Origin of the sequence: Amycolatopsis sp. NBRC 101858, assembly GCF_030269325.1 — a bacterium.
Lineage (GTDB): Bacteria > Actinomycetota > Actinomycetes > Mycobacteriales > Pseudonocardiaceae > Amycolatopsis > Amycolatopsis ponsaeliensis.
Window position 1 is genome coordinate 621,503 of record NZ_BSTD01000008.1, and the last position, 55,128, is coordinate 676,630.

The following is a 55,128-nucleotide window of genomic DNA, read 5'->3' on the forward strand; positions in this document are numbered from 1 at the left end:
ACGGTCAGCAGCCGCCACTCCCGCAGGTTCGGCCCCGCCGAAGGGATCCGCCGCGAGCCGACGAGCCGGTTGCCGAGCGGGAGCGCCGCCAGCAGCGCGAAGAAGTGCACGAGGTCGGCCAGCGAGCCGACGTAGATGATGGCGACCCCGGCGTACACGCAGAGCCCGGCTCGCAGCCGCAGCGCCCACGGCGGCCGCAGCGTCGCGCTGGCGACGGCGACCGCGGCGAGCGCGCCGCCGGAGAACCCGACGTCGAGGCTGCCCGCCATGCGCTCGGCCCACAGCCAGCCGGAGTTGCCGCAGAGCGCGAGGAACTGCGTCGCGACGAGCACCGAGACGAACTGGCCACCGATCGTCACGGCCATCGCGCGCCGCGTGCCCAGCTGCCATTCGGCGAAGCCGGCGAAGAGCGCGAAGCTGCCGACCATCGGGAGGTAGAACCACGGGACGACGGCGAAGAACGGCCCGGTGAGCATGGTCCACCACCGGCCCGCCTCCAGCGACGGCAGTCCGTACGCGATGAACGGGTAGGCCGCGCGGTCTTCGGCGGCGTTCCAGAGCGCCCCCGTCGCGACGGCCAGCACGAGCATCGCGAGCACGACGGTGCTCGTGAACGGCAGGCGCTGCTTGAGCACCGCGACCGTGCCGCGGATGCGTCCCCCTCCGGCGGGCTCGGCCGCCGACGCTGTTTCAGCCATGCCCGGAAGTGTGGCGAACAGCCGTCTCCGGACACATCAGGCGAAGGAAGGAGATTGACCCCTAAGGGGTCCTCCCTTCGGATGAGGGTTGACACCCTCCGGAGGACGACGAAGACGACTTTCAGCTGAACACGGCGGCTTTCACGGCGTCGGTGTCGGCGAGGTCCGGCAGCACGATGTGCGCACCGGTGGCCCGCAGTTCGTCGGCGCTGTAGAGCCCGGTCGCCACCGCGATCGAGAGCGCGCCGTGGGCCAGCGCGGCCTTGACGTCGTTGGGCGTGTCGCCGATGACGACCACCGCGCCGGGGTCGAACGGCGTGCCGTGCTTGGCCGCCGCCAGCGTCACCGCGTGCGGGACCAGGTCGGGGCGGTGCACCGAAAGCGTGCCGTAGCCGCCGATGTCCAGGTCGAGGTGCTCGTGCAGCCCGAACGCCGTGAGCTTGTGCCGCGAGATCTCCGGCAGGTTGCCGGTGACGAGCGTCTGGACGACGCCGTCGTCCCCGGCGAACGCCGTCAGGGCTTCGGCCGCGCCCGGCAGCGCGCGGGCCTCGATCGCGAAGCGGTGGGAGGCGCGTTCCGACTCCGCCACCAGGGCCTTGAACATCGCTTGGATCGTGTCCGGGGCGGGTTCGAAGCCGTTCGCCGTGAGCAGCTCGGTGGTGGTCGCCAGTTCGGTGCGCCCGCCGAACACCGGGTCGACGCGCAGGGTCGCCCCGGTCGCGGCGGTGAACGCCGTCGCGTACCAGGCCGCGCCCAGGCGGGCGAAGTCCACCAGCGTGTGGTCGATGTCCCAGAGCACCAGCCGCTTCTTCGTCACGAGATCGAGGTTACCGGCGGCACTATTCAACACGCGTTGACTTCTTGGCGGAGCCGTCGTACCTTGGCCATTAATTCAACAAGCGACGAATAACTGGAGGCTGTCATGACCAGTCCTGTCCGGCGCCCCGCCGGGGCGCTCGCCCTGGTCGCCGCCGTGGCCGGTGCGCTGGTGGCCGTGGTGCTCGGGTTCCTCACCTTCGGCGCGCAGGCCACGGCCGCACCGGACGGCGTCCCGGTGGCGATCGCCCCGACTGGGATGCCCTCGGAGATCGCGCAGCGCATCGCGGCGCACGGCGGCGGTCAGCTCGCCTGGACGGTCGCGTCCCCGGCCGATGCCCGGAAGCTGCTGGAGGACAAGAAGGTCTACGGCGTGCTGGAGCTCGGGCCAGGGCCGTCGGCGACCGTCGTGACGTCGGGGGCGGTCAACCCGTCGGGTACCCAGGTCGCGCAGCAGGCGCTGACCGGCGCGGCGTCGGCGCTGGGCGGCGCCCCGAAACAGGAGGTGCTGCACCCGGTGAGCGTCGCGGGCCGGACCGCGCCGCTGGCCGCGTCCGCGCTGGCCTGGATCGGCGCGCTCGTCGCGGGTCTGGCACTGACGCAGCTGGCCAAGCGCACCGGCCGCACGGTCGGCGCCGGCGCGCGGTTGCTGCAGGTCGTCGGCGCCGGAGTGCTCGTGACCGCGGCCGTGGCCGGGTTCTTCGCGCTCTGGGACGCTGCGCTGCCGCTGACGTTCGGCGTCCTGGGGTTCGTCTTCCTCGCCGCGACGGCCTTCGCGGCCCTGCAAGCGGGCCTGCTGCGCCTGCTCGGGCTGCGCGCGATGGCCGTCCTCGGTCCGCTTTACCTGGTCGCGCCCGCGGTCGCCGGGCAGGTGCCGGAGCTGCTGAACCCGGCCTACCGCACGCTGCTGTGGTCGTGGACGCCGTTCCGTTTCTCGACCGAGGGCCTGCGAAGCCTGCTTCAGGGCGTGCCGGGCGCGCCCGACGTCACGACCGGCGTCCGGGTGCTCGGCGCGCTGCTGGCCGCGGGTCTTCTCGTGGCGCTGTGGCCCGGCCGGTCAGCCCGCGAGGAAGCTGAATCGCACCTTCCGGACCGGGTTGTCGAGGTTGGTGTCCACTAGGCAGACCGACTGCCAGGTCCCCAGCGCGAGGACGCCGCCGAGCACCGGGATCGTCGCGTAGGGCGGCACCAGCCCCGGGAGCACGTGGTCACGGCCGTGACCCGGGCTCCCGTGCCGGTGCCGCCAGCGGTCGTCGCGGGGGAGCAGCCGGTCGAGCGCGGCCAGCAGGTCGTCGTCGCTGCCCGCCCCGGTCTCGAGGACCGCCAGCCCGGCGGTGGCGTGCGGGACCCAGACGTGCAGCAGCCCGTCGGTCGCGTCGGCATCGCGCAGGAACGACTCGGCCTCGTGGGTGAGGTCGTGGACGACGGCCTCGGAGCCGGTGCGGACCTCGATCTCGGTGGAGTACATGGGTTCCAGCCTAGGCTCAGGTTTCCAGGTAGCGCAGCACCGCCAGCACCCGGCGATTGTCCCCTTCGGACGGTGGCAGGCCGAGCTTGCCGAAGATCGACGTCACGTACTTTTCGACCGATCCGGCCGAGAGGAACAGCTTCGCGGCGATCGCGGAGTTCGACCGGCCCTCCGCCATCAGGCCCAGGACTTCGCGCTCTCGCGGGGTGAGCCCGCTGAGCGCGTCGGTCTGGCGGGTCGCCGAGAAGAGCTGGCTGACGACCTCGGGGTCGAGCACCGTCTCGCCGTCGGAGACCCGGCGCAGCGCGTCGAGGAAGTCCGACACCTCGGCGACGCGGTCCTTGAGCAGGTAGCCGACGCCGCCCGCGCGGTCGGCCAGCAGCTGGGCCGCGTACTTCGTCTCGACGTACTGGGAGAACAGCAGGATCGCGCGGCCCGGCGATTCGCGGCGCAAAGAGATCGCCGCCCGCAGACCCTCGTCGGTGTGCGTCGGCGGCATCCGGATGTCCACAATGGACACGTCGGGGGAGTTCTCCTCGACCGCGGCCCGCAGCGCGTCGGCGTCCTTCACCGCGGCGACGACCTCGTGGCCCCGGAAGGTCAGCAGCTCGACGAGGCCCTGGCGCAGGATGGTCGAGTCCTCCGCGATGACGATCCGCATGCCGCGACCCTAGCGGGGCAGCGGCACCCGCGCGGTCACTTCGGTCGGACCGCCCGCCGGGCTCGCGAGGGTCAGCTCGCCGTCGACGGTCCGCAGCCGCTCGGCGACCCCGGCCAGCCCGCCGCCCGGCACGAGCCGGGCACCGCCCCGGCCGCGGTCGCGCACCCGCAGCCACAGGACATCGCGTTCTTCGGTGACTTCGACGTACGTCGTCGTCCCGCTGTGCTTCGCGGCGTTCGTGAGCAGCTCGGCGGCGCTGAAGTAGACGATCGTCTCCAGCGACGGCGGCGGGCGGCGCGGCAGGTCGACGGCGACCCGCGCGTCCATCCCGGACGTCGCGACGAGGGTGGCCAGCGCGACGTCGAGCCCGGCGTCGAGGGCCGCGGGGTGGATGCCGCGGGCGAGGTCGCGCAGCTCGATCAAGGCCTGCTTCGCGTTGGTGTGGGCGTCGGTGACCAGCTGCTTGACCTGCGGAAGGTCGACGTTTTCGAGCTCGTCCTTGGCCAGCCCGAGCTTCATGGCGAGCGCGACGAGCTGGGCCTGCGCGCCGTCGTGCAGGTCGCGTTCGATGCGCCGGAGCCGCAGCGCGGCGTCCTCGACCGCCGTCGCGCGGCTCGCCTCGAGGTCCCGGACGCGCTCGGAGAGCTGACGCGCGCCGAGCAGGCCGACGACGAGCAGCCGGTCGAGGGAGACGAAGGCGTGCGTCACCCACGGGAGCGCCACGAGCACCAGCAGCCCCGACGCCGACCAGGCGAGCGCGCCGACCCAGTGGTCGGCGTAGATGTCGAAGAACGGCAGGTGCCGTTCGCCGAGGGGGTACCAGAGGAACGCGAAGGGGGTCGCGGCCAGGGCGTAGAGCGTCGCGGTGGTCATCGTGAGCAGCGCGGCGAAGGTCAGGGGGAGGCGCAGCAGCAGGTAGCCGCCGGTGCGCCAGCCGGCGGGGTCGCCGACGCGGGCCCGGACCCAGGCCCACAGCCCGGGCTTGAGCTCGGGCCGGCGCGGGGCGGGCACGCTGACGCCGAGGAGGGCTCGGGCGAGCCCGCGGTGCAGGGCGCCGAGGCCGCGGACGTAGGAGATGGCACCGGCGAGGACGAGGAACCCGAACAGGAAAGGGGTCAGCCCGAGGCCGACGGCGAGCACGACGAGGAAGCTGACCAGGGAGAAGAGGGTCAGCGGACCGGAGAGCCACAGCCAGGCGTATTCGGCCCAGAAGTCGCGCGCGGCGAGCGGCCCGAAGACACGGCGCAGCGGGTGGAGGCGGGGGACGTCGAGGCTGGTCACGGATCCAGTCTCACCCGGTTCGGAGGGCGAGCCCATCCGGTTTTCCCCCGGGACTCGCTCGGGGTGCCCCCGTCTTCGACGCAACCGGCCGGCAAGGCGATAGGAAGGGCCAGCTCGCGTGATTGGGGAGTCGACTCGCGTGATTGGAGGGTCGACACGGTACAAGCCCGCGGGCCGCGCCGTGTCGGCTGCCCAATCACGCGTGTCGGCTCGGCAATCACGTGTGATGCCCCTTCAATCACGCGAGAAGCCCCGCCGGACACGCGTGATGCCTCTTCAATCACACGTGATGCCCGGCTCGGCTCAGCGGCGGCCGCAGGGGCGCCCCCCGTCTTTCACGCTACCGGGCGGCACCGACAGTTTCGGTGCCGCGAACGCGGCGGCCGCCCGGTTGTCCACATACCGAAAGCGGCCTCGGGCGCGCCTAACGCACCCGAGGCCGCCTACGGAAACCGGGCTAAACGCTGTCCGGGTCGTCGTCCCGGGCTTTCTGTGCGGCTTCGCGCATCTCGATCACGTCCGTCAGCCAGTCACCCGTCTCGCGGGCGATGTCGCGGATTGCGCCCGTGATGATCGAGGCTATGTTGCCCACGTGCGTCGCGGCCGATTCGGTGATCACCTGCAGGGTGTCCTTGTCGCGTTCGAACTGGCCCACCATGTCACCCTCACGCTGCTCGGAGCTGCCGGTCGGGTTCCACGGTAACCGGCGACGGCGAACTCTGCGGGAGAGCCAGCTTCACGATCTTCTTCGCCACCGACCAGAGCTGCTTGTGCAGCGGGCCCGTGTGGTACGGCAGACCGTACTTCTCGCAGATCGCGCGCACCTCGCCGGCGATCTCCGGGTAGCGGCGCGCCGGGATGTCCGGGAACAGGTGGTGCTCGATCTGGTGGGACAGGTTGCCGCTCATGATGTGGAACAGCGGGCCGCCGGAGATGTTCGCCGAACCCAGGATCTGGCGCAGGTACCACTGCCCCCGGGACTCGGAAGCGGTCTCCTCTTCGGTGAAGCTTTCGACGTCGGCGGGGAAGTGGCCGCAGAAGATGATCGCGAACGCCCACAGGTTGCGGGTCAGGTTCGCGGTCGCGTTGCCGAGGAACGTCAGCGGCGCCAGCGGGCCGGTCAGCAGGGGGAACAGCACGTAGTCCTTGCCGACCTGCCGCCCCGCCTTGCGCAGGATGCGCCGGAGCACCGGCACGTTCTCGGCCCAGGTGCGCTCGCCCTTGACGACGTTCTCGACCTCGAGGTCGTGCAGCATCACGCCCCACTGGAAGAACAGCGCCAGCAGCGTCGCGTACACCGGGTTGCCCAGGTAGTACGGGTGCCACTTCTGGGCGGTGTCCATCCGCAGGATCCCGTAGCCGACGTCCCGGTCCTTGTCGACGATGTTCGTGTACGTGTGGTGGATGTAGTTGTGCGAGTGCCGCCAGTTCTCGGCAGGCGCCACGGTGTCCCACTCGAACCGCTGCGAACTCAGCGCCGGGTCGCGCGTCCAGTCGTACTGGCCGTGCATGACGTTGTGGCCGATCTCCATGTTGTCGAGGATCTTGGCCACCGACAGCGCGCCGACGCCGGCCAGCCACGCGGGCGGGAAGAACCCGGCGAACAGCAACGCCCGCCCGGCGACCTCCAGGCCGCGCTGCGTCTTGATGATGGTGTGGATGTAGTCGACGTCTTCCTGGCCCAGGGAGTCGACGGTCCGCTGCCGCAGCGCGTCGAGCTCGCGGCCGAACTCCTCGACCTGTTCCGGGGTCAGGCGGTCCTGCAGACCGGTCATGGCAGTCTCCCTACGCGTCGATCTCGACGTCCCCGACCGGGACGGAGATGCAGAGCTGGATTTCTTCGTCTTCTTCGCCGGAGATCTCGCCCGTCTTGGCGTTGCGGACGCGACCGGCGGTCTTGAGCTGGGTGCAGGAGAAGCAGATGCCCATCCGGCAGCCGTGCTCCGGGGACAGGCCCGCTTCCTCGGCCTGCTCCAGCAACGGCTTCCCCGAGTTGGCGCACTCCCGCCCGCTGCGCTTGAACCGGACCTGGCCCTCGGCGTTCGCCGTGTCGAAGGTCAGCGCCGGCGGCGTGAACTCTTCGGTGTGCACGCGTTCACCCAAATGATCACGCACGGCGTCCATCAGCGGCTTCGGGCCGCAGACGAACGCCTCCGCGTCGCGGTGCCACGGTGCGACGCGCTCGAGGTGCTCCGGCGAGAAGAATCCGCGCAGGTCCCCGCCCCGGGTGTGGGTGTAGGCGTGCACGACCCGGAAACCCGGGTGCCGCGCGGCGAGCTCGGCCAGCTCGGTGCGGTAGAGCGCGTCGGCCGGGCCGTTCGAGTAGTGCAGGAACACGATCTCGCCGGTGTGCGCCTCATCGACGAGCGTCCGGGCCATGGCGAGCACCGGGGTGACCCCGCTGCCGCCGCTGATCAGCAGCACGCGCTCCGGCCGGGTGGCCGGCAGCGTGAACGTGCCGTCCGGAGTGGACAGACCGACCACCGAGCCGGCCCCGAGCGCGCGGTTCAGGTGCCCGGAGACCAGGCCCTGCTCCTTGACGGTGAACTCGAGTTCACCGTCGTACTGCGAACCGCACGGCGAATAGCAGCGCGTGCGCCGGACGCCGTCGATCTCCACCTGCAGGCGGACGTACTGCCCGGCGGTGAAGCCGGGCCACGCGCGGCTGGGCTTGACGGTGAGGGTGACGCTGTCCGGTGTCTGCTTGCGCACCGCCGTGACCAGGCCGCGGATCTCGCGGCGCACCAGCATCGGGTCGACGAGCTCCAGGTAGCGGTCCATCCCGTGCGGCGTCAGCAGCGCCTCGGCCAGCGAAGCGAGGCTGCGCACCCGCCGGGGGATGAGCGCCGTCATCGGAGACCTCCTCGATTACAGTGAACGACTGTACACTCAACAGTGCACTGCAGGAGTGGAGCGCCTGTCAACGAAGAACGCGGAGGATGTGACGTGAGCAACGCGGTGGACATCCGTACGCTGGACCCCGTGTCCGAAGACCAGCTGACGCCGGTGAGCCGGCAAGAGCGCAAGCAGCGCACGCGTCAAGCGCTGCTGGACACCGCCCTGGACCTGCTGGCCGACCGTCCGTTCGCGACGCTTTCCCTGCGCGAGGTGGCGAAGGGCGCCGGCCTGGTGCCGACGGCGTTCTACCGGCACTTCGCCTCGATGGAGGAACTCGGTGTCGCGCTCGTCGAAGAAGCGACGCGCACGCTGCGCGGGATGATGCGGTCGGCGCGCACCGATCCCGACACCTACCAGGGGATGATCAGCGCCTCGGTGGCCACGGTCCACCAGTTCGTCCGGGCGAACGAGGACCATTTCCGGTTCCTGACGCGGGAGCGCTACGGCGGCGGCCCGCTCGCCCGCGCCATCGCCGTCGAACTGCGGATGTTCTCCGGTGACCTCGCGATCGACCTCGCGCGGTTCGCGCCGCTGCGCGCCTGGAGCACCGAAGACCTGCACATGCTGGCGGACTTGATCGTTTCCGTGATGATCACGACCACCGTCGACCTGCTGGAAGCCCGGCCGGGTGAAGACGCGAAAATCACCGGGACGGCGGAAAAACGGCTGCGCCTGATCCTGCTCGGCATCCCCCGTTGGAAAACGAGCTGAACGCTCCCCCTACGGCGCTCGTATCTTCTGGCACAACCCCCGGACTTGCGACCCAGGTCACTGGGGAGTGTCGGTCCGGCGTGGTACAACCCTCGGATCGTGCCTCGCCGATGAGGAGGTCGTGTGGCCGACAGCGAACAGCATCAGCAGCTCACCGTGGGTGTGGTGACCGAGTCACGCCCCGGGGAGCGCCGGGTGGCCATGGTGCCCAAACTGGTCGGGAGGCTCGCGCAACGGGGTTTGCGAGTCCTGGTCGAACCGGGCGCCGGGTCCCGCGCGCACCTGAGTGACGACGCGTACACCCAGGCGGGCGCCGAGCTCGGCGACGCGTGGGGCGCCGACATCGTCGTGAAGGTGAACCCGCCCGCGCCGGAAGAGGTCTCGAAGCTGAGCCGGGGCAGCGTCCTCGTCGGCTTCCTCGATCCGCGCGGCAACCCGGACGGGCTCGCGAAGCTCGAAGAAGCGGGCCTGCGGGCGTTCGCGATGGAGGCGGTCCCGCGGATCTCCCGGGCGCAGGCGATGGACGCGCTGTCGTCGCAGGCCAGCATCGGCGGCTACCGCGCCGTGCTGCTCGCGGCGCAGAAGCTGCCCCGCTTCTTCCCGATGCTCACCACCGCGGCCGGCACCGTGCCCCCGGCGAAGGTGCTGGTGCTCGGCGCCGGCGTCGCCGGCCTGCAGGCACTGGCCACCGCGAAGCGGCTCGGCGCGCAGACCACCGGGTACGACGTCCGGCCCGAGGTGGCCGAGCAGGTCAAGTCGCTCGGCGCGCAGTTCCTGGACCTCGGCATCGAGGCGGTCGGCGAAGGCGGGTACGCCCGCGAGCTGACGCCGGAGGAGCGCGAGGAGCAGCAGCGGCGGCTCACCGAGGCGATCACGAAGTTCGACGTCGTGATCACCACGGCGCTGGTGCCGGGCCGCAAGGCGCCGACGCTGGTCACCGCGGACGCCGTCAAGGGCATGCCGGCCGGTTCGGTCGTCGTCGACCTCGCCGGCGAGACCGGCGGCAACTGCGAGCTGACCAAGCCGGGCGAGGACGTCGTGGAGCACGACGTCACCATCGCTTCCCCGCTGAACCTGCCCGCCGAAATGCCTTCGCACGCCAGCGAGCTGTACGCGCGCAACGTCACCGAGCTGCTGGAGCTGCTCGTGACGAAGGAAGGCGCGCTGGAGCTGAACTTCGAAGACGAGATCGTCGCCGGTGCCTGCGTGGCCGGGCGCGAAGGGAGTACTTCGTGAGCCCACTTGTGCAGAACCTGGCGGTGCTCGTGCTCGCCGGGTTCGTCGGCTTCGCCGTCATCTCCAAGGTGCCCAACACCCTGCACACCCCGCTGATGTCGGGCACCAACGCCATCCACGGCATCGTGCTGCTGGGCGGCCTGGTCGTGCTCGGCCTCGGCGTCGACGGCGTGTTCAACAAGATCCTGCTGGTGATCGCGATCGCCTTCGGCACGATCAACGTCGTCGGCGGCTTCCTGGTCACCGACCGGATGCTGTCGATGTTCAAGGGCAAGAAGCCCGCACCCGGTGAGGAGGACGACAAGTGACCGACTTCGTCGCGATCCTCTACATCATCGCGTTCGCCCTCTTCATCTACGGCCTGATGGGCCTGACCGGCCCGCGCACCGCGGTCCGCGGCAACTGGATCGCCGCGGTCGGCATGGGTGTCGCGGTGATCGCCACCCTGCTCACCCCGGGCATGGGCAACTGGCTGCTGATCGTCCTCGGCGTCGCGATCGGCGCGGTGGTCGGCGTGCCGTCCGCGCGCAAGGTCAAGATGACCGCGATGCCGCAGATGGTGGCCCTGTTCAACGGCGTCGGCGGCGGCGCGGTCGCGCTCATCGCGTGGGTCGAGTTCAACTCCACCGACGGCTACGCGCACGAACCGGCGTACATCGCGATCGCGTCGCTCTTCGCCGCGATCATCGGGTCCATCTCCTTCTGGGGCTCGAACGTCGCGTTCGGCAAGCTCCAGGAACTGATCAGCGGCCGCCCGATTTCGATGGGCAAGCTGCAGCAGCCGATCAACGCGCTGCTCCTGCTGATCGCGCTCGCGTGCGCGGTGATCATCGTCGCCGGCGGCGACTCCGGCTTCCTGATCGTCGGGCTGCTCGTCGCGGCGGGCATCCTCGGCCTCACCGTCGTGCTGCCGATCGGCGGCGCGGACATGCCGGTGGTCATCTCGCTGCTCAACGCGTTCACCGGGCTGTCGGCCGCGGCGATGGGCCTCGCGCTGGACAACACGGCGCTGATCGTCGCCGGCATGATCGTCGGCGCGTCCGGCTCGATCCTGACCAACCTGATGGCCAAGGCGATGAACCGGTCCATCCCGGCGATCGTCGCGGGCGGCTTCGGCGGCGGTCCGGCGGTCTCGGCCGGCGGGGGCGCGAAAGAAGAGCGCCCGGTGCGCTCGACCAGCGCCGCCGACACCGCGATCCAGATGGCCTACGCCAGCAAGGTCGTCGTCGTGCCGGGGTACGGCATGGCCGTGGCGCAGGCGCAGCACACCGTCCGCGAGATGGCGAAGCTGCTGGAGAAGAAGGGCATCACGGTCGCCTACGCGATCCACCCGGTGGCCGGCCGGATGCCCGGGCACATGAACGTGCTGCTCGCCGAGGCCGACGTGCCCTATGAGCAGCTCAAGGAGATGGACGAGATCAACTCCGAGTTCGCCCAGACCGACGTCGCGCTGGTGATCGGCGCGAACGACGTCACGAACCCGGCCGCGCAGACCGACCCGACCTCGCCGATCTACGGGATGCCGATCCTCAAGGTCAACGAGAGCCGGTCCGTGATCGTCTTGAAACGCGGGATGGCCTCCGGCTTCGCCGGCATCGACAACGACCTGTTCTACGATCCGAAGACCAGCATGCTCTTCGGCGACGCCAAGACGTCGGTGGGCGAGATCGTGGAGGAACTCAAGGCGCTATGACGACCGGGTCGGACGTGCGCGCGGCATTCACGGATCCGGCCGACAACCTGGCGTTCGACGAAGCGCTCCTCCGGGTTGCGCCCGGGTCACCGGTGCTGTGGCTCTGGCGCAACCCGGTCTGCGTCGTGGTGGGGCGTGGCCAGCGGATCGCCCGCGAAGTGCGGGTCGAGGAGTGCGCCCGGGACGGCGTCCCGGTGCTGCGGCGGGCCAGCGGCGGCGGCACCGTGTTCCACGATCCCGGCAACCTGAACGTGACGCTGGTCCTGCCCGGGCCCACCGACCGGCCGCTGGAGACGCTCGGCAAGGTGATGAGCGCCGCCGTCGACCAGCTCGGGCTGGTGCCGCGGATCGGCGACCGCGGCCTGTTCGTCGGCGACGCGAAGCTGTGCGGGTTCGCCGTGTTCCGCACCAAGACCGGGCTGCTGGCGCACTCGACGCTGCTGGTCGAGACGTCGGCCACGCTGGTCGGCCGCTACCTGACGAGCGCGCCGGCGGACCCGCGGCCGCTCGACTCCCACCGCAGCCCGGTGGCGTCGCTGGCCGAGCACGGGCTGCGTCCCGGGTTCCCGGCGGTCGAGGCGGCGGTGCGGGCGGCGGCGTCGCAGATCCTCGGGACGCTGGTGCCGCGCCCGCCGACCGCGGCCGAGCTGGCGCGGCAGCGGGCGCTGCTGCACACGCGGTACCGGTACCCGTCCTGGCACGCGGACGGCTCCCAGCGCGCGGCCTGACCCCCGGCGCGTCTGTCTACTGTGGAGCTACTTCTCGGCCGCCGAGAACGTGACGCCCGGCACCTTCCGCGCGGTCGCCCGAGTGGTCTTCTTCGGCTCCGCCGCCTTGCGGGTGCGGGTCGTCTTCGCCGGCTCGGCCTTCGCCGCCGTCTTCGTGCGGGTCGCGGTGGCCTTGGGCTCGGCCTTCGCGGTGGTCTTCGCGGTCTTGGTGGCCGCCGCGCGGCGGCCCGCGACCGGCTTCGCCGCCTTCGCCCGGGGCCGCTTCGCACCCGGGACGATCCGCGGCCGGCGCTTGCGGCCGCCGGTGCGGCGACCCGCGTCGGCGTAGCGCTGCAGCAGCTCACGCAGGGCGTCGGCGTTGGTGAAGGAGAGGTCGATGTCGTAGTCGATACCGTCCAGCCCGAACCCGACGGTCTCGGCGGCGGCTTCGCCGGTGAGATCGTCCAGGACCCGCACAGCCGTGTTCTTGGCCACGACAAACCTCCCGTGCTCGAACGTGGTAGGCGCGCGCACCGGGGCCGACGGCACCGGGCCGCCGATGACTTGCAGCTTCGAAAGACGAGGATAGCCGCTGGCTTGCGTGATCCCGCGTGGTGGTGTGCGCTGAACCCATGTCTGCGCAGACTTTTGACGTAGTGGTGATCGGTGCGGGTCCGGTGGGGGAGGTGGCCGCCGAACGGGCGGCTCGCGGTGGCTTGAAGGTCGCCCTCGTCGAGCACGAGCGCTTCGGCGGCGAGTGCTCCTACTGGGCGTGCATCCCGAGCAAGGCGTTGCTGCGGCCGGGAAACCTCCTCGCCGCGGCGAAGCGGATCCCCGGTGTGCCGGTCGGCGACCGGCTCGACCCCGCGGCGGTGTTCGCGCGGCGTGACTGGTTCACCGGCAAGGGCGACGACTCGGGGCAGGTCGAGTGGGCCCGCGGCGCCGGCATCGAGCCGATCCGCGGGCACGGCGAAATCACCGGTGAGCGGGAAGTCACCCTCGACGGCGACCGCGTGCTGACCGCGCGGCACGCGGTGATCGTGTGCACCGGCAGCGTGCCGAGCACGCCGTCGATCCCGGGCCTCGACACGATCCGGCCGTGGGGTTCGCGGGAGGCGACGTCGGCGGAGTCGGTGCCCGGCCGCCTCGGCGTCCTGGGTGGCGGGGTGGTCGGCGTCGAGATGGCGCAGGCGTTCGCGTCACTGGGCTCGGAGGTGCACCTGGTGATCACCGGCGAGCGGCCGCTGCCGCGCACCGCCGCGATCGCCGGCGACCTCGTGCTGCACGGGCTGCGCGAAGCCGGCGTGTACGTGCACACGGAGTCGGGGGTCGAGCGGGTCGCGGCGGGGGACTCCGGCACCGAGCTGGCGCTGAAGGACGGCGAAGTGGTCGTCGTCGACGAGTTCCTGGTGGCGACCGGGCGCCGGCCCGCGACCGCCGGGCTGGGCCTGGAGGCCTTCGGCGTGGAGCCCGGGCACGCGCTGGAGGTCGACGACACCGGCCGGGCGTCCGCAGTGGACGGTGGCTGGCTGTACGCGGCCGGCGACGTCACCGGGCGCGCCCCGCTGACCCACCAGGGCAAGTACGGCGCCCGCGCGGCGGGTGACACGGTCGCGGCGCTGGCCGCGGGAAAGCCGGTGTCGACGGAGGCGTGGAGCCCCTTCACGGCCACCGCCGACCACAGCGCGGTCCCGCAGGTGGTGTTCACCGACCCGGAGGTCGCGGCCGTCGGCCTGGCGGACGCGCGGCCCGGTTCGGCCGACCGCGTCGTCGACATCGACATCGCGGTGGCGGGCTCGTCGCTGCACGCGGACGGGTACACCGGCAAGGCCCGGATGGTCGTCGACACCGAGCGGAACGTCCTGCTCGGCGTGACGTTCGTCGGCCAGGACGTTTCGGAGCTGCTGCATTCGGCGACGATCGCGATCGTCGGCGAGGTGCCGCTCGACCGGCTGTGGCACGCGGTGCCGTCGTTCCCGACGATCAGCGAGGTCTGGCTGCGGCTGCTGGAGGCCTACGGGCTCTGATCACTGCGCGGGCAGGTCCAGGGCGGCTTTCGCGGCCCGGGCCAGGCCGGGGTCGTCCGGAGTGGACGGTCCCGGCGCCCAGACGGCCTGCACGACCCGCACGGACGTGCCTTCGACCCGCGAGGTGTAGGCGGCGTTCTCGAACCGCGGCGCCGGGGTGGCGCCCCACTTGCCGGTCTCGGAGGCGAGGTCGAGGAGTCCGCCCCCGCCGGGAGTGTCGGCGACGGCCTTGAACGCGGCGGCCTGCGCGGCATCGGGGAACTCGACGATCCCGACGGTGACGGCGGCCTCGCGCCCGTCCACGGTGGCGGCGTAGGACGCGCGCCGGACGCCGGAGCAGCTGGTCTGCTGCAGGCTGGCCTGGGCGTCCCCGAAGGCGTGGGAGGCACACCGCTGGTCGCGATCGGCGGCGCGCAGGGCGAACTGGAGGCTCTGCGCGGGAGCGGTGGTGCTCTGCGGAGGCGGCTGGGTCGCGGGAGTGGGCGGCCCGGTGGGCGCGGCGGCGGTGTCGTCCCCGGAGGTGGCGACGGCGATGGCGGCGACGACCAGGGCAACGAGAAGCCCGATGGCGGCCAGCGGCAGCCAGCGGACGGTCTTCGAGGTCGGGGCGGCCTCGCGAGGGGCAGGCCGCGGGGTGGGGAAGGGACGCGGTTCGGGCGGCAGGGTGATCTGCCCGAGGGTGACGGCCTGGGGCGCGCTCCGCCCGGTCTCGGCTCGGCCGGCTGCGGATCGGTTGGGCTCGGCTTGGCTGGCTGCGGCTCGGTCGGGCTCGGCTCGGCCGGCTGCGGCTCGGTCGGGTACGGCGGGGGAGCTGAGGTTCTCGGTTCGTTCGGTGTCGTCCGCGAATTCCTGCTCGCGCGGTCGGGCTGCCCCCGGAAACAGCGGCGGCGCGGTGGCGCCGGGGAACACCGGGGTGTCTTTTCGCGCGGGAGCCGGGAGTACCTCGGTGCGCTCGGAATCCTGGGGGAGAGCCGATGCTTCGTCGCCGGAGTGCGGTGAGGAGCCGGCGAGTTCTGCTTCCGGCGCGGGCGCGGGCTCGGCGGCGGGCTCGATGGGCTCGGGATGTGCGATGGATGTGGTCGCGGGTTCCGCGGGTTCCGGGTGTGCGGTGGAGGTGGTTGCGGGTTCCGCGGGCTCCGGCTCTTCGGTGGAGGTGGTCGCGGGCTCGGCGGATTCGGGGTGTGCGATGGATGTGGTCGCGGGCTCGGCGGGTTCCGGCTCTTCGGTGGAGATGGCCGCGAGTTCGGCGGATTCCGGATCCTCTGTGGAAACGGCCGCGGATTCCGCGTCTTCGGCAGCGGTGGACACCGGCTCCTCGGCGGGCGCGGGCTCGGGCTCGGCCGAAACCGGAGTTTTGCTCTGCCACCCGGCTCCGCCTGCTGCAGCCGAACCCGCCGCGGCAACCGCACCGGCCGCAGCAGCACCGGCCGCGCGAGCCGTACGTGTTCCCGCCTGGCTCGGCACCGGCGGTGCACTGTCCCAAGGCACACTGCCCCCAGGTGCACTGTCTCTAGGCACACTGCCCTTAGGTGCACTGTCCCAAAGGGACTCCGGGGGCGAATCGTCCGTGAAGCGGCTGAATCCTTCCCCCACCAGCACCTCGTCCGAAAACTCCGGTGCGTCCGGGGCCAGCCCGCGGATCAGTGCCCGGACCTGGTCCACCGAGCGCGGGCGGTGGGCCGTCGCCAGCGAGACCGTTGCCGCCAGCATCGTCGTCGGTGTCGGGTGCAAGACGCGGACCGGGCCCGCCAAGTCGCTCGCCGGCTGGTCGACCGTCTCCACGTACGGTCCTACCGCGACGATCGTCCCCACCGGGCCCGTGCCCGGCACCAGCGAAGCGATCCGCTGCTCGCACGCCTGGGAGACGTCCAGTGCTTCCGTCGCCGGGTTGACCGCGTCGTCGTCGGCGATCAGGGGCCAGCCGTCGGCTTTCCACTCGGCTCCCAGCGGGGCTTCCAGCCGCAGCGCCGGGTCCGGGAGGTCCACGCCGATCACGATGATCACGCCGTGGGGCAGCAGGACCACCGCCTCGATCGGGCGCTCGGTCACCGTTCCCACGCCGACCAGCGCGATCCCGCCGATGACGGTGCTGCCACGGCCGAGGGACGCCAGTGCCGCCCGGATGTCGTCGGCCACCCGGGACTGCTGCCGCTCGAGGCGCACCAGTCGCACCGAAACCCCTCCCTGCTCGTCGTTCCGGGTCATCACGCTAGCGCGCGTGGTGGTAACCATCGTGCGACACGGGGACGACGCGGCCGTGAGCCCACCGAAAGTGGGGCCCTGGGTGACTTGTGGTGTTCATGTGGCCAAACAGCACGGTTGGGGTGCAGAATGTGCTACAACGCATCGGAGGCGGTATTCGGGAGCCGCGCTGAGGCCACGCTGCAGCTCGAAGTAGGGCGTAGGGGAAGACGTCCCTCGTCGAGCAACAAGCGGAGGTAGCAGTGAGCACCCGTGGCAGCACCCGAGGTGTGGTGTACGTCCACTCGTCGCCGTCTGCGGTGTGTCCGCACGTCGAGTGGGCCATTTCGGGCACCCTGGGTGCCCGCGTTGACCTGAAGTGGACGGCGCAGCCGGCCAGTCCGGGTCAGCTTCGCGCCGAGTGCGGCTGGCGCGCGCCCGCGGGCAGCGGCGCCAGATTGGCGTCCGCCCTCAAGGCGTGGCCGATGATTCGGTTCGAAGTCACCGAAGAGCCCAGCGCGGGCGTCGACGGCGAACGGTTCTGCTTCGCGCCCGGCCTCGGCCTCTGGCACGGGCGGACCAGCGCCAACGGCGACATCGTGGTGGGCGAAGACCAGCTGCGCGCCCTCGTCGCCATGACCCGCGGGGGTGAGTCCCTCGCGCACAAGCTGGACGAACTCCTCGCCGCGAGCTGGGACGAGGCGCTCGAGCCCTACCGTCACGCCGGCGATGGCGCGCCGGTGACCTGGCTGCACCAGGTCGGCTAGCCGCGGGACGGGGGCCGGTACGCTCTTCGGCGTGACCACCCCCGCCCCCAGCTCCCGCCAGCGCTGGCTGGTGCCCGTCGTGGCCGTGGTGCTGTCCGTGACCGTGGGCGCCGGCCTGCTCGCGCGCGAGATCTACCGCCGCCCCGACCAGCCCGCCGACGAAACCACCGCTTCGAGCGCCACGCCGTCGTCGGCCAGCAGCGGAGCGCCGGCCGCGGCGGGCGTCGTCCAGATGACCGAAGACGCGAGGGCGCACCCGCAGGCCGGCGCCGTGCGCAGGGCGCTCGAGACGTACTTCTCGGCCATCAACGAGCGCAACTACCCCCAGTGGCAGACCGTGGTCAGCGACGAGCGCAGGCGCACCAAGACCGCGGTGGACTGGAAGAAGGATTTCCGGTCCACAAAAGACAAGGACATCCTCATCTACCGCATCGAGCGCGGTGCGGGACAGTCGCTGCGGGTGCTGGTCGCGTTCACCAGCACCCAGGACCCCCAGGACGCTCCGGCGGACATGCGGGAAACGTGCCTGCACTGGCGGCTGGTCCTGCCCATGGTCGTGGAAGACGACGCGCTCCGGATCGACACCGTGGACCCCGGACCTTCGCCCGAGCACGAAAAATGCTGAAAGGGGCCCGGCCGAAGCCGGGCCCCTTTTCAGTTTCGAACTCAGGCCGCCGGGGTGAACAGCAGCGCGGTGTTGTGCCCGCCGAAGCCGAACGAGTTGCTGATCGCCGCGGTCAGCTCGACCTTGCGGGCCTCGCCGGACACGACGTCCAGCTGCACCCGCGGGTCCAGGTCGGTCAGGTTCATCGTGGCCGGCACGATGCCGTGGTACAGCGAGAGGATCGTGATGATCCCCTCGACCGCGCCGGCACCGCCGACGAGGTGACCCAGCGCGCCCTTCGGCGCCGTCACGACCGGGTGTTCCCCGACCGCGTTGCGGATCGCCGCCGCCTCGCCGATGTCACCGACCACAGTGGACGTCGCGTGGGCGTTCACGTGCCCGACGTCCGCGGCGGTCACGCCGGCCATCTTCATCGCCGCGCGCATCGCCGCGATCTGGCCGATGCCCTCGGGGTGGTTGCCCGTGATGTGGTAGGCGTCCGAGGTGATGCCGTGCCCGGCGATCGTCGCGTAGATGCGGGCCCCGCGGGCCTTCGCCTGGTCCGCGCGCTCCAGGATGACCACGCCGGCGCCCTCGCCGAGGACGAAGCCGTCGCGGCTCGCGTCGAACGGCCGTGACGCGCTGCCGGGGTCGTCGTTGCGCGTGGACACCGTGCGGGCCTGGGCGAACCCGGCCAGCGTGATCGGGTGGATGCACGCTTCGGCACCACCGGCGACCACGACGTCGGCGCGGCCGGAGCGGATCATCTCCACCCCGTTCGCGATGCCCTCGGCGCCGGAAGCGCAGGCCGAGGCCGGGGAGTGCACCCCGGCCCGCGCCTTCAGGTCGATGCCGACGTGCGCGGCCGGGCCGTTCGGCATCAGCATCGGCACGGTCAGCGGCGACACCTTGCGGAGACCCTGCTGGTGCAACAGATCGTTCTGGGTGAGCAGGGTGACCGGGCCGCCGACGCCGGTGCCGATCGACACGCCGAGGCGGTCGGGGTCGACGTCGGTGTGCTCGTCCGTCGGTTCCGCGTACCCGGCGTCGGCCCACGCCTGGCGGGCGGCGATCAGTGCGACCTGCTCGCAGCGGTCCAGCCGGCGGGCCTGCACCCGGGGAAGGACCTCCGAAGGATCGACGGCCAGCATGCCGCCGATCTTGACGGGCAGCTGCAGCTCCTCGACCCAGTCGGCCTCGATCGCCCGGATCCCGCTCCGCCCGGCCAGCAGACCGTCCCAGGTGGACGTCACGTCCCCGCCGAGCGGTGTGGTGGCGCCGAGACCGGTGATCACGACGTCGATGTTGCTCATGGGAGTCTCCTCAAGGAGGGAACAGACTTACTTGGAGTTGGCCGACACGTAGTTGACGGCGTCGCCCACGGTCTTGAGGTTGGCGAGCTCGTCGTCCGGGATCTTGACGCCGAACTTGTCCTCGGCCTGCACGGCGATCTCGACCATCGACAGCGAGTCGATGTCCAGGTCGTCCACGAACGACTTCTCGGCGGTGACGTCGTCCTGAGCCACACCGGCCACCTCTTCGACGATCTCGGCGAGGCCGGCGAGGATCTCAGCGTTGTCAGCCATGGGGTTGTTCCCTTCTCGGTGTTTCTGGGGGTTGTGTCCGCGAGCGAATGCCCGCGGGGAGCCTAACGGTGATCAGGGGCAGACGAACGCCTGCCCGGCGTAGGACAGGCCCGCGCCGAACCCGACCGCCAGCACCACGTCGCCGGACTTCGCCGTCCCGGCCTTGCGCATGTGGTCCAGCGCGAGGGGGATGGACGCCGACGAGGTGTTGCCGGAGTACTTGATGTCGTCGGCGACGACCATGTCGTCGCGGGCGCCGTTGGCCCGCAGCTTCTTCGCGATCGCCTCGACGATGCGCAGGTTCGCCTGGTGCGGGATCAGCACGTCCACATCGGACGGCTTGAGCCCGGCCACCTCCAGCGCGCGCATGGCGATCGGCGCGATCTGGGTCGTGGCCCACCGGAAGACCGACTGGCCTTCCTGGTAGATGAACTTGTCCTCGGTCATGCCGATCAGGTCGACGAGGTCGCCGGCGCTGCCCCAGGAGACGGGGCCGATCTGCGGCTCGTCGGACGCGCCGACGACCGCGGCACCCGCGCCGTCGGCGAAGATGATCGCGTTCGCCCGGTCGACCGGGTTGACCGAGTCGGTGAGCTTCTCCGCGCCGATGACGAGGACCTTCTTCGCCGAGCCGGCCCGGATCAGGTCGGAGGCGACGCCGAGGCCGTAGCAGAACCCGGCGCACGCGGCGTTGAGGTCGAACGCGCCGGGGCTGGGGATGCCGATCCGCGCGGCCACCTGGGCGGCGGCGTTCGGGATCAGCGTCGGCATGGTGCAGTTCGGCAGGATCACCGTGTCCACTTCGGACGGGTCGACGCCCGCGTCGGCCAGCGCGGCGGTGCCGGCGGCGACGGCGAAGTCGGTGAGCGTCTCGTCCTTCTCCGCGAACCGGCGCTCGATGATCCCGACGCGGTCGCGGATCCACTGGTCGTTGGTGTCCATGATCTGCGACAGGTCGTCGTTGGTGACGATCTTGTCCGGCTGCGCGCTGCCGATGCCCAGCACGCGGCTGCCGCGGGAGCCGGGGTTGAGGCTCAGGGCGGGTCGGTCGGTCACGAGGCGTCCTCCTGGCGCAGCGCCGCCAGCTCGGCCGGCGTCTTCAGCGCGGTGGTAGTGGTCACGACGCCCTTGAGCTGCCGCTTGACCAGGCCGGTCAGCGTGCCCGCGGGCGCGAGTTCGACGGTGCGGGTGACGCCGAGGGAGACCAGGCCGTCCATCGTCAGGTCCCAGCGGACGGACCGGGTGACCTGCGCGACGAGGCGGTCCAGGTACTCGGCCCCGCTGGTGACGACCGCGCCGTCCGCATTGGACAGCAGCGGGCGGACCGGGTCGGCCGGGGTCAGCTCGGCGGCGTGGGCGCGCAGCGCCTCCTCGGCGGGCGCCATGTACTGCGTGTGGAACGCGCCGGCGACCTTGAGAGCGCGGATCTTCGTGCCCTCGAGGGGCTCGGCGACGATCTTCGCGATGGCGTCGGCGGCACCGGAGGCGACGATCTGCCCCGCTCCGTTGCGGTTCGCCGCGGTCAGGCCCTGTCCTTCGAGCCACTCGACGACCTGCTCGGGGTCCCCGAGCATGACCGCGGCCATCGACGTCGGTTCCAGCGCGCACGCCTTCGCCATCTCGGCACCCCGGACGGCGGCGAGCGCGACGGCGTCCTCGGGCTTCAGCACCCCGGCGATCGCGGCGGCCGCGAGCTCGCCGACGGAGTGCCCGGCGACGGGCGCGTCCGCGGGGACCGGCGCGGTGGCCTGGAGGTGTTCGAAGGTGAGCAGCGAGAGCGCGACGATCAACGGCTGCGCGACGGCGGTGTCCTGGATCTCGTCGGCGTCCGCCTCGGTGCCGAGGCGGAGCAGGTCGAGGCCCGCGCGCTCGGACCACAAGGCGACGCGCTCGCGGGCGCCGTCGAGGTCGAGCCAGGGCGTGAACATACCGGGGGCCTGGGACCCCTGACCGGGAGCGAGGACTGCTGCTGTCACCCTTCAAGACAACACGTTCGCGGTGCTCCGGCGTGATGCCGACGCTCACAGTGTCTGTGCGACGTCTTTGTCGGAACCCTCCAAAGACGCGCCGGAGAAGCTCGCGCGTAACCCGGAAGCCTTGTCGGGTTCAATCACCTTTCGCTGTTAAGTCCATCACGTGACGCCCGTCTCGGGAAGGGGTCACCAGAGGCCGCGGGCGCGGGCCAGCCGGCCCACGGTCAAGGCGATCCGCAGCACCAGGGCGTCCCGCGGGTCCGTCGGCTGGTGGCCGGTCAGGTCCGCCGCCTTGCGCAGCCGGTAGCGGACCGTGTTCGGGTGGACGAACAGCGTCTTCGCGCACGTCTCCAGCACCCCGCCGCTCTCGAGGTAGGCCTCCACCGTGCGCTGCAGCGTCGGCCCCGCCTCTTCCAGCGGCCGCGCGATCGTGTCCACCAGCAGGCGCTCCGCCTCCGCGTCGCCCGACAGCGCGCGCTCCGGCAGCAGGTCCGCCGAGCGGACCGGGCGCGGTGCCCCGGGCCAGCCGACCACCGCCCGCAGCCCCGACAACGCCTCGGTCGCGCTGTGGTGCGCCTCGGCCAGCGACGGCACCGTCGGACCCGCCACCACCGGGCCCTCGGCGAACGCCACCGACATCCGGGTGAGGATCTCGCGTTCCTTCACCCCGCCCTCGGTCGGGCCGCCGACCACGACGACCAGGCGGGAGCCCTGGACCGACAGCAGCACCGGGCGGCCGACGCGGGCCGCGCGGCTGCGGACTTCGAAAACCACCGTCGGCGGGTCCTCCGACGGCGGATTGCCCACCAGCACCGTCGCGGCCGCCGACGGCTCCCAGCCCAGCGCCGTCGCGCGCGAAAGCACCGACTCCTCCGCGTCGCCACGGACGATCCCGTCGACGACCAATGCTTCCAGCCGGGCGTCCCACGCGCCGCGGGCCTCCGCCGCCGCCGCGTACGAGTTCGCCGCCGCGAACGCGATTTCCCGGCCGTAGCGCAGGATTCCCTCGATCAGCGCCGCCCGCTCCGCCTCGTTCGCGGCGAACTCCGGCAGCTGCTCCTCGAACACCTCGATGGCCAGGCGCACCATGCCGACCGCCTGCCGCAGGCTGACCCACCGCGACAGCTCGGCCGGCGCGTCGCGGAACGCCTCGGTCGTCAGCTGCAGGGCTTCCTTCGAGTCCCGCAGCCAGTCGACGAAGCCCGCGGCGCCCGCCTGCGTGATCAGCAGGACGCTCGCGCGCTGGTCGGCGGGCAGCCGGGTGAACCACGTCAGCCGCCGCTCCATCACCGCGATGCTCGCGCTCGCCAGGCTGCCGGACGCGTGTTCCAGCCGCCGAAGCGTCTTCGCGGAAAGTCCGTGGTGCTTCGGCACCCGGCGCGGGGAGGTGGTTCCATCCATGGCGCCCGCGATCCTACGTGCCCGCAACTTTCGTAGCCCCCGGCGGCAACGTGCGGCGCTGTGCGAGGCGTGTACGAACTGCCTAGGATCCCGGATGGGGGCAGCCAGTAAATGAACGGGGGAACCGGAATGACCGGTTTAGAGATCGACAAGGTCTCCAAACGCTTCGGCGACGTGGTCGCTTTGCACGAAATGACGTTCGACGTCCGGCCGGGCGAGCTGTTCGGGTTCGTCGGCAGCAACGGCGCCGGCAAGACCACTACCATGCGGATCGCGCTCGGCGTGCTTTCCGCCGACGGCGGCGAAGTCCGCTACGACGGCGAGCCGGTGACGCACGAAACGCGCCGCCACATCGGGTACATGCCCGAGGAACGCGGGCTTTACCCGAAGATGAAGGTGGCCGAGCAGCTCACCTACCTCGCGCGGCTGCACGGCATGCCGTCCGCCGCCGCGCGGGCGTCGGCGGACAAGTGGACCGAGCGGCTCGGGGTGGCCGGGCGCCGCGACGACGAGGTGCAGAAGCTCAGCCTCGGCAACCAGCAGCGCGTCCAGCTGGCCGCGGCGCTGGTGCACGAGCCGCGGATCCTGGTGCTCGACGAGCCGTTCTCCGGCCTCGACCCGGTCGCGGTCGACGTGATGAGCCAGGTGCTCAAGGAGAAGGCCGCCGACGGCGTTCCCGTGGTGTTCTCCAGCCACCAGCTCGACCTGGTGGAGCGGCTCTGCGACCGGGTCGGGATCGTCCGGAGTGGACAGATGGTCGCCAAGGGGACCGTCGGGGAGCTGCGCGCGGGCGGTGCCGTCCGGCTGCGCGTCGACGTGCCCGACGCCGCGGACGACTGGGCCGACGGCCTGACCGCGGTGAAGGTGCTCGGCCGGACGGGCTCGGTGACCGAGCTCGAGCTGGGTGAGGGCGCCGACGACCAGGCCGTCCTCAAGGCGGCGCTGGCCACCGGGCGGGTGCACGAGTTCGCGCGCGAGCAACCGTCGCTGACCGAACTGTTCCGTTCCGTCGTGACCGAGGAGGTCCCCGCGTGAGTACCCCGGTCCAGGACGTCCGGATGAGCCCGGTCGCGGCGGTGGGGCTGGTCGCCTCGCGCGAGATCTCCACCCGCGTGAAGTCGAAGGCCTTCCGCGTCGCCACCGTCGTCATGCTGCTGCTGATCGTGATCGGCATCGTGCTGCTGAAGCTGATCTCGGGCGGCAGCGGCGCCGACTCGACCGTCGGCTACACCCCGGCCACGGCGCCCCTCTCGGCGCCGCTGCAGGCCGGCGGGCAGACGGTCGGCGAGAAGATCGACGTCACCCAGGTCGCCGACGAGGCCGCCGGCCGCGCCAAGCTGGAGGACGGTTCGATCGACGCGCTGCTCACCGGCGACGGCAAGACCGTGCACGTCCAGGTCAAGAAGGACCTCGACGGCAAGCTGGCCAACGTCCTGCAGCTGCTGTCCCAGCAGGTGGCGATCGACCAGCAGATCACGGCGCTCGGCGGCGACCCGGCGCGGTTCAAGGCCGCGGTCGCGTCCGCGAAGTTCATCGAGGACGCGCCGCTGGAGCAGCCGTACGACTACAACGGCGCGCAGCTGGGGCTCGGCATCGCCGCCGGCATCCTGATCTACCTGTCGCTGATGATCAACGGCCAGACCGTGGCGCAGGGCGTCGTCGAGGAGAAGACGTCCCGGGTCGTCGAGCTGCTGCTGTCGACGATCAAGCCGTGGCAGCTGATGGCGGGCAAGGTGCTCGGCATCGGCGTCGTGGGACTGATCCAGATGGTGGTCATCGGCGTCGGTGGTCTCGTCACCGTCGCCGCGACCGGAGCGCTCCCGGATCTCTCGCTTTCGTCGGCGATCGGCACCGTCGTCTGGCTGATCGTCTGGTACCTGCTCGGGTTCTTCATGTACTCGATCGTGTTCGCCGCGCTGGGCGCGCTGGTCTCGCGCCAGGAGGACGTCGGCGGCGCGACGATGCCGGCGCTGATGTTCGTGATCGCCGGGTACGTGATCGGCATTTCGGTGCTGCCGTCGAACCCGGGCAGCACGTTCGTCGAGGTGCTTTCCGTGATCCCGGTGTTTTCGCCGACGCTGATGCCGATCCGGCTGGCGATGGGCGGGGTCCCGGTGTGGGAAGCCGCGTTGTCGGTGGTGCTGGTGGTGCTGATGATTCCGGGGTTGATCTGGCTGGCCGCGCGGATCTACCGGAATGCGGTCATGCGCACCGGTGCGAAGGTGAAACTCCGCGACGCTCTGCGCGCTGCCTGAAGTTCACCGGTTCTTCACCCCGGCCCTCGGACGCCTCAGGTGTCCGGGGGCCGGTTTTCTTTGGGGGATGGAGTTGCGGGTGGACCAGCGCATTCCCCCAAATGCTCGAGGCCGCCCGGCGCTTGCGGTTTACGCTGCGCCGGACGGCCTCGTCTCCCCGGTCCCCACCGGTAGAACCAGTATGGCCACCAACGATCTTCGCGCGCCAGTCGTCTCACTCGATCGTGGGGCGCACGAGTTGCCGCCGCTGGGTACCTGATCAACGATCCGGTGCACAACAGCGCGCACCACCCGAATCGCGGTGCGATTCGGTGCGAAACACCAAGAGGGAGTCGTCATGGGCCAGCAACTGAAGGACGGGCTCGGGCAAGCGTGGAACCTGGTGGCCACGTTCGTCCCGAAACTCGTCGGATTCCTGATCATCCTGCTGATCGGCTGGCTGATCGCGAAGGCGATCGCGAAAGGGCTGAGCCTCGTCCTCGGAAAGGTCGGGTTCGGCAAGCTGATCGAGAAGACGGGCCTTTCCGGCAGCGTCGGCCAGCAGAAGATCGACGCGGCCGGAATCCTCGTGAAACTGGTCTACTACTTCGTCCTGCTGATCGCGCTGCAGCTCGCGTTCGGCGTGTTCGGGCCGACCAACCCGGTGAGCCAGCTGCTCAACGACATCATCGCGTTCCTGCCGCGGATCGTGGTCGCGCTGGTGCTCGTGGTGGTCGCCGCGGCGATCGCGAAGGTCGTGCGTGACGTCGTCACGTCGGCGATGTCGGGCCGCCCGGCCGGCCGTTACCTGGCCACCGGCGCCTACTGGCTGATCATGGCGTTCGGCATCATCGCCGCGCTCGGCCAGGTGAACATCGCGACGACGATCACCGGCCCGGTGCTGATCGCGGTGCTGGCGACGATCGGCGGCGTCATCGTCGTCGGCTTCGGCGGCGGCCTGATCAAGCCGGCGCAGGACCGCTGGCGCGGCTGGATCGCGAACATGCAGCAGCAGATGGCGGAGACGCCGGCGCAGCGAACCGGCGAGATGGGCACGAGCGCGCCGCCGCGCGCCACGGTCGGCGCCGACAACACCCCGACGCCGCCGGCGGGCATGCCGCGCGCGCAGGGCTGAGCGCGAACTGAACGGAAAGGCCCGGCGGACGGGGAAGCCGCCGGGCCTTTTCCCGTTACGCTGGTCCGATGGGGGTCGTGGCGGCGGTCTGGCGCTATCCGGTGAAGTCGATGGCCGGCGAACGGCTGTCCGAGGTGACGCTCGGCGAGCGCGGCCTCGACGGCGACCGCCTGTACGCGGTCCACGACGCCGACGGCAAGTTCGGCAGCGGCAAGAACTCCCGCCGGTTCCGGCGGATGCCCGGCCTGCACGCGTTCGCCGCGCGGTACGACGGCGACGTCCCGGTGCTGACCTTCCCGGACGGGCGCGTGATCCGCGGTGACGCCGCGGAAATCCACGCCGAAATCGCGGCCGAGCTGGGCTTCCCCGGCGTCGAGCTGGCGAGGGAAGCGGAGATCCCGCACCACGACGAAGCGCCCGTCCACCTGGTCACGACGTCGTCGCTGGCCTGGCTGGCCGAACGCGCGCCCGGCGTCGCGCTCGACGAGCGGCGGTTCCGGGCCAACCTCCTGCTCGACACCGGCCCGGCGCCGGAACTCACCGAAGAGGCGTGGGTGGGCGAGCGCATCCGGATCGGCGAGGTCGAGCTGGAGGTCCTCCGCAAGGCCGTCCGCTGCGTGATGGTCGGCCTGCCGGGCGACGGGCTGCCGGCCGCGCCCGGGCTGCTCAAGACCATCTCCGACACGAACGGCGTGACGTTCGGCGTGCAGACCCGCGTCGTCCGCGGTGGCACGCTCCGCGTCGGCGACGGCGTCCACGAGGTGGGATGTTCCGCGGCTCACAGTCTCTAGGGAATTCACCCCCGCCGGAGCATGTTTGATGCGGTAGGACGAAAGGGGCGTCAGGTGGATTTCCTGCTGCACCACGGAATAACCGTGCTCGGTCAGTGGATCTCGATCGCGGAGCTCGCCGGGCAGGTGTTCGCGCTCGCCGTCGTGTTCCTCGCGCAGCGTCGCACCCTGTGGACGTGGCCCGTGCAGGTCGGGGCGACCGTGCTGCTGTTCGCCGTCTACGCCTCCGCGCACCTGGGCGGGCTCGCCGCCCGCCAGGTCGCCATCCTCGCCATCTCCGTCTACGGCTGGTGGGCCTGGACCCGCCGCCAGGACCCGGTGTTCGGCGTCGTCGTCCGGCAGGGCCGGCTCGCCGAGCGGCTCGCCATGCTCGGCGCCTTCGTCGCCGGCACGACCGTGATGGCCCTGGTCCTCGACGCGCTGAACGCGTCGTGGGCGCCCTGGCCGGACGCCGCCATCTTCGTCGGCACGCTCGTCGCGTTCGGGGCGCAGGGCGCCGGGCTCGTCGAGTTCTGGCTGGTCTGGCTGGTCGTCGACGCGATCGGCGTGCCGCTGCAGATCTCGTCCGGGCTGTACTTCTCGGCCGCGATCTACATCGTCTTCGCCGGGCTCGTCGTGCACGGCTGGTGGAGCTGGAACCGCTCCGCGCGCCGCGTCGCCGAGCGCCGGGTCATGGCAGCATCCAGCTGAGCACCGGCGTGCTCTGCCCGAGCACGATCAGGCACATCACCAGCAGTAGCCCGACGCTCCACGGCAGCACCTTCCGCAACAGCTTGCCCTCTTCGCCGGGCAGGTTCGCCGCCACGCAGGCGATCGTGAGGTTCTGCGGGGAGACCATCTTGCCGAGGACGCCGCCGGAGCTGTTGGCCGCGGCCAGCAGGTCGGCGGCCAGGCCCGTCTTGTTCGCCGCGGTCACCTGCAGCGCGCCGAACAACGCGTTCGCCGAGGTGTCCGAGCCCGAGACGGCGACGCCGAACCAGCCCAGCACCGGGGACAGGAACGCCAGGCCGGCGCCGGCGGCCGCGATGAACGTGCCGATCGTGGTGGTCTGGCCGGACAGGTTCATCACGTAGGCCAGCGCGAGCACCCCGCAGACGGTGAGGATCGCGAACCGCAGTTCCTTGAGCGTGGCCAGCCATTCCTGCACGGCGCCGCTCGCGGAGACGGCGAGGATCGCGGCCGTGATGATGCCGGCCAGCAGCACGAGCGTGCCGCCGGTGTTGAGGAACGGCAGCGAGAACGTGTTGCCCGACACCGGTTTCCCGTTCGGGCCGAGGACGTTCAGCCCGGGCCAGTGAAACTTCCAGGTCGCCTTGTCCAGCAGCTTCTTGATCGGCGGCAGCACGGCCAGGGAGAAGATCACGATGATCAGCGCGTATGGCAGGTAGGCCTTGACGACGTCGTTGCGCGAGTCCTCGGGCGGTGCTTCCTTGGTCGCCGTTCCACCGCCGCCCATGCTGATCCGGACGGCCTCGGGCACCGGACGGCGGGTCTGCGGCAGCGCGACCAGCGCGGCGGCCCCGGCGAGGGCGGCGCCGATGTCGGCCAGCTGCGGCGACACGTAGTTCGAGGCGAGGAACTGCACGAGCCCGAACGCGACCCCGCAGACCAGCGCGGGCAGCCAGGTGTCCTTCAGGCCGCGCTTGCCGTCGACGATGATCACCAGCAGCAGCGGCACGACCAGGGCCAGCAACGGCGTCTGGCGGCCGACGATCGAAGAGACCTGCTGCAGCGGCAGGCCGGTGACCTGGGCCAGCGTCACGACCGGCGTGCCCATCGCGCCGAACGCGACCGGGGCGGTGTTCGCGACCAGGGCGACGACCGCGGCCTTCACCGGGTGGAAGCCGACGGCCACCAGCATCACGGCGCTGATCGCGACCGGCGCGCCGAAGCCGGCGAGGGCCTCCATGAGCGCGCCGAAGCAGAAGGCGATGATCAGCGCCTGGATCCGCGGGTCGTCGGAGATCCGGCCGAACGAGCGGCGCAGGACGTCGAAGTGCCCGGTCCGCACGGTGAGCCGGTAGATCCACAGCGCGTTGACGACGATCCACATGATCGGCCAGAGCCCGAACGCGGCGCCCTGCAGCGCGCCGGAGACGGCTTGGACGATCGGCATGCCGTAGGCGGCGATCCCGACGACGAGCGCGACGAGCAGCCCGATCAGGGCCGCGTGGTGGGCTCTCATCCGGACGACGCCGAGGAGCACGAGGACGGTGGCGAGGGGCAGCGCGGCGACGAGCGCCGACAGGCCCAGCGAACCGAGGGGAGTCACGTCTTGGATGAACACGGCCTGGACGAACACGGGCGACCTCCGTTTTCCACGATGCGAAAACGGCCTTTCGGCGAGTGCCCGAGATCTTCGTCACAAACCGGTCGGTCCGTCAAGAAGTTGAGACCGGTTGGCCCAATGAGTCAGTGCTTCACGGCTTCGGCAGCACGGCCAGGGCGGTTTCGGCGATGCCGCGGAGGTCGGCCCGGTCGCAGCCGCCCTTGCCCAGGGCCTCGATCCCGCGCATGGCCGCCAGCAGGAGGCCGGCCAGCCGGCGCGGGTCCTGGGTCCCGTCGAGGTCGCCCGCGCGCTGGGCGGCCGCGACGCAGGTGGTCAACAGGTCGTTCAGCTCGCGGAAGGCCCGGCGCGCGCGGTCCGCGATCTCGGGGTCGTGCTCGGCGCATTCGGCCGCGGCCTTCGCGATCAGGCAGCCGCGGTGGATGTCGTCCGCGGCGACCGCTTCGGCGTCCGCCAGGACGTAGTCGTGGAGCCGCCGGAGGGCATCGCTGTCGGGGCCGTCCAGCTTGCGGCGCGCGCCCTCGATCGCGGTGGCGCAGTGGTCTTCGAAGACGCGCACGAACAGCGCGTGCTTGTCGCCGAAGGCGCCGTACAGGCTGCCCTTGCCGAGGCCGGTGGCCGCGGCGATGTCATCGATCTTCGTGCCCGCGTAGCCGGTCGACCAGAAGCGGTCCCGGGCGGTGCGCAGGACCGCGCTCTCGTCGAAGCTCCGGGGTCTCGCCATGGCTCCAGGATAGGCATTCTTGACTGTCTCGTCCAGAACGGCGTAGGTTCTGGACGAGACAGTCAAGAAATCGGGAGGCATCGTGGACCTGAAGGACAAGACCGCTTTGGTGACCGGCGGCGGCACGGGCATCGGCCTGGGGATCGCGAAGCGGTTCGCCGCGGAAGGCGCGCACGTCGTCATCACCGGACGGCGCAAGGAAGTCCTCGACGACGCCGTCGCCGAGATCGGCGGGTCGGTGCACGCGATCCGCGCCGACTCCTCGAACCTCGCCGACCTCGACGAGGTCTACCGCGCGATCGCCGACCGCGGCCGCGGGCTGGACGTCGTCGTGGCCAACTCCGGCGGCGGTGTGACCCAGCCGCTGGGCGAGATCACCGAGGAGCAGTTCGACGCCACCTTCGGCACGAACGTCAAGGGCGTCGTCTTCACCGTGCAGAAAGCCTTGCCGCTGCTCAACGAGAAGGCGTCGATCATCGTCACCGGCTCGACGACGTCGACGCGCGTGGCGCCGGGCATGAGCGTCTACGCGGCGACGAAGGCCGCCGTCCGCAACTTCGCCCGCACGTGGGCCCTCGACCTGCAGGGCAAGGGCATCCGCGTGAACGTCCTGAGCCCGGGGCCGACGCTGACGCCGGGTCTCCTCGGCCTGGCCGAGCCGGGCGCGCAGCAGGCGATGGTCGAGCAGATGGCGACGGCCGTCCCGCTGGGCCGCCTGGGCGACCCGAGCGAGATCGCCGCGGCGGCGCTGTTCCTGGCCACCGACGAGGCGAGCTTCGTCAACGGCGTCGAGTTCTTCGTCGACGGCGGCCAGGCGCAGGTCTGAGCGTCTAGCGCAGGGTGGCGTGCGAGGGCGTCAGGTCCTTCAGGGTCCGGACGCCCAGCAGCTGCATCGTGCGGACCATCTCCGTGCGCAGGATGTCGACGCACCGCTGCACGCCACGCTCGCCGCCGGCCATCAGGCCGTACAGGAACGCGCGGCCGACCAGCACCGCGTCCGCGCCGCGGGCGATGGCCGCGACGATGTCGCCGCCCGACAGGATGCCCGTGTCGATCCACACCTCGGCGCCGCCCTGGAGCTCGTCCAGCACCGCCGGCAGCAGCTCCAGGGGCGTCGGGGCGCGGTCGAGCTGGCGGCCGCCGTGGTTGGAGATCAGGACCGCGTCGGCGCCGTGCTTGACGACGTCACGCGCGTCGTCGACGTTCTGAACGCCCTTCACGACGAGCTTCCCCGGCCAGGTCTGGCGGACCCAGTCCAGGTCGTCGAAGTCCAGCGTCGGGTCGAACAGCTTGTTCAGCAGCTCGGCGACGGTGCCGCCGAAGTGGTTGAGCGACGCGAAGTGCAGCGGTTCGGTGGTGAGCAGGTTGAACCACCACGCCGGGTGCGTCGCGCCGTCGAGGAACGTCTTGAGCGTCAGGGCCGGCGGGATGGTCAGGCCGTTGCGGACGTCGCGCAGGCGCGCGCCGCCGACCGGGGTGTCCACGGTCAGCATCAGCGTGTCGTAGCCCGCCGCCCAGGCGCGATTCATCAGATCTTCGCCCGCGCCGTGGTCGCGCCAGACGTAGAGCTGGAACCACTTGCGGGCTTCGGGAGCCGCCGCGGCGAGGTCCTCGATCGACGTCGTCGCCATCGTCGAAAGGCCCATCGGGATGCCGTTGCGCTGCGCCACGCGGCCGACGGCGGACTCGCCCTCGTGGTTCATCATCCGCGTGAACCCGGTGGGGGCGAAGGCGAACGGCAGCGCCGAGGTCTTCCCGAGGATCTCGCGCGTGGTGTCCACATCGGACACCCCGCGCAGCACGTTGGGGTGGAACTCGATCCGCCGGTAGGCCTGCCGGGCGCGGCGCAGGCTGTCTTCCAGCTCGGCCGCGCCGTCGGTGTAGTCGAACGCCGCCCGGGGGGTCCGCTTGCGGGCGATCGTCCGCAGGTCGGCGATGGTGTGCGCGTTCGCCAGCCGCCGGTCGGTGGGGTTGAGCACGATCGGCTTCGGTCGCAGGAGCTGCTTCAGCTCGTCCGGCTTCGGCAGGCGGCGCTTAGTCACCTTCATCAACTCCCAGAAGACCAACACGGTAAGCGGGACCCGGCAGACATCCGATGTCTGCCGGGTCCCTTTCTAGCACCAGATCACGCGCTGCCGGAATCCGACGTCTGCGGCCCGGCGGCCGCGATGTCGTCGAGCCGGTACTTCGTGGCCGCTTCGAGGACCTTCGCCTGGTCGACCTCGCCGCGCTTGGCCAGGATCGACAGCGCCCCGACGGTGATCGACTCGGCGTCGATCAGGAACTTCCGCCGCGCGGCCGGCCGGGTGTCGGAGAACCCGAACCCGTCGGTGCCCAGCGTCAGCATGTCGGTCGGGACGTACGGGCGGATCAGGTCCGGCACCGCGCGCATCCAGTCCGACACCGCCACGACCGGGCCGTTCGAGCCCTGCAGTTTCTCGGTCACGTACGGCACGCGCGGCTCGCTGCCCGGGTAGAGCAGGTTGTCGTGGTCGATCTCGACGGCCTCGCGCCGCAGCTCGGTCCACGACGTCGCCGACCACACCGCGGCCCGCACGCCCCACTCCTCGGCCAGCAGCTTCTGCGCCTTGAGCGCGTCCGGCATCGTGACGCCCGAGACGAGGATCTGCACCTCCGGGCCGTCGCCTTCGGGGGCCTCGGCGTACTTGTACAGACCCTTCAGCAGGCCGTCGACGTCGAGGTTCTCCGGCTCGGCGGGCTGCTGGTACGGCTCGTTGTAGATCGTCATGTAGTAGAAGACGTTCTCGCCGTTGCCGTCCGGGCCGGTCTCGCCGTACATCCGGCGGAGGCCGTCCTTGACGATGTGCGCGATCTCGAACGACCACGCCGGGTCGTAGGCCACCGCGGCCGGGTTGGTCGCCGCCAGCAGCAGCGAGTGCCCGTCGGCGTGCTGCAGGCCCTCGCCGGTCAGCGTGGTGCGGCCGGCGGTGGCGCCGATGACGAACCCGCGGGCCATCTGGTCGGCGGCGGCGTACAGGCCGTCACCGGTGCGCTGGAACCCGAACATCGAGTAGAAGATGTAGATCGGGATCATCGGCTCGCCGTGCGTCGCGTACGACGTGCCGACGGCGGTGAACGACGCGGTCGAGCCCGCCTCGTTGATGCCCTCGTGCAGCAGCTGGCCCTTCTCGGACTCCTTGTAGGCCAGCATCAGGCTCGCGTCGACCGACGTGTACGTCTGGCCGTGCGGGTTGTAGATCTTGGCCGTCGGGAACATCGAGTCGAGGCCGAACGTGCGGGCCTCGTCCGGGATGATCGGGACGACGCGCTTGCCGATCTCGGAGTCCTTCGCCAGCTCGCGGACCAGCCGGACGAACGCCATCGTCGTGGCGACCTCCTGCTTGCCGGAGCCCTTCCGGACGCCTTCGTAGACCTTGTCGCCGGGCAGCACGAGCGCCTTCGCGGCCTTCGGGCGGCGTTCCGGCAGGAAGCCGCCGAGCGCCTTGCGCCGCCCGATCAGGTACTCGATCTCGGGCGAGTTCGCGCCCGGGTGGTAGTACGGCGGCAGCTTCGGGTCGCGCTCGAGCTCCTCGTCGCTGATCGGGATCCGCTGCGAGTCGCGGAACAGCTTCAGGTCGTCGAGGGTGAGCTTCTTCATCTGGTGCGTGGCGTTGCGGCCCTCGAACGCCGGGCCCAGGCCGTAGCCCTTGATCGTGTGGGCCAGGATCACCGTCGGCTGGCCGTGGTGCTCCAGCGCCGACTTGTACGCCGCGTACACCTTGCGGTAGTCGTGGCCGCCGCGCTTGAGGTTCCAGATGTCGGCGTCGGAGAGGTCTTTGACCAGGTCCTTCGTCCGCGGGTCGCGGCCGAAGAAGTGCTCGCGGACGAACGCGCCGTCGTTGGCCTTGTACGTCTGGTAGTCGCCGTCCGGCGTGACGTTCATCAGGTTGACCAGGGCGCCGTCGCGGTCGGCGTGCAGCAGCGAGTCCCACTCGCGGCCCCAGATGACCTTGATGACGTTCCAGCCGGCGCCGCGGAAGTACGACTCCAGCTCCTGGATGATCTTGCCGTTGCCGCGCACCGGGCCGTCGAGCCGCTGCAGGTTGCAGTTGATCACGAAGGTCAGGTTGTCGAGGCCTTCGCCGGCCGCGATGTGGATCAGGCCGCGCGACTCCGCCTCGTCCATCTCGCCGTCGCCGAGGAACGCCCAGACGTGCTGGTCGTTCGTGTCCTTGATGCCGCGGTCGCGCAGGTAGCGGTTGAACCGCGCCTGGTAGATCGCGTTCATCGGGCCGAGGCCCATCGACACCGTCGGGTTCTCCCAGAACTCCGGCATCAGCCGCGGGTGCGGGTACGACGGCAGGCCGCCGCCCTCGCCGGCGTGCGAGTACTCCTGGCGGAAGCCGTCGAGCTGCTGCTCGGTCAGCCGGCCCTCGAGGAACGCGCGGGCGTAGACGCCGGGGGAGGCGTGGCCCTGGATGTAGATCTGGTCGCCGCCGCCCGAGTGGTCCTTGCCGCGGAAGAAGTGGTTGAACCCGACCTCGTAGAGCGCGGCCGAGGACGCGTAGGTCGAGATGTGGCCGCCGACGCCGACGCCCGGGCGCTGCGCCCGGTGCACCATGATCGCCGCGTTCCAGCGGATGTAGGCGCGGTAGCGGCGCTCGATCTCCTCGTCACCGGGGAACCACGGTTCGTTCTCGGTGGGGATCGTGTTGACGTAGTCCGTCGAGGTCAGCGCCGGGACGCCCACGTTGCGTTCGCGGGCGCGCTCCAGGATGCGCAGCATCAGGTACCGGGCCCGCTGCTGACCTCCCCTGGCCAGCGCCTCGTCGAACGAGTCCAGCCACTCGGCGGTCTCCTCCGGGTCGATGTCGGGCAGGTGCGCAGCCAATCCGTCACGGATTACGCGTACGCGTGCCGGGGTCTCCTTGCCGGAGGCGCCGTCGTTCTGCGGGGCCAAGGGGTCTCCTTGCGAAAAGTTGCAGCCGGTGGTGCTCGTACTCGGGGGTGTACGACTCTCCATCGTCGTCTTCCGTCCCGGCTTCCGCACCGCTACTCAGCGGTAACATCAGCCGACCCGGTCGAGCCACTCCCCGCGCGCGGTGTATCGCGCGCGCGTTTTCTTCCTCCCCACCCTAGGGGACGGCCCCCGGCGGGGTGGCAGACCGGTCTCGGGAGCTACCCGAAACGACCTCGCGGGAGCACGGTGGCGGGCCGTATCCTGCGACACGAGTTGTCAAAGATCCGGTGTGGACGGTTGCGCGCGGAGCCCTACCAGTGTTCGCTATCGGCAACCGGGTCGCCGAGTGTGGCGCAGCCGTACCCTCGCAGAGGGGGTCGGTCGCCACGCTCCGTCGTAGTTGGAGGAGTGAAAGCAGTGGTCGCCGCGGGAGACGCTGATCAGTCAAGCGTCGCCGAGAGGCTCGGCATCAAGCCCGAGATGGTGGTCCAGGAGATCGGCTGGGACGAGGACGTCGACGACGACGTCCGCGCGGCGATCGAGGAGCAGATCGGCGGGGACATCCTCGACGAGGACGCCGACGAGGTCATCGACGTGGTGCTGCTGTGGTGGCGCGAAGACGACGGTGACCTGGGCGACGCGCTCATCGACGCCAGGGGCCCCCTGGAGGAGACGGGCGTCATCTGGGTCCTGACCCCGAAGACGGGACAGCCCGGGCACGTCGAGCCGAGTGAGATCGCCGAAGCGGTGCCTGCCGTGGGCCTGGCCCAGACCGCCAACATGAGTGTGGGCGCGAACTGGATCGGGACGCGCCTGGTCTCCCCGAAGTCGAAGTCGAAGCAGCGCTGAACAGGTCCCGCCCGGCAGACACGATAGGGTTGTCGTCGCAGGCACGTGTCCGTACGGGAGAGGAAACGCGGTATGACCGTCGAGGTCGGTTCTGAGGCCCCTGACTTCACGCTCAACGACTACAACAAGCAGCCGGTCCAGCTGTCGTCCTTCCGGGGCGACAAGCCGGTGCTGGTGGTCTTCTACCCGTTCGCGTTCAGCGGCATCTGCACGGGCGAGCTGTGCCAGCTCCGGGACGAGTTCGCCGACTACGACAACAAGGGCGTCCAGGTCCTGGGCGTCTCGGTCGACACGCCGTTTTCGCTGAAGGCATGGGCCGAGAAGGAGGGCTACCAGTTCCCGCTGCTGTCCGACTTCTGGCCGCACGGCGAGGTGGCTCGCGCTTACGGTGTGTTCAACGAGCAGGCCGGCCTGGCCGTGCGCGGCACGTTCCTGATCGACACGTCCGGCGTGGTCCGGTTCGCCGAGGTCAACGCGCCGGGCGAGGCCCGCGACCAGCAGGGCTGGAAGAAGGCCGTGGCCGAACTGGCATGAGTTGTCCGGACGGCGGCTCCCTTCTCGCGGGGGCCGCCGTCCGAGGGCGCATAGCTCAGCGGAAGAGCACTCGGTTTACACCCGAGCGGTCGCAGGTTCGAACCCTGCTGCGCCCACCGAAACGCGCTACGCCGTGTCCCGGGCCGGTGGCCACCTCGCGGTGAACCGCTCGCCGCCGTACAGGGATTCGTAGTGGATCCGGAGTTCGAGGCGGGTGCGCAGCAGGTCGGCGAACTCGTGGTGCCCGTCCGGGGCGTAGGAACCGACGCTGAGCAGGTACCGGTCGTAGTCCTTGGCCAGGACCCCTGAGTGCCGAGGGTCGTGGCGGAGGGCCGGACCGCGAGGGTGTCCCTGACTTCGTTCACGTTCGTCTCGTCGAACGCGCCGAGGCGCCTGCCGTCGACGGTGAAGTCGGTGCTCGTGAGCACCGCCGGGCCGAGGCCGGCGTTCACCAGCCGCAGCCCGGCCGTCGTGCCCGGGTGGAGTTCGAGGCGGAGCCGGAGCAGCGGCCGCACCGAGTGCCGGTAGTGCAGCCGCGTCGCCCGAGCTTGCTGGACGGTCACCGCGAGCGAGGCGACGGCGATGACCAGGGCGCAGATCGCCACCACGGTTTCGGCGCGCACCGCCCGCCTCCCTCGCCTCGGAGCCCGGAATTGTAGCCCCGGAACGCGGTCACCCGGCCATCGCCGGCTCCTCGGCCGTAGTGCGGCTCATGGAGCTCACCAGCAGCGCCAGCCCCGCGAACAGCGCCGCCGCGATCACCCCCGTCACGTTCACCGCTGTCGTGAACGCCTGCCGAGCCTGTTCCGCCACCTCCACCCGTGTCACGTCCACCGCGAGCGTCGTCCCCGCCGGGAACGCCGCGTGGTACACCGCCGTCGCCGTCAGGCCGATCAAGGCCAGGCCCAGTGAGCCGCCCAGGTAGTTGCCCGTGTCCGCCATCGAGGCCGCCGAACCCGCTCGCTCCGGCGGGACCGATCCCAGCACCAGGCCGATCCCCAGCGCGAACAGCGGGCCCGTGCCCAGCGTCAGCACCGCGATCCCGACCATCGTCAGCGGCAACCCGTCGGTGAAGGCCAGGAAGACGCCTCCCGCTGCCGACAGCACCAAGCCGCCCGTGATCGCCGTGGCCGGGGTCATCCGGCGGGTCAGGGACGGCGCCGTCATCGTGCCCGCCGCCACGCCCAACCCCATCGGGGCGAACAGCAGCGCCGACGCCAGCGGCGAATACCCCAGGACGCTCTGCAGGTACTGCGTCACCAGCAGCCCCACGCCGGCCATCGCGACCCCGGCCACCACCAGCGCGACCAGCACCGCCGTGAACGGCCGGTTCCGGAACAGCCGCAGGTCCAGCAGCGGCGACGACGTCGTCAGCTGACGGCGGACGAAGACGATCCCCAGCGCGGTCCCCGCGACGAGTGCCCCCACCGGCACCGCCAGCTCGCCGGTGGTCAGCTGCTTGAGCCCGAACACGATCAGCAGCACCGCGGCCAGTGACAGCCCGACCCCGGCGAAGTCGAGCCGCCCGGACGCCGGCGCGCGGAACTCCGGCAGCAGGAGCGGGCCCGCGACGAGCAGGACGCCCATGGCCGGCACCGCGACCAGGAAGACCGAGCCCCACGCGAAGTGCTGCAGCAGGAACCCGGCGAGCACCGGGCCGGCCGCGCCGCCCGCGAACTGGCACGTCGCCCAGATCGAGATCGCCTTCCCGCGCTGCCTCTCGTCGCGGAACATGTTCGTGATCAGGGCGAGCGTCGACGGCATCAGCGTCGCCCCCGCGATGCCGAGCGCGCCGCGGGCCGCGATGAGCATCGCCGGGCTCGTCGAGAACGCCGCGACCACCGACGTGACCGCGAAGGCGCCGCCGCCGAGGAACAGCAGCCGGCGCCGCCCGATCCGGTCGCCCAGGGTGCCCATCGTGATCACGAAACCCGCGACGACGAAGCCGTAGCTGTCGGTGATCCACAGCTGCTCGGTGGCGCTCGCCCCGAGGTCGGCGCTCAGTTGCGGCAGCGCGAGGAACAGCGAGGTCATGTCCATCGCGACGAGCAGGGTGGGCAGCACGAGCACCGTCAGCCCCAGCCACTCCCGCCGTCCGGCCGGCTTGTCCATGTCGACTCCTTCTCGGTGGTTGAACACCCAGGGGTCGGAGCCGCGCGCCGCGACCGGACACGAGCCGGGAATCTTTCTTGAGGCGATCTTGAGGAACGGCGGAGGGACGGCGGAGGTCCGGGCCCGAACCTGGTTCCAGCGCGCCACACCGGGTGGTGCCTCCCGGACAAGGACCCTCATGGCCAACCACTCGCTCCCCGCTCGCCGCCGCTCCGCCTGGCGGCCCGTCGCCCTCGCCGTCATCGGTGGTTCCGTGCTGGCCGCCATGGGCGCCGGCGTCTGGGCGACGCTCTCGGCGACCGCGTCCAACGCCACGCCGGAGACGGTCAGCAGCGGCACGCTCAAGCTCACCCTGGCGGCCAACGGCGCCGGGTTCGACCAAGCGATCGCGAACCTCGCGCCGGGCGACGTCGTCAACCGCTACGTCGACCTGACCAGCGGCGGCAGCCTCGACGCCCAGGCGCTGACCCTGCAGGTCGGCGCCACCGGCTCGGCCGCGCTGGTCACCGACGGCGCGTCCACCAAGGCGCTGCGCGTCACCGTGAAGCAGTGCCCGGGCACCTGGACCGCCACCAGCGGCACGTGCAGCGGCGGCACGGCGTCGACGCTGCTCGCGGCGACCCCGCTGAGCGGCCTGAGCAGTGCCCAGTCGCTGATCTCCGGCGCGGTGGCCGCGGGGTCGGTCGCACACCTGCAGGTTTCGGTGCAGCTGCCGGACCAGACCGAGACCACGGTCAACGGCGCGCTGCCCGCGGCGACGATCCAGGGCCTGACCGCCAACCTGACCTACACCTTCGCCGAGACCCAGCGCTCGGCCGTCACCACGAACTCCTGAGGTGACGCGCCGGTCCTGGGCCGCCGGGCTGACGGCGGCCGCCGCACTGGCCGCCGTGCCCGCCACGGCGGACGCGGCCGGCTTGGCCACCGCCCCGGCGACGGCCCGCGCGACCACCCTGAGCTGGTCGGCGGTGCTCGCCGACAGCACGGGCGCGGTCCAGACCGGCAAGCCGCTCACCGTCTCGTGGGGCCTGCTCGACACGACGCCGCGCTACGCGTCGGTGCGCAACAACGGCACCGCCGCGCTGACCGGGGAGACCTACACGGTCACCGCCAGCCTGGCGACGGTCCGCCTGGACGCCTGCGTCGGCGGCACCTGGTCCGGGAGCACCTGCTCGGGCACGGTCGTCACGCTCACCGACTCGACGTCCGGCTCGACCGCGGTCACCCGCGCGCTCGCGGCCGGCGACCAGCTGGGCCTGCGGCTCACCCCGAGCGGCCTGCTCGGCCTCGCGAGCGCGACCGTCAGCGTCTCCGTCTCCCGCGCGCAGGTCCGCGCCGCCACCACTTCGTCTTCGTAGGAGCCACCATGGTCACCACCGCGCCCGGCCGGCACCGCGTGAGCCGTCCACCGCGTCGCTTGCCCGGCGTGCTGCTCGGCCTCGTCGCGGTGCTCGCCGTCGCGGGCGCGGTCGCCGTCTTCGTGCTCCGGATCGGCTTCGCGCCCGTGCTGTCGCCGAGCATGGAGCCCGGGTTCGCCCCCGGGGAGCTGCTCATCACCCGTCAGGTGGACGCCCGTTCGGTGGACATCGGCGACGTCGTCGTGCTGCCGCGGCCGGACGCGGCAGGGGAGCGCTACGCCCACCGCGTCGTCGAGGTCGACCGCTCGGGGGCCGAGCCGCTGGTGCGCACGAAGGGCGACAACAACGCGGCCGCGGACCCGCAGCGCCTGCGCATCACGTCGGCGACCGTGCCCGTCGCGGTCGGGCACGTCCCGTGGATCGGGCGCGTCGCGCTGCTCGGGCAGTACGGCTGGGTGCGCGCCGGCGTGATCGTCTTCGCCGGGCTGTGCCTGCTGATCGCCGCGAAGAGGGCGTTGTGGGACCGGCGGTGAGGCTGCCGACCCGCCGCCGTCCGGTCACAATCGCGATCATGGCGAAGGTTCTGGTGGTCGAGGACACCGACAGCATCCGCGAGGTCGTCGAGCTGGCGCTGGACGACGCGTGCTTCGACGTGCGCACCGCGGCCGACGGCGAGCGCGCGCTCGCCGAGCTGCGGGCGTGGGACCCGGACGTCGTCGTGCTCGACCTCAACATCCCCGGCCCGGACGGCCTCGAGGTGTGCCGCCGGCTGCGCGGGTTCTCGCAGGCGTACGTCGTCATGCTCACGGCGAAGGCCGACGAGGTCGACAAGCTGGTCGGGCTGGCCAGCGGCGCCGACGACTACCTGACGAAGCCGTTCTCGCCGCGCGAGCTGGTCGCGCGGATCCAGGCGATGCTGCGGCGGCCGCGGTCCCTGGATGTTCCTTCCGAGGGCCGCGTGATCGGCCCGGTGCGCATCGACGTCGAAGCCCGGGAAGTCACGGTGGCGGGGGAGCCCGTCGAGCTGACCCGGATCGAGTTCGAGCTGCTGGACGCGCTGACCGAGAACGTCCGCGCGGTCCGCGGCCGCGACGCGCTGCGCCGCCGGGCGTGGGGCGAGAGCTGGCTGGCCGACGACCACGCCGTGGACGTGCACCTGTCGAACCTGCGCCGCAAGCTGGCCGCGGCGGGCGCGCCGGGGTTCATCGCGACGGTCCGCGGAGTCGGCTACCGCGTCGACCGGGGCATCCGGTGACGCGCACGGTCCTGGTGGTCGACGACGACCCGGACGTCCGCGAGATCCTGAGCCTGGCGCTTTCGGGGTTTTCGACGTGGCGGATCGAGACGGTGGGGGGCGGCGCGGAGGCGGTGGCCCGCTGCGGAAGCGGCGGGGTGGACGCGGTGGTGCTGGACGTGGAGATGCCGGGCTACGACGGGCGGCGGACGTTGCGGGAGCTGCGGGCGGCGCATTCGGCGTTGCCGGTGGTGTTTTTGACGGCGGCGGCGGACACGACGGGGCTGCTGGAACTGGGGGCGGTTGCGGTGCTGGGGAAGCCGTTCGACCCACTGGGAATCGGGACCCGGCTGGCGGGTTTGCTGCGCTGGGACGAGTGAGCCCTTACCACCAGGCTCGTTCGACGTCCGGGCCCGCGGTCGGCAGCCGGACCGTGAACGCACTTCCGCCACCCTCCGCGCGGCTTGCCCGGACCGTTCCTCCGTGGGCGTGGACGATTCCTCGCGTGATCGCCAGCCCCAAGCCAGCTCCTCCCGTCGGTGCGTCCGCCTGGACGAACGGCTCGAAGATGCGGTCCAGGTCCGCCGCCGGTACGCCGGGGCCGCGGTCGCGGACCGAGACCTCGGCCCAGGCCTGGTCGTCTCGGGCGCCGACCGTGATCGCCGTTCCCTCCGGGGCCACCGCCGCCGCGTTGGCCAGGAGGTTGGTGAACACCTGGACCAGCCGGTCGGCGTCGCCGCGGACCGGGCCCGCCTCGCCGGCTCGCTCGATCCGGACGCCCATCCGCTCGGCCGCGCCCTCGACGCTGTCCACCGCGCTCTCCAGCACCGCCGCAATGTCCACATCGGACAGTCGAAGGTGTAGCCTGCCGCCCTGGAGGCGGGTCAGGTCGAGCACGTCGTTGGACAGCCGGATCAGCCGGTCGGTGTTCTTGGCCGCGATCGCAACCAGCCTCGCCGCCCGCTCGTCCAGCTCCCCGAACCGCCCGGACCCGACCAGCTCCAGCGAGCCGTGGATCGACGTCAGCGGCGTCCGCAGCTCGTGGCTGACCAGGGACACGAACTCCTCGCGCACCTCGCGGGCACGGCGGGCGTCGCGGCGCGCCTGGACGACCGCGACCTCCAGCTCCACCCAGTGCGCCAGGTCGCGCAGCCGGTCGCGCCCGGCCGCGCCCAGCTGCCGCGGCTCGCGGTCGATCACGCAGAGCGTCCCGACCTTCTGCCCCGACGGCGTGCTCACCGGTTGCCCGGCGTAGAACCGGATGCCCGGCGGCCCGGTGACCATCGGGTTGTCCGCGAACCGCGGGTCGAGCCGCGCGTCGGGGATCTCCATCAGGTCGTCGCGCTCGATGGCACGCGCGCAGAACGATGCGCTGCGCGGGCTTTCCCGCTCGTCGAGCCCGACGCAGGACTTGAACCACTGCCGATCCAGCTCGACCAGCGAAACCAGCGCGATGGGCACGCCGAAGGTGTGCTGGGCGAGCCGCGTGATGCGGTCGAAGCGTTCTTCGCTGGGGGTGTCGAGCAGGTCGAGCGCGCGCAGCGCGGCGACCCGCGCCAGCTCCGCGTCCCCGTTCACCTCCTCAGTATCGAAGCGCGGCCGGGTGCCTGCGCGCCGCGTGACTCGATCAGGTGACGGCGCTCCCGCCGCGGAAACGACGGGAGCGCCGCGGATTCACCCGCAGTGCCAGTGCGTCGGCACCACGACGTGCTCCGGTGTGGTGGCCGTACCGAAGAGGTCACCGCTTTCGGTCACTTCGCGCACCCGGGTGTCCTCACCGCTCGGTGCGACGGTCTGCGCCGGGCTCCCGTCCGCGGGCAGGAACAGGGTCGCCCCGCCGTTCGCGTACCCGGCGATCGCTCCCGCGGAGTTCATCGCCGCCACGTTCTGCAGGCCGGGCAGCGCCCGGTCGACCGAGCCGTCGAGGTGCCAGAGGAACGCCCCGGATTCGCCGGCGTACCCGGCGATCCGCTGCGTCGTGATCGCGGTGGGCACGACGTCGCCCGTCGGCACCGGCGACGCCATGCGGACCGCGGCTCCGCGCTCCGGCAGCACGTACCCCGCCAGGTCGCCGCCGGCCGACCAGTCGAAGGCCGCCGCGGCGACCGTGCCGTCGTCGGCGATCCCGGCCTGGACCTGCCAGCCCGGCGAGGGCACCGGCAGCACGTCCACGGTCCCGGGCGCGTCGGCCGGCCACACGACCGAGGCGTACACGCCGGTGCTCGCACTCTCGCCGACCGCGCCGAGGATGTCGCCGCGGGCGTTGACGGCCAGCGCCACGGTGTTCGTGTAGCCCGGCGGGTCGGGCAGCCGCTCGAAGGTACCGCCGGCGTACCGGACGGCGTGGTGCAGGTCCGGCACCCCGAAAACGTGCGGGGCGGAGTACGACCCGACCGCGACGCCGGCCGCGTTCACGTCGTCCAGCTCGGTGTCCTGCCCGAACGCGGCGCCGGCCACGTGCAGCTCGTCGGCGCGCCAGAGGACGCCCACGCGCGGCTGATCGGGCGAGCCCGGCCGCAGGGTGCCGGCCACCGTGCCCGCCCCGTCGCCGCCGCCGACGTCCTCCAGCCAGTAGCCGCCGGGCACCGGCAGCGCCGACGAACTCCATTGACACCCTTCGGCGGCCACCGCCGTCGCCGGTGCCGCGGCGAGTGCCGCCCCCGCCAGAACCGCCGCGGCGAAGTACTTCCCCCACTTGTGCACAACGTCCTCCCAGGACTTCGGACCACCCCGACCGAACACCCCGAATTTTACCGGCGGGCACCGACAAAAACGGGCTTCCCGTTGCCGCACAAGGAAAAATTGAGTTGCCGAGTCGGCTAGCCTCGGCACGTGAAGATCATCGTGCTGGGCGCCACCGGGCTCGTCGGGCGGGCCGTCGCCGCCGCCCTCGAACCCCGCCACGACGTCATCGCCGTCTCGCGGGCTTCCCCGGTGAGCGCCGACCTCCGGGACCCCGCGTCCCTCGACGCGCTGTTCGGCGAACCCGCCGACGCGCTCGTGTGCTGCGCCGCCAATGTGCCGCTTCGGCCCCTGGCCGAGCTGACCGACGAGCAGGTCCTCGACGACCTGCGCGGCAAGCTGCTCGGCCAGGTGGCCCTCGCCCGGCGCGCGGCCGCGCACCTGGGTGACGGCGGCTCGATCACCCTCACCGGCGGGACCTTCGACGAGCCGGTTCCCGGCAGCGGCCTCGGCGCGCTCGTCAACGCCGGCCTCGAGGGCTTCGTCCGGTCGGCCGCCGCCGAGCTGCCGCGCGGGCTGCGGATCAACGTCGTGAGCCCCGGGTGGATCACCGAAACCCTCGAAGCGATGGGAGAGCAGGGCGGGACTCCGGTGGCCGTGGTCGCCGAGGCCTATCGCGCCCTCGTCGAAGGCGACGCGACCGGGACGACCGTCAGACCGCGGTAGCGTGCCAGGCGTGGTCGGCGAAAGCCTCGTCCAGTGGTGCGCCGGTCAGGCGGTTCGCGAACGTCGACAGCGTGTACGTCCCGATGCCCAGCACCACTTCCAGGGCGTTCTGGGCTGTGTAACCGGCGTCCGTGAACACTGCCAGCTCGGCAGCCGGGACGTCGCCCGTCGTGTCCATGACCGTCAGCACGAACCGCCGCAGCGCTTCCAGGCGAGGCGAAGGCAACGACGACTGCGCACGCAGCGCTGCCACCAGCTCCGGCGCGGCGGACAGTCGCACCAGGGAAGCCGTGTGCATCGCCACGCACAGGTGACACCCGTTCCGCGCCGCAACGGTCATGACGAGCACTTCGCGGTCCAGCGCCGGCAACGTCGTGGACTCGAAGATCGCGTTGAGCTTCAGGAAGCCGTTCAGCAGTTCGGGGGACGTCGCCAGGCGTGCGACGGCGGACGGGATGCGGCCGAACGTCTTCGCGGTGGCCGCCATCGCCGGGCGGGCGGCCGGGGGTGCAGACTCCGGGGTGTGATCGGGGAACAAGACGTCTCCAGACGTAGTATCGACAACGTGGTTGTCGAAACAGTAAACCTGGTTGTCGAAAAAGGCAAGAGGCGATGACCGACGCGCCCGGCTACGAGCTGCCCTTCCTGCTTTTCGGCGGCTTCCGCACGCTCATCGACCGCCTCCACACCGAGCTCGCGCGCCGCGGGCACCCGGACGTCCGCCCGTCGTACGGCTTCGCGATGCAGGCCATCGGCGTCCGGGGCGCGACGGCGTCGGAGATCGGCCGCCGCCTCGGCGTGTCCAAGCAGGCGGCCGGCAAGACGGTCGAGCGGCTCGAGCGGCTCGGGTACGCCGAGCGCGCCGACGATCCCGACGACGCGCGGCGCAAGATCGTGCGGCTCACCGCGCACGGCGTCGACGCGCTCACGAAGTCCGCGGAGATCTTCGACGACCTGCGGAAAGACTGGGCCCGCACGGTCGGCGCCGAGCGCATGACGGCGCTCGAGACCGACCTGCGCGCGGTCGTCGGCCCCGCGGCCTACCGGCTCGACGCCGCCGGCTGGTTCTCGAGCTAGAAGCCGCAGCCGGGGTCGGGCGCGTCCTCCGACAGCGGGCTGCCCGCCGGGAGCACGTACAGCACCTCCAGCACCAGCGGCGTCGACCCGAGGTTGCGGCCGATGTGCACCTGGTCGGGCTTCTCGGTGAACGCGCGGCCGGTGCCGAAGATGCCGTCGATGCTGCAGTCGGCGAGGTTGTGCGTCAGCGTCCCGGCCTTCACGTACGCGTACAGCGTGCCGTCGTGGAAGTGCCAGCCGGTGTAGCCGCCGGGCTGGATGGTGATCTCCCGCAGCGTGTAGTCGGTGTGGCCGATGGTCTTCTGGGCCAGGATCGTGCCGGCGACGCCGCTGCCGGGCGTCGCGGACGCGGTCCCGGACGCCAGCGTGACGGCCAGCGCGGTCGCGGCGAAGAGCGTGACGGTCTTGCGCATCGGGCAGTTCCCCCTCAGGTCCGGCGCAGGGTGCGCCGCATCATCTTGCCCGATTCGGTGCGTGGCAGGCGATCGGTGAAGTCGAACCGCTTCGGCGTCTTGAAGCCCGCCAGCTCGCCGCGGCAGTGCTCGGCCAGCCGCGCGGCCAGGGATTCGCCGGGCACGACGCCGGGCACCGGCTCGACGACGGCGACGACCCGCTGCCCCCACTCTTCGTCCGGCTCGCCGATCACCGCCGCGTCGGCGACGTCCGGGTGGCTCAGCAGCCGCGCCTCGATCTCGGCGGGGTAGATGTTGACGCCGCCGGAGAGGATCAGGTCGGTCCGCCGGTCGAGCAGGAACACGCGGCCTTCGGTGTCGCGGTACCCGAAGTCGCCGACCGTGATGAACTCCCCGGAGCGCGAGGCCGCGGTCTTCTCCGGATCGCCGAGGTAGTCGATCGCGGTGTGCGCGGAGCTGAACCAGATCGTGCCCGGCTCGCCGTCGGGCACCTCGGCACCGTCGTCGTCGAGGATCTTCAGCCGCACGCCGGTCAGTGGCCGGCCCACGGTGCCCGGCGCGGCCAGCCACTCGGAAGCCGTGACGCCGCAGATCAGGCCTTCCGACGCGCCGTAGTACTCGTGCACCACGGGGCCGAGCCAGCCGATCGTCCGTTCCTTGACCTCGCGCGGGCAGGGCGCCGCGCCGTGGATCACGCTCACCAGGCTCGACGTGTCGTACCGCGCGCGGACGTCCGCGGGCAGCCGCAGCATCCGGTGGAACATGGTCGGCACCAGGTGGGTGCCGGTCACGTGGTGGCGTTCGATCAGCCGCAGGGTCTCCTCGGCGTCGAAGCGGTCCATCAGCACCGCGCTGTGCCCGAGGTGCATCGCGTTGACGGCGAACGAACCGGGCGCGGCGTGGTAGAGCGGGCACGCCACGAGGTGCACGCCCGGCCCCGGCTCGACTCCGAACAGCGCCATCAGGTCGCGGTGGATCGGGTGCAGCGACGGCGGATTCCCGCTCAACGCGCGCCGCACGCCCTTGGGCCGCCCGGTGGTGCCGGACGTGTAGAGCATCGTCTGACCGGCGGTCCGCGGCTCGGGCGCGGAGGTTGGCTCGTCCTCGCCCCACGACGCGTAGTCGCCCCAGCCTTCGACCGGGCCGACCGAGAACCGGGGCACGTCGAGGTCGCAGCGGCGCGCGATGTCCGCGTCGGCGACGACGACCCGGGCGCCGCTGTTCTCGACCACATAAGCGATTTCGGCGGGGGAGGACCGGTAGTTGACCGGGGTGAAGTACATCCCGGCCTGCAGCGTGGCGAACAGCAGCTCGAAGTAGGGGAGTCCGTTGTGGACGATCGCGACGACGCCGTCGCCTTTCCCGAGACCCAGCCGGCGCAGCGCGTGGGTCAGCCGGTTCGCCCGCGCGGCCAGCTCGCCGAACGTCGCGGCCGTGCCGTCCGGCGCCAGCACCGCGAGGCGGTCCGGGTGCTGTTCGGCGACGTCGAAGAAGGTGCTCACGCACCGCACGCTACCGGGTACGGTGCGACGCATGGACGCGGAGCTTTTCGGGCAGGTGCTCGGTGCGGTGCGGGACTTCGTGCGCAAGGAGGTCGTGCCGCGCGAGGCGGAGATCGACGAGCGCGACGAGATCCCGGCCGAGATCCGGGAGAAGGCCGCCGAGCTGGGCCTGTTCGGCTGGGCGCTGCCGGAGGAGTACGGCGGGCTCGGCCTGGGCATGGCCGAGGACGTCCGGCTCGCCATCGAGCTCGGCCACACGACACCCGCGTTCCGGTCGCTGTTCGGCACCAACAACGGCATCGCCGGCCAGGCGATCGTGCACTACGGGACGCCGGAGCAGCGCACCCGCTGGCTGCCCCGGCTGGCCGCGGGCCAGGCGATCGCGTCGTTCGCGCTCACCGAGGCCGAGGCCGGTTCGGACCCGGGCGGGCTGACCAGCCGCGCGGTCCGCGACGGCGACCGCTACCGGCTGTCCGGCACCAAGCGGTTCATCACCAACGCGCCCCTGGCCGAGGTCTTCGTCGCGTTCGCGCGCACGGACCTCGACAGCACCGGCAGCCGCGGCATCTCGGCGTTCCTGGTCCCCGCCGGCGCGGACGGCGTCACCGTCGGCCCGCACGACGCCAAGATGGGCCAGGCCGGCGCGTGGACGTCGGAGGTGGTCTTCGACGACGTCGAGCTGCCCGCCGACGCGCTGGTCGGCGAGGAGGGCAAGGGCTTCGGCATCGCGATGGCCTCGCTCGCCCGCGGCCGGCTCCACATCGCGGCCCTGTGCGTCGGCATGGCGGAGCGCGCGCTCGCCGAAGCCGTCGAGTACGCGCGGACGGCACGGCAGGGCGGCCGGGTGATCGGCGAGTACCAGCTCGTGCAGGCGCTGCTGGCCGAGTCGCACGCCGAGCTCGCGGCCGGGCGCGCGATGGTGCACGAAGCCGCCGCGAAGTACGACTCGGGCGAGGACCGCAAGCTCGGGCCGTCGTCGGCGAAGCTGTTCTGCACCGAGATGCTCGGCCGCGTCGCCGACCGCGCGGTCCAGGTGCACGGCGGCATGGGCTACGTCCGCGGCGTCACGGTCGAGCGGATCTACCGCGACGCGCGGCTGTTCCGGATCTACGAAGGCACCAGCGAAATCCAGAAGCTCGTCATCGCGCGGCAGCTGCTCAAGGATTGAACTTGCGCTGGAGTTCACTCCAGCTCTTACTGTCGGAAGCATGACCACCGCACAGCACAAGATCGGCTCGGGCTTCGGCGCCACCAGCACGGCGGCCGAGGTTCTGGCCGGCATCGACCTGACCGGCAAGCTCGCGATCGTCACCGGCGGCTACTCGGGCATCGGCCTGGAGACGACGCGGGCGCTGACCCACGCGGGCGCGCACGTCGTCGTCCCGGCCCGCCGCCGCGCGACGGCGGAAGAAGCGTTGCGAGGCTGGGAAAACGTCGAGCTCGACGAACTGGACCTCGGCGACCTCGACAGCGTCCGCGCCTTCTCCGAGCGGTTCCTCGCCTCCGGCCGCGGCATCGACATCTTCATCGGCAGCGCCGGCATCATGGCGGCGCCGGAGACCCGCGTCGGGCCGGGCTGGGAGGCGCAGTTCGCGACCAACCACCTCGGCCACTTTGCCCTGGTGAACCGGCTGTGGCCGGCGTTCAACCCGGGCGCGCGCGTCGTGTCGGTGTCCTCGCGCGGCCACCACTTCGGCCCGGTCCGCTTCGACGACCTCGAATTCCGGCAGGGCTACGACAAGTGGCTCGCCTACGGCCAGGCGAAGACGGCGAACGTCCTGTTCGCGGTCCAGCTCGACAAGCTCGCGCAGGACCGTGGTGTCCGCGCCTTCGCCCTGCACCCGGGCCGGATCCTGACCGAGCTGGTGCGCCACCTGGACCGCCAGGAGCTGATCGACTCGGGCATGGTCGACGAGGCCGGGCAGGTTACCGGGGTCGGTGCGAAGACCCCCGAGGAGGGTGCGGCGACCCAGGTCTGGGCCGCGACGTCCCCGCAGCTCGACGGCCTCGGCGGCGTCTACCTGGAGGACTGCGACGTGGCGGAGCCCGCGCCCGCCGACGGTGGCCGTGCGGGCGTCAAGGACTACGCGATCGACCCGGCGCAGGCCGAGCGGCTGTGGACGGTGTCGGCGGAACTCACGGGTGTGAACGCCTTTTAGAGCTTGTTTACCTGCTCGACCAGCAGGTCGATCTCGTCTTCGGTGTTGTAGTAGTGCACCGACGCCCGGACCAGGTCCGGCAGGTCGCGCGCGGTGAAGTCGAACTGGGCCGACGTGCGCGACGAGATCGAGGTGTTGATGTTCGCCTCCGCGAGCCGCGCCTTGATCTCGGCGGCCGGGGTGCCGTCGACGCTGAAGGTGACGATGCCGCACTTGCGGGCGCCGGCGTCGTGCACGTGCGCCCCGGCTTCGGTGAGGCGAGTGCGCAGAGTGGCGGCCAAGGCGGCGACGCGCGTCTCGATGGCGGGGAGGCCCCACTCGAGCGCGTAGTCGATCGCCGCACCGAGGCCGAACACCGCCGCGAAGTCGCGCTCCCACACCTCGAAGCGCTTGGCGGTCGGGTCGACGACGTACTCGGTGGGCGCCGTCCAGACCGCCGAGTGCAGGTCGAGCATCGCGGGCTCCAGCCGGTCGCGCAGCCGCGGGTGGACGTACAGGAACCCGGTGCCGCGCGGGCCGCGCAGGTACTTGCGGCCGGTCACCGAAAGCGCGTCGCACTTCAAGCGCCGGACGTCGAGGTCGACCTGGCCGGCCGACTGGCACGCGTCGAGCAGGAACGGGATCCCGGCGGCTTCGGCGACCGCGCCGACCGCCTCGGCCGGGTTGACCAGGCCACCCTGGGTGGGCACGTGGCTGATGGCGATCAGCTTGACGTCGCCGTCGACGCGCCGCCGCAGCTCCTCGACGTCCAGCTGGCCCGACTCGTCGTCGCCGATCACCTCCACGACCGCGCCGGTGCGCTTGGCGACCTGCAGGAACGCGATGGCGTTGCTGGCGTACTCCGCGCGGGAGGTGAGGATCCGGTCGCCGGTCCCGAACGGCAGCGCGTAGAACACCGCCTGCCACGAGCGCGTCGCGTTGTCGGTGATCGCGATGTCGTCGGGTTCGCCGCCGACGAGCCGGGCCGCCGACGCGTACACCGCGTCGAGGCGGTCCGCCGCTTCGGCGGCCGCCTCGTACCCGCCGACCAGCGCTTCGTGGCGCAGGTAGTCGACGACCGTGTCGGTCACGACGGCCGGTGGGAGCGCGGAACCGGCATTGTTGAAGTGGACCACTTCGGCGCAGCCGGGCGTTTCACGGCGGGCGCGGTCGACGTCGAAGGTCATGTGAACTGAATACAGTAGCGGCCTTCTGTATGCAATACTGCCCGTCATGGCCCGGACCCCGCTGCGCAGCGACCTCATCGAGGAGATCACCGCCCGCGTGCTGGACGGCCGGTTCGCCGCCGGCGCGCGCGTCAACGAGGTGCACCTGGCCCGCGAGCTGGGCGTCAGCCGGACGCCGCTGCGGGAGGCGCTGATCGGGCTCGCCGACCGCGGCCTGCTCGTCTCCGCGCCCGGCCGCGGGTTCCTGGTGCCGCCGTTCGACCTCGACGAAGCCCGCCGCCTCTACCCGCTGGTCGCCGAGCTCGAAGCGCTCGCCCTGCGCTGGACGTCGCCGCTGGAGCTGGCCGGGCTGCCGGACGCGCTCGACGCCGTCGCCGACGAGATGGCCGGGGCGCTGGAGCGCGGCGCCGATCTGTCCGAAGTGGACGAACGGTGGCACGCGCTGCTGCTGTCCCGCTGCCCGAACGCGCACCTGCTGCGGCTGATCGGGCAGACGAAACCGCTGCTCAAGCGGTACGAATCGTGCTACTTCGGCGGGGCGGCCCGTGCCGGGGAGAGCATCGGCGAGCACCGCCGGATCGCCGCGGCCCTGCGCGACGGCGACCTGGCGGCCGCGTCCGCGGTGCTCGTGCGCAACTGGGTGAAAGCACTGGCGTACCTGGGGAAGGACGAAAGATGATCATCGCGCACCTGAGCGACCTGCACCTGGACGACGACCCGCGGGCCGAGAGCCGCGTCGCCGCCGTGATGGGGTACCTGGCGGACCTCGCGGTCGACGCCGTCGTCGTCACCGGCGACATCGCCGACCACGGCGCGCCGTCGGAGTACGCGCGCGCCGCCGAGCTGCTGAAGCACCCGGCACCGGTGCTGGTGTGCCCGGGCAACCACGACGTCCGGGCGGAGTTCCGCACCGGGCTGCTGGGCCTGCCGGCGTCCGGCGACCCGATCGACGTCGCGCAGGAGGTCGGCGGCGTCCTGTTCGCGCTGTGCGACTCGACGATCCCGGGCCGCGGCGCGGGGTTCCTGGCCGACTCCAGCTTGGCTTGGCTCGACGAAACGCTGTCCGGCGGTGACGGCCCGGCGTTCGTGGCGTTCCACCACCCGCCGGTCGAGGTGGGCGTCCCGCTGGTCGACGCGATCCGGCAGTCGGGCGAGGACCGGCTGGCTTCGGTCCTGAACCGCCACCCGCGCGTGGTGGCGCTGCTGGCCGGCCACGTCCACACAGGCGCGTCGACGACGTTCGCCGGCGTGCCGCTGCGCATCGCGCCGGGCGTGGTTTCGCAGTCGCTGCTGCCGGTCGAGCCGGGCGCGGGCCGCGGCTGGGACGAAGGCGGGCCGCTGGACTACGAGCGGCCGCCGTCCCTGCTCCTGCACGTCCTGCACGACGACGGCCGGGTGACCAGCCACCAGCGCATCGTCAGCTGCTGAACACCGGCAGCGTGATCTTCGACGGCCGGGCCGCGTCGTGGAACACCTCGAACCGGTTCGGCTTCCCGGTCACCGCCGACGTCACCGGCTCGCCGGTCCCGTGGTTGCGCGCGAACCGCGGGAACGCCCCGCCCGCCACCTGCACGCGCAGCCGGTGGCCGCGGCGGAAGCGGTAGGCCGTCGGGTCGAGGGTCACCTCCGCCGTCACGACCCCGTCCGCGTCGGCCGCCGGGAAACCGGGGCGGAGCCGGAGGATCCCGTCGGTCACGTTGCGGGATACCCCGCCCGCGTCGACGTCGCACAGCCGGACGTAGACGTCGGCGTGGCCGAGCTCGGTGCGCACGTGCACGGTCGCCGCCACCTCGCCGATGACGTCGAGGTCCGAGGCCAGCGGCTCGCCGGTGAACACCAGGACGTCCGGGCGCGCCTCGACCTCCTGGTTGTCCTTCTGCTTCCAGTCGCCGGTCAGCAGCGGCCCGCCGACCGCCGGTGTCGGGTCGGCCGGGTCGTAGGTGAACGTCGTCGGCAGCGCCTCGTCGCCGGCCGCTTCGCCGAGCCCGCCGATCGGGCGCAGGTGGGACGCGGTCGCCGTCGACGGCGGCGGCCACGACTCGAAGTCCAGCCAGGTGCCCGCGCCCTGCAGGAACAGCCGGACCGGGGCGCGCTGCAGGAACGTCCGGTCGCCGAGCAGGTGCGCGCGCAGGAAGCCGAGCTGGTCCCGGATCATCGGGCCCATGCTGCCGGGCTCGCCGTGCGCCCACGGCCCGATCGTGAGCCGCGGCGCCTTGCCCGCCTCGGCCAGCGTCCGGAAGTCGCGCAGCTGCGAGCCGATGAACAGGTCGTACCAGCCGGTGACCATCGACACCGGGACGTCCAGCTTCGCGACCTCGGCGCTGTGGTCGGACATCGCCCAGTAGTCGTCGTCCGGGACGAAGTGCTCGGTGATGTCCTGGAGGAACTGCACCGGCTTCCCGATCGCGGCGACGTCGGCGCGGCTCAGCGGCAGGAACGACATCGCCTTCCGCGTCTTGCGCTTCTGCAGCGGGTTCGGCAGCGCGGCGAAGCGTTCTTCCTGGCGGCCGATCATCGCCGACCACGACACCATGTTGTCCGCCGCGAGCACGCCGCCCGGGTAGAAGGTCGAGATGAACTCCGACGCCGTCACCCCGAGGCACATCGCGGCCGGCGGCGGGTCGAGGTAAGGGCCGAGCGCCCACTGGGTGTGCCCGAGGTAGCTGGCGCCGGCCGTGCCGATGGTCCCGTCGCACCACGGCTGCGCGCGCAGCCACTCGGCGGTCGCGACGCCGTCTTCGCGTTCGAGGTGGAAGGGCCGGAACTCGCCGCCGGAGCCGAACGAGCCGCGGGTGCTCTGGATGACCGTCTGCAGCCCGTGCCGGGCGAACGTGTCGCCGAAGAGCTTCGACAGGATGCCCTTGCGCCCGTACGGCGTGCGGATCAGCACCACCGGCGCCGACGTCGCCCCGGGCGGGGCGTACCGGTCGGCCAGCAGCGTGACGCCGTCGGGCATCGGCACGGCGAGGTCGCGCGTCACGACCGGCTTCGGGCCTTCGGCACGGGGGAGGCCGAGCATCTTGTCGACAAGTCGGTCCAGCACGGTCGCCCGCCTTCCGAAGTGGAGCAGATCCTTCCGGATCCGACGGTACCTCAGTTCGCGCGGGCGAGCCTTTCCGGACGCAGCAGCTTCGCCAGCTCCTCGGCCGGGATCAGGCCCTTCTCGACGACGAGCTCGGCGACGCCGCGCCCGGTCGCCAGCGCCTCCTTCGCGATCTCGGTCGCGGCCGCGTAGCCGATGCTCGGGTTCAGCGCGGTGACCAGCCCGATCGAGTTCTCGACGTAGGAGCGCAGGACGTCGACGTTGGCCGTGATCCCCGAGACGCACTTCGCGGCCAGCGTCCGGCAGGCCGCGCCCAGGTGCGTGATGCTCTCGGACAGCGCGTGCAGGATGATCGGCTCGAACGCGTTGAGCTGCAGCTGCCCGGCTTCGGCGGCCATGGTCACGGTGACGTCGTTGCCGATCACCTCGAACGCGACCTGGTTCACCACTTCGGGGATCACCGGGTTGATCTTGCCGGGCATGATCGACGACCCCGCCTGCACCGGCGGCAGGTTGATCTCGTTCAGGCCGGCGCGCGGGCCCGACGACAGCAGCCGCAGGTCGTTGCAGCTCTTGGACAGCTTCACGGCGATCCGCTTGAGCACGCCGGACAGGTGCACGAACGCACCGCAGTCCTGCGTCGCCTCGACCAGGTCCGCCGCGGTGACGACCGGCAGCCCGGTGATCTCGCGCAGGTGGCGGCACGCGGCCTCGGCGTAGCCCGGCGCGGCGTTGAGGCCGGTGCCGATCGCGGTCGCGCCGAGGTTGATCTCGTGCAGGAGCGCGACGGCTTCGTTCAGCCGCAGCCGGTCTTCGCCGAGCATCACCGCGTAGGTGCCGAACTCCTGGCCGAGCGTCATCGGGACCGCGTCCTGCAGCTGCGTGCGGCCCATCTTCAGGACGTCGTGGAACTCGACGGCCTTGGCGGCGAACGCCTTCTCCAGCACGATCATCGCCTCGGACAGCTCGCGCACGGCGAGGATCGTCGCGACGTTGACCGCGGTCGGGTACGCGTCGTTCGTCGACTGCCCGAGGTTGACGTGCTCGTTGGGGTGCAGGACGTGGTAGTCGCCCTTCGCGTGCCCGAGCAGCTCCAGGGCGCGGTTCGCGATCACCTCGTTGGCGTTCATGTTGGTCGACGTCCCGGCGCCGCCCTGGATGACGTCGACGACGAACTCGCCGTGCAGCGCGCCTTCGCGGATCTCGCGGCAGGCCGCGCCGATCGCGTCGGCGATCCCGGGCTCCAGCAGGCCGAGCTCGGCGTTGGCGCGGGCGGCGGCCTCCTTGACCGCGGCCAATGCCTCGATCAGGTGCGGGTAGGCGGCGATCGTGGTGCCGGTGACGGGGAAGTTCTCCCGGGCGCGGGCGGTGTGCACGCCCCAGTACGCGTCGGCGGGGACGTCCAGGTCGCCCAGCAGGTCGTGTTCACGGCGGGTGGTCATCGGAGGCTCCCTGCGGACGCGGCGAGTTTTC

The 55,128-nt window shown here is 71.6% G+C and carries 57 protein-coding genes and 1 tRNA gene (2 of these 58 only partly in view); 29 read left to right on the forward strand and 29 right to left on the reverse strand.

The window, feature by feature from the left end; translation table 11 throughout:
• On the reverse strand, positions 1-698 hold the start of the coding sequence (locus QSK39_RS50105) for a bifunctional lysylphosphatidylglycerol flippase/synthetase MprF (protein ID WP_502873385.1). 1,417 nt of this gene lie to the left of the window's left edge; only the first 698 of its 2,115 coding nucleotides appear in the window; it begins with the start codon at positions 696-698; its stop codon lies off the left edge, out of view.
• 121 nt (positions 699-819) lie between these two features.
• The gene (locus QSK39_RS50110; RefSeq protein WP_285484909.1) at positions 820-1,515 is read right to left on the reverse strand and encodes a haloacid dehalogenase-like hydrolase; all 696 of its coding nucleotides are present in this window, start codon (positions 1,513-1,515) and stop codon (positions 820-822) included.
• Positions 1,516-1,620: 105 nt separating this feature from the next.
• Here QSK39_RS50110 and QSK39_RS50115 point away from each other — a divergent pair, with 105 nt between their 5' ends.
• Positions 1,621-2,634, forward strand: coding sequence for a YhgE/Pip domain-containing protein (locus QSK39_RS50115; protein ID WP_285484910.1), 1,014 nt, complete (start codon positions 1,621-1,623; stop codon positions 2,632-2,634).
• Here the strand turns inward: QSK39_RS50115 and QSK39_RS50120 are convergent.
• From QSK39_RS50120 to QSK39_RS50145, 6 genes are all read right to left on the reverse strand, one after another.
• Complete coding sequence (locus QSK39_RS50120) at positions 2,572-2,982, reverse strand: YjbQ family protein (protein ID WP_285484911.1); 411 nt, start codon at positions 2,980-2,982, stop codon at positions 2,572-2,574. The two genes, QSK39_RS50115 and QSK39_RS50120, sit on opposite strands and share 63 nt — an antisense overlap.
• Before the next feature lie 16 nt (positions 2,983-2,998).
• Positions 2,999-3,643 carry a response regulator transcription factor gene (locus tag QSK39_RS50125; protein WP_284746522.1) on the reverse strand — a complete coding sequence of 215 codons (645 nt, stop codon included), beginning with the start codon at positions 3,641-3,643 and terminating at the stop codon, positions 2,999-3,001.
• Between the two features lie 9 nt (positions 3,644-3,652).
• Entirely contained in the window at positions 3,653-4,960 is a 1,308-nt protein-coding gene (locus tag QSK39_RS50130) for a sensor histidine kinase (protein WP_285484912.1), read from the reverse strand.
• Positions 4,961-5,381: 421 nt separating this feature from the next.
• Positions 5,382-5,582 carry a hypothetical protein gene (locus QSK39_RS50135; RefSeq protein WP_285484913.1) on the reverse strand — a complete coding sequence of 67 codons (201 nt, stop codon included), beginning with the start codon at positions 5,580-5,582 and terminating at the stop codon, positions 5,382-5,384.
• A gap of 7 nt (positions 5,583-5,589) precedes the next feature.
• Positions 5,590-6,699, reverse strand: coding sequence for a fatty acid desaturase family protein (locus tag QSK39_RS50140; RefSeq protein ID WP_285484914.1), 1,110 nt, complete (start codon positions 6,697-6,699; stop codon positions 5,590-5,592).
• A gap of 10 nt (positions 6,700-6,709) precedes the next feature.
• Positions 6,710-7,777, reverse strand: coding sequence for a ferredoxin reductase (locus QSK39_RS50145; protein ID WP_285484915.1), 1,068 nt, complete (start codon positions 7,775-7,777; stop codon positions 6,710-6,712).
• Between the two features lie 93 nt (positions 7,778-7,870).
• Here QSK39_RS50145 and QSK39_RS50150 point away from each other — a divergent pair, with 93 nt between their 5' ends.
• The 5 genes from QSK39_RS50150 to QSK39_RS50170 all read left to right on the forward strand — a co-directional run bounded on the left by QSK39_RS50150 (position 7,871) and on the right by QSK39_RS50170 (position 12,190).
• Positions 7,871-8,533: a TetR family transcriptional regulator gene (locus QSK39_RS50150; protein ID WP_285484916.1), complete on the forward strand. Its 663-nt coding sequence runs from the start codon at positions 7,871-7,873 to the stop codon at positions 8,531-8,533.
• A 123-nt stretch (positions 8,534-8,656) separates the two neighbouring features.
• Positions 8,657-9,769 carry a Re/Si-specific NAD(P)(+) transhydrogenase subunit alpha gene (locus QSK39_RS50155; RefSeq protein WP_285484917.1) on the forward strand — a complete coding sequence of 371 codons (1,113 nt, stop codon included), beginning with the start codon at positions 8,657-8,659 and terminating at the stop codon, positions 9,767-9,769.
• Positions 9,766-10,077 (forward strand): NAD(P) transhydrogenase subunit alpha part 2, encoded by a 312-nt coding sequence (locus QSK39_RS50160; RefSeq protein ID WP_285484918.1) that lies wholly within the window; start codon positions 9,766-9,768, stop codon positions 10,075-10,077. The genes QSK39_RS50155 and QSK39_RS50160 overlap by 4 nt, the downstream gene beginning before the upstream one ends.
• Positions 10,074-11,462 carry an NAD(P)(+) transhydrogenase (Re/Si-specific) subunit beta gene (locus QSK39_RS50165; RefSeq protein ID WP_285484919.1) on the forward strand — a complete coding sequence of 463 codons (1,389 nt, stop codon included), beginning with the start codon at positions 10,074-10,076 and terminating at the stop codon, positions 11,460-11,462. The genes QSK39_RS50160 and QSK39_RS50165 overlap by 4 nt, the downstream gene beginning before the upstream one ends.
• Positions 11,459-12,190 carry a lipoate--protein ligase family protein gene (locus QSK39_RS50170; RefSeq protein ID WP_285484920.1) on the forward strand — a complete coding sequence of 244 codons (732 nt, stop codon included), beginning with the start codon at positions 11,459-11,461 and terminating at the stop codon, positions 12,188-12,190. The genes QSK39_RS50165 and QSK39_RS50170 overlap by 4 nt, the downstream gene beginning before the upstream one ends.
• A gap of 27 nt (positions 12,191-12,217) precedes the next feature.
• Here QSK39_RS50170 and QSK39_RS50175 read toward each other — a convergent pair whose 3' ends face one another.
• Entirely contained in the window at positions 12,218-12,664 is a 447-nt protein-coding gene (locus QSK39_RS50175) for an Lsr2 dimerization domain-containing protein (RefSeq protein WP_285484921.1), read from the reverse strand.
• Positions 12,665-12,801: 137 nt separating this feature from the next.
• On the opposite strand from QSK39_RS50175, the gene QSK39_RS50180 reads away from it, so the two are divergent.
• Entirely contained in the window at positions 12,802-14,196 is a 1,395-nt protein-coding gene (locus tag QSK39_RS50180) for a dihydrolipoyl dehydrogenase family protein (RefSeq protein ID WP_285484922.1), read from the forward strand.
• Here the strand turns inward: QSK39_RS50180 and QSK39_RS50185 are convergent, their stop codons facing one another.
• Positions 14,197-16,368, reverse strand: a complete 2,172-nt coding sequence (locus QSK39_RS50185; RefSeq protein ID WP_285484923.1) for a hypothetical protein — start codon at positions 16,366-16,368, stop codon at positions 14,197-14,199.
• A 272-nt stretch (positions 16,369-16,640) separates the two neighbouring features.
• Between QSK39_RS50185 and QSK39_RS50190 the strand changes: the two genes are divergently transcribed.
• The gene (locus QSK39_RS50190; RefSeq protein WP_284746535.1) at positions 16,641-17,144 is read left to right on the forward strand and encodes a DUF3145 domain-containing protein; all 504 of its coding nucleotides are present in this window, start codon (positions 16,641-16,643) and stop codon (positions 17,142-17,144) included.
• Positions 17,145-17,175: 31 nt separating this feature from the next.
• Positions 17,176-17,769: a hypothetical protein gene (locus QSK39_RS50195; RefSeq protein ID WP_285484924.1), complete on the forward strand. Its 594-nt coding sequence runs from the start codon at positions 17,176-17,178 to the stop codon at positions 17,767-17,769.
• Between the two features lie 41 nt (positions 17,770-17,810).
• On the opposite strand, the gene QSK39_RS50200 is transcribed toward QSK39_RS50195, so the two are convergent.
• The 5 genes from QSK39_RS50200 to QSK39_RS50220 all read right to left on the reverse strand — a co-directional run bounded on the left by QSK39_RS50200 (position 17,811) and on the right by QSK39_RS50220 (position 22,708).
• Positions 17,811-19,061 carry a beta-ketoacyl-[acyl-carrier-protein] synthase family protein gene (locus QSK39_RS50200; protein WP_285484925.1) on the reverse strand — a complete coding sequence of 417 codons (1,251 nt, stop codon included), beginning with the start codon at positions 19,059-19,061 and terminating at the stop codon, positions 17,811-17,813.
• A 27-nt stretch (positions 19,062-19,088) separates the two neighbouring features.
• On the reverse strand, positions 19,089-19,334 hold the full coding sequence (locus tag QSK39_RS50205; protein WP_004559006.1) for an acyl carrier protein: 246 nt from the start codon (positions 19,332-19,334) through the stop codon (positions 19,089-19,091).
• Positions 19,335-19,406: 72 nt separating this feature from the next.
• On the reverse strand, positions 19,407-20,390 hold the full coding sequence (locus QSK39_RS50210) for a beta-ketoacyl-ACP synthase III (RefSeq protein WP_285484926.1): 984 nt from the start codon (positions 20,388-20,390) through the stop codon (positions 19,407-19,409).
• Positions 20,387-21,310, reverse strand: coding sequence for an ACP S-malonyltransferase (locus QSK39_RS50215; RefSeq protein ID WP_285484927.1), 924 nt, complete (start codon positions 21,308-21,310; stop codon positions 20,387-20,389). Before QSK39_RS50215 ends, QSK39_RS50210 begins: the two co-directional genes overlap by 4 nt.
• A gap of 183 nt (positions 21,311-21,493) precedes the next feature.
• The gene (locus tag QSK39_RS50220) at positions 21,494-22,708 is read right to left on the reverse strand and encodes a PucR family transcriptional regulator (RefSeq protein WP_285484928.1); all 1,215 of its coding nucleotides are present in this window, start codon (positions 22,706-22,708) and stop codon (positions 21,494-21,496) included.
• A gap of 129 nt (positions 22,709-22,837) precedes the next feature.
• Here QSK39_RS50220 and QSK39_RS50225 point away from each other — a divergent pair, with 129 nt between their 5' ends.
• The 5 genes from QSK39_RS50225 to QSK39_RS50245 all read left to right on the forward strand — a co-directional run bounded on the left by QSK39_RS50225 (position 22,838) and on the right by QSK39_RS50245 (position 27,558).
• A complete protein-coding gene (locus QSK39_RS50225; RefSeq protein WP_285484929.1) occupies positions 22,838-23,743 on the forward strand; it encodes an ABC transporter ATP-binding protein in 906 nt (301 codons plus the stop codon).
• A gap of 23 nt (positions 23,744-23,766) precedes the next feature.
• On the forward strand, positions 23,767-24,963 hold the full coding sequence (locus QSK39_RS50230; RefSeq protein WP_285484981.1) for an ABC transporter permease: 1,197 nt from the start codon (positions 23,767-23,769) through the stop codon (positions 24,961-24,963).
• A gap of 337 nt (positions 24,964-25,300) precedes the next feature.
• The gene (locus QSK39_RS50235; protein WP_285484930.1) at positions 25,301-26,077 is read left to right on the forward strand and encodes a mechanosensitive ion channel family protein; all 777 of its coding nucleotides are present in this window, start codon (positions 25,301-25,303) and stop codon (positions 26,075-26,077) included.
• Between the two features lie 68 nt (positions 26,078-26,145).
• Positions 26,146-26,868: an MOSC domain-containing protein gene (locus tag QSK39_RS50240; RefSeq protein ID WP_285484931.1), complete on the forward strand. Its 723-nt coding sequence runs from the start codon at positions 26,146-26,148 to the stop codon at positions 26,866-26,868.
• A gap of 54 nt (positions 26,869-26,922) precedes the next feature.
• A complete protein-coding gene (locus tag QSK39_RS50245) occupies positions 26,923-27,558 on the forward strand; it encodes a nicotinamide mononucleotide transporter family protein (protein ID WP_285484932.1) in 636 nt (211 codons plus the stop codon).
• Here QSK39_RS50245 and QSK39_RS50250 read toward each other — a convergent pair.
• Both QSK39_RS50250 and QSK39_RS50255 read right to left on the reverse strand, forming a co-directional pair.
• Positions 27,539-29,155: an L-lactate permease gene (locus QSK39_RS50250; RefSeq protein WP_285484982.1), complete on the reverse strand. Its 1,617-nt coding sequence runs from the start codon at positions 29,153-29,155 to the stop codon at positions 27,539-27,541. The two genes, QSK39_RS50245 and QSK39_RS50250, sit on opposite strands and share 20 nt — an antisense overlap.
• 133 nt (positions 29,156-29,288) lie before the next feature.
• Positions 29,289-29,879 carry a TetR/AcrR family transcriptional regulator gene (locus QSK39_RS50255; RefSeq protein WP_285484933.1) on the reverse strand — a complete coding sequence of 197 codons (591 nt, stop codon included), beginning with the start codon at positions 29,877-29,879 and terminating at the stop codon, positions 29,289-29,291.
• Between the two features lie 82 nt (positions 29,880-29,961).
• Here QSK39_RS50255 and QSK39_RS50260 point away from each other — a divergent pair, with 82 nt between their 5' ends.
• A complete protein-coding gene (locus QSK39_RS50260; protein WP_285484934.1) occupies positions 29,962-30,705 on the forward strand; it encodes an SDR family oxidoreductase in 744 nt (247 codons plus the stop codon).
• A gap of 4 nt (positions 30,706-30,709) precedes the next feature.
• On the opposite strand, the gene QSK39_RS50265 is transcribed toward QSK39_RS50260, so the two are convergent.
• Entirely contained in the window at positions 30,710-31,921 is a 1,212-nt protein-coding gene (locus QSK39_RS50265) for an alpha-hydroxy acid oxidase (protein ID WP_285484935.1), read from the reverse strand.
• An 83-nt stretch (positions 31,922-32,004) separates the two neighbouring features.
• Positions 32,005-34,800, reverse strand: coding sequence for a pyruvate dehydrogenase (acetyl-transferring), homodimeric type (gene aceE, locus QSK39_RS50270; protein ID WP_285484936.1), 2,796 nt, complete (start codon positions 34,798-34,800; stop codon positions 32,005-32,007).
• A gap of 417 nt (positions 34,801-35,217) precedes the next feature.
• Between aceE and QSK39_RS50275 the strand changes: the two genes are divergently transcribed.
• The 3 genes from QSK39_RS50275 (at position 35,218) to QSK39_RS50285 (ending at position 36,299) form a co-directional block, all read left to right on the forward strand.
• Positions 35,218-35,649: a DUF3052 domain-containing protein gene (locus QSK39_RS50275; protein WP_125306217.1), complete on the forward strand. Its 432-nt coding sequence runs from the start codon at positions 35,218-35,220 to the stop codon at positions 35,647-35,649.
• Positions 35,650-35,721: 72 nt separating this feature from the next.
• Positions 35,722-36,183, forward strand: coding sequence for a peroxiredoxin (locus QSK39_RS50280; protein WP_285484937.1), 462 nt, complete (start codon positions 35,722-35,724; stop codon positions 36,181-36,183).
• Positions 36,184-36,227: 44 nt separating this feature from the next.
• A tRNA-Val gene (locus QSK39_RS50285) sits at positions 36,228-36,299 on the forward strand.
• Positions 36,300-36,855: 556 nt separating this feature from the next.
• Here QSK39_RS50285 and QSK39_RS50290 read toward each other — a convergent pair.
• Positions 36,856-38,295 carry an MFS transporter gene (locus QSK39_RS50290; protein WP_285484938.1) on the reverse strand — a complete coding sequence of 480 codons (1,440 nt, stop codon included), beginning with the start codon at positions 38,293-38,295 and terminating at the stop codon, positions 36,856-36,858.
• Positions 38,296-38,473: 178 nt separating this feature from the next.
• On the opposite strand from QSK39_RS50290, the gene QSK39_RS50295 reads away from it, so the two are divergent.
• Genes QSK39_RS50295 through QSK39_RS50315 form a run of 5 tightly spaced genes read left to right on the forward strand, consistent with a single transcriptional unit; the run spans position 38,474 to position 41,267 of the window.
• Positions 38,474-39,130 (forward strand): TasA family protein, encoded by a 657-nt coding sequence (locus QSK39_RS50295; RefSeq protein ID WP_285484939.1) that lies wholly within the window; start codon positions 38,474-38,476, stop codon positions 39,128-39,130.
• 1 nt (position 39,131) lies between these two features.
• Entirely contained in the window at positions 39,132-39,653 is a 522-nt protein-coding gene (locus tag QSK39_RS50300; RefSeq protein ID WP_285484940.1) for a hypothetical protein, read from the forward strand.
• Positions 39,654-39,661: 8 nt separating this feature from the next.
• Positions 39,662-40,186, forward strand: a complete 525-nt coding sequence (locus QSK39_RS50305) for a signal peptidase I (RefSeq protein WP_285484941.1) — start codon at positions 39,662-39,664, stop codon at positions 40,184-40,186.
• 38 nt (positions 40,187-40,224) lie between these two features.
• On the forward strand, positions 40,225-40,908 hold the full coding sequence (locus QSK39_RS50310) for a response regulator transcription factor (RefSeq protein ID WP_285484942.1): 684 nt from the start codon (positions 40,225-40,227) through the stop codon (positions 40,906-40,908).
• Positions 40,905-41,267 (forward strand): response regulator, encoded by a 363-nt coding sequence (locus QSK39_RS50315; RefSeq protein ID WP_285484943.1) that lies wholly within the window; start codon positions 40,905-40,907, stop codon positions 41,265-41,267. The genes QSK39_RS50310 and QSK39_RS50315 overlap by 4 nt, the downstream gene beginning before the upstream one ends.
• 4 nt (positions 41,268-41,271) lie before the next feature.
• On the opposite strand, the gene QSK39_RS50320 is transcribed toward QSK39_RS50315, so the two are convergent.
• Together QSK39_RS50320 and QSK39_RS50325 are read right to left on the reverse strand one after the other, a co-directional pair.
• The gene (locus tag QSK39_RS50320) at positions 41,272-42,465 is read right to left on the reverse strand and encodes a GAF domain-containing sensor histidine kinase (protein ID WP_285484944.1); all 1,194 of its coding nucleotides are present in this window, start codon (positions 42,463-42,465) and stop codon (positions 41,272-41,274) included.
• A gap of 96 nt (positions 42,466-42,561) precedes the next feature.
• Entirely contained in the window at positions 42,562-43,590 is a 1,029-nt protein-coding gene (locus QSK39_RS50325; protein ID WP_285484945.1) for a hypothetical protein, read from the reverse strand.
• Between the two features lie 129 nt (positions 43,591-43,719).
• On the opposite strand from QSK39_RS50325, the gene QSK39_RS50330 reads away from it, so the two are divergent.
• The gene (locus QSK39_RS50330) at positions 43,720-44,295 is read left to right on the forward strand and encodes a short chain dehydrogenase (protein WP_285484946.1); all 576 of its coding nucleotides are present in this window, start codon (positions 43,720-43,722) and stop codon (positions 44,293-44,295) included.
• On the opposite strand, the gene QSK39_RS50335 is transcribed toward QSK39_RS50330, so the two are convergent.
• Entirely contained in the window at positions 44,282-44,782 is a 501-nt protein-coding gene (locus QSK39_RS50335) for a carboxymuconolactone decarboxylase family protein (RefSeq protein WP_285484983.1), read from the reverse strand. The genes QSK39_RS50330 and QSK39_RS50335 overlap by 14 nt on opposite strands.
• 125 nt (positions 44,783-44,907) lie before the next feature.
• On the opposite strand from QSK39_RS50335, the gene QSK39_RS50340 reads away from it, so the two are divergent.
• Positions 44,908-45,372, forward strand: a complete 465-nt coding sequence (locus tag QSK39_RS50340; RefSeq protein ID WP_285484947.1) for a MarR family winged helix-turn-helix transcriptional regulator — start codon at positions 44,908-44,910, stop codon at positions 45,370-45,372.
• On the opposite strand, the gene QSK39_RS50345 is transcribed toward QSK39_RS50340, so the two are convergent.
• A complete protein-coding gene (locus QSK39_RS50345; protein WP_285484948.1) occupies positions 45,369-45,785 on the reverse strand; it encodes a cupin domain-containing protein in 417 nt (138 codons plus the stop codon). The genes QSK39_RS50340 and QSK39_RS50345 overlap by 4 nt on opposite strands.
• 14 nt (positions 45,786-45,799) lie before the next feature.
• Complete coding sequence (locus QSK39_RS50350) at positions 45,800-47,287, reverse strand: AMP-binding protein (RefSeq protein ID WP_285484949.1); 1,488 nt, start codon at positions 47,285-47,287, stop codon at positions 45,800-45,802.
• A 31-nt stretch (positions 47,288-47,318) separates the two neighbouring features.
• Between QSK39_RS50350 and QSK39_RS50355 the strand changes: the two genes are divergently transcribed.
• Positions 47,319-48,455 carry an acyl-CoA dehydrogenase family protein gene (locus tag QSK39_RS50355; RefSeq protein WP_285484950.1) on the forward strand — a complete coding sequence of 379 codons (1,137 nt, stop codon included), beginning with the start codon at positions 47,319-47,321 and terminating at the stop codon, positions 48,453-48,455.
• A 40-nt stretch (positions 48,456-48,495) separates the two neighbouring features.
• Complete coding sequence (locus QSK39_RS50360) at positions 48,496-49,446, forward strand: SDR family NAD(P)-dependent oxidoreductase (RefSeq protein WP_285484951.1); 951 nt, start codon at positions 48,496-48,498, stop codon at positions 49,444-49,446.
• Here the strand turns inward: QSK39_RS50360 and QSK39_RS50365 are convergent.
• Positions 49,443-50,612, reverse strand: a complete 1,170-nt coding sequence (locus QSK39_RS50365; RefSeq protein WP_285484952.1) for an aminotransferase class V-fold PLP-dependent enzyme — start codon at positions 50,610-50,612, stop codon at positions 49,443-49,445. The two genes, QSK39_RS50360 and QSK39_RS50365, sit on opposite strands and share 4 nt — an antisense overlap.
• A 46-nt stretch (positions 50,613-50,658) precedes the next feature.
• Between QSK39_RS50365 and QSK39_RS50370 the strand changes: the two genes are divergently transcribed.
• Both QSK39_RS50370 and QSK39_RS50375 read left to right on the forward strand, forming a co-directional pair.
• The gene (locus tag QSK39_RS50370; protein ID WP_285484953.1) at positions 50,659-51,291 is read left to right on the forward strand and encodes a GntR family transcriptional regulator; all 633 of its coding nucleotides are present in this window, start codon (positions 50,659-50,661) and stop codon (positions 51,289-51,291) included.
• Positions 51,288-52,040 (forward strand): metallophosphoesterase, encoded by a 753-nt coding sequence (locus tag QSK39_RS50375; RefSeq protein WP_285484954.1) that lies wholly within the window; start codon positions 51,288-51,290, stop codon positions 52,038-52,040. The genes QSK39_RS50370 and QSK39_RS50375 overlap by 4 nt, the downstream gene beginning before the upstream one ends.
• On the opposite strand, the gene QSK39_RS50380 is transcribed toward QSK39_RS50375, so the two are convergent.
• The 3 genes in view from QSK39_RS50380 to QSK39_RS50390 are tightly spaced (at most 50 nt apart) and all read right to left on the reverse strand, a layout consistent with a single transcriptional unit that may run on beyond the window.
• A complete protein-coding gene (locus QSK39_RS50380) occupies positions 52,030-53,655 on the reverse strand; it encodes a CocE/NonD family hydrolase (protein WP_285484955.1) in 1,626 nt (541 codons plus the stop codon). The genes QSK39_RS50375 and QSK39_RS50380 overlap by 11 nt on opposite strands.
• Positions 53,656-53,705: 50 nt before the next feature.
• Positions 53,706-55,097: an aspartate ammonia-lyase gene (locus QSK39_RS50385; RefSeq protein WP_285484956.1), complete on the reverse strand. Its 1,392-nt coding sequence runs from the start codon at positions 55,095-55,097 to the stop codon at positions 53,706-53,708.
• Positions 55,094-55,128 carry the end of an asparaginase gene (locus QSK39_RS50390; RefSeq protein ID WP_285484957.1) on the reverse strand. Its footprint extends 889 nt past the window's final position, so the window shows 35 of its 924 coding nt (coding positions 890-924); the start codon falls outside the window, past its right edge; its stop codon occupies positions 55,094-55,096. The genes QSK39_RS50385 and QSK39_RS50390 overlap by 4 nt, the downstream gene beginning before the upstream one ends.

Excerpts from the sequence above, each read along its gene's own strand:
- QSK39_RS50180 (WP_285484922.1), top strand. The coding sequence starts at position 12,802 with ATGTCTGCGCAGACTTTTGACGTAGTGGTGATCGGTGCGGGTCCGGTG.
- QSK39_RS50130 (WP_285484912.1), bottom strand. The coding sequence starts at position 4,960 with ATGGGCTCGCCCTCCGAACCGGGTGAGACTGGATCCGTGACCAGCCTC.
- QSK39_RS50385 (WP_285484956.1), bottom strand. The coding sequence starts at position 55,097 with ATGACCACCCGCCGTGAACACGACCTGCTGGGCGACCTGGACGTCCCC.
- QSK39_RS50305 (WP_285484941.1), top strand. The coding sequence starts at position 39,662 with ATGGTCACCACCGCGCCCGGCCGGCACCGCGTGAGCCGTCCACCGCGT.
- QSK39_RS50280 (WP_285484937.1), top strand. The coding sequence starts at position 35,722 with ATGACCGTCGAGGTCGGTTCTGAGGCCCCTGACTTCACGCTCAACGAC.
- QSK39_RS50120 (WP_285484911.1), bottom strand. The coding sequence starts at position 2,982 with ATGTACTCCACCGAGATCGAGGTCCGCACCGGCTCCGAGGCCGTCGTC.
- QSK39_RS50345 (WP_285484948.1), bottom strand. The coding sequence starts at position 45,785 with ATGCGCAAGACCGTCACGCTCTTCGCCGCGACCGCGCTGGCCGTCACG.
- QSK39_RS50170 (WP_285484920.1), top strand. The coding sequence starts at position 11,459 with ATGACGACCGGGTCGGACGTGCGCGCGGCATTCACGGATCCGGCCGAC.
- QSK39_RS50125 (WP_284746522.1), bottom strand. The coding sequence starts at position 3,643 with ATGCGGATCGTCATCGCGGAGGACTCGACCATCCTGCGCCAGGGCCTC.
- QSK39_RS50145 (WP_285484915.1), bottom strand. The coding sequence starts at position 7,777 with ATGACGGCGCTCATCCCCCGGCGGGTGCGCAGCCTCGCTTCGCTGGCC.
- QSK39_RS50360 (WP_285484951.1), top strand. The coding sequence starts at position 48,496 with ATGACCACCGCACAGCACAAGATCGGCTCGGGCTTCGGCGCCACCAGC.
- QSK39_RS50235 (WP_285484930.1), top strand. The coding sequence starts at position 25,301 with ATGGGCCAGCAACTGAAGGACGGGCTCGGGCAAGCGTGGAACCTGGTG.
- QSK39_RS50370 (WP_285484953.1), top strand. The coding sequence starts at position 50,659 with ATGGCCCGGACCCCGCTGCGCAGCGACCTCATCGAGGAGATCACCGCC.
- QSK39_RS50290 (WP_285484938.1), bottom strand. The coding sequence starts at position 38,295 with ATGGACAAGCCGGCCGGACGGCGGGAGTGGCTGGGGCTGACGGTGCTC.
- QSK39_RS50230 (WP_285484981.1), top strand. The coding sequence starts at position 23,767 with ATGAGCCCGGTCGCGGCGGTGGGGCTGGTCGCCTCGCGCGAGATCTCC.
- QSK39_RS50255 (WP_285484933.1), bottom strand. The coding sequence starts at position 29,879 with ATGGCGAGACCCCGGAGCTTCGACGAGAGCGCGGTCCTGCGCACCGCC.
- QSK39_RS50365 (WP_285484952.1), bottom strand. The coding sequence starts at position 50,612 with ATGACCTTCGACGTCGACCGCGCCCGCCGTGAAACGCCCGGCTGCGCC.
- QSK39_RS50220 (WP_285484928.1), bottom strand. The coding sequence starts at position 22,708 with ATGGATGGAACCACCTCCCCGCGCCGGGTGCCGAAGCACCACGGACTT.
- QSK39_RS50205 (WP_004559006.1), bottom strand. The coding sequence starts at position 19,334 with ATGGCTGACAACGCTGAGATCCTCGCCGGCCTCGCCGAGATCGTCGAA.
- QSK39_RS50340 (WP_285484947.1), top strand. The coding sequence starts at position 44,908 with ATGACCGACGCGCCCGGCTACGAGCTGCCCTTCCTGCTTTTCGGCGGC.
- QSK39_RS50135 (WP_285484913.1), bottom strand. The coding sequence starts at position 5,582 with ATGGTGGGCCAGTTCGAACGCGACAAGGACACCCTGCAGGTGATCACC.
- QSK39_RS50295 (WP_285484939.1), top strand. The coding sequence starts at position 38,474 with ATGGCCAACCACTCGCTCCCCGCTCGCCGCCGCTCCGCCTGGCGGCCC.
- QSK39_RS50200 (WP_285484925.1), bottom strand. The coding sequence starts at position 19,061 with ATGAGCAACATCGACGTCGTGATCACCGGTCTCGGCGCCACCACACCG.
- QSK39_RS50355 (WP_285484950.1), top strand. The coding sequence starts at position 47,319 with ATGGACGCGGAGCTTTTCGGGCAGGTGCTCGGTGCGGTGCGGGACTTC.
- QSK39_RS50335 (WP_285484983.1), bottom strand. The coding sequence starts at position 44,782 with ATGGCGGCCACCGCGAAGACGTTCGGCCGCATCCCGTCCGCCGTCGCA.
- QSK39_RS50375 (WP_285484954.1), top strand. The coding sequence starts at position 51,288 with ATGATCATCGCGCACCTGAGCGACCTGCACCTGGACGACGACCCGCGG.
- QSK39_RS50240 (WP_285484931.1), top strand. The coding sequence starts at position 26,146 with ATGGGGGTCGTGGCGGCGGTCTGGCGCTATCCGGTGAAGTCGATGGCC.
- QSK39_RS50115 (WP_285484910.1), top strand. The coding sequence starts at position 1,621 with ATGACCAGTCCTGTCCGGCGCCCCGCCGGGGCGCTCGCCCTGGTCGCC.
- QSK39_RS50225 (WP_285484929.1), top strand. The coding sequence starts at position 22,838 with ATGACCGGTTTAGAGATCGACAAGGTCTCCAAACGCTTCGGCGACGTG.
- QSK39_RS50310 (WP_285484942.1), top strand. The coding sequence starts at position 40,225 with ATGGCGAAGGTTCTGGTGGTCGAGGACACCGACAGCATCCGCGAGGTC.
- QSK39_RS50140 (WP_285484914.1), bottom strand. The coding sequence starts at position 6,699 with ATGACCGGTCTGCAGGACCGCCTGACCCCGGAACAGGTCGAGGAGTTC.